This is a genomic window from Streptomyces sp. NPDC053541, assembly GCF_044544705.1.
In the GTDB taxonomy this organism is placed as follows: domain Bacteria; phylum Actinomycetota; class Actinomycetes; order Streptomycetales; family Streptomycetaceae; genus Streptomyces.
The window spans coordinates 1-57,016 of the sequence record NZ_JBITXM010000005.1 but is presented as its reverse complement, the minus strand read 5'-3'; the positions used below and the strand labels follow the sequence as shown (position 1 = coordinate 57,016).

Sequence of the window (57,016 nt, the reverse complement as noted above, 5' to 3'; positions counted from 1 at the left end):
CCGCGTCGGTGACGAAGGCGCCCGTGAGCCGGTGTACGAGCCAGGCGTCGCTCGTGGTGACCACACCGGCGCCGGTCAGATGGCGACGGATCCAAGCCATCTTCGGGGCCGCGAAGTAGGGATCCACCGGCAGACCGGTGATCCGTGTCAACTCCGTTGCGTGCGGGCCAAGTTCGGAGCAGATGCCGGCGGCCCTGCGGTCCTGCCAGACGAGCGCGTCGGTGAGCGGCTCGCCGGTCGCCGGGTCCCAGGCGAGCACGGTCTCGCCCTGGTTGGCGAGGCCCACCGCGACGACCGGCTCGCCGGCCTCGGCGAGCGCGGCCCGGCCGGCCGCGACCACGGAGTCGTACAGTTCACCGGGGTCGACCTCGACCCGTCCGCCGGGCAGGGCGCGGGGCCGGACCGGGGCGAAGCCGCTCCCGATCACCCCGCGCGAGGGATGGACGACGAGCGCCTTGGTGCCCGACGTGCCCTGGTCGACGGCGAGTACCGGGCCCGTCATGTGTGCGACTCCCTGCCGGTCATGGTTCCTGGAGTTCCTTGATCGCGTTCCTGAGCGTGGAACCGGTCAGCCTGTCGGTGCCGAAGCCGTCCGTCAAGGCTTGCGGAGGGAAGCCGTCAGGTCCGGCGGCCCTGCTGACCACAAGTCAAATCCGGTCGCTGGCCGAATACTTGCGATCACGGAGAAAAGTGGATCGGTCACATCCGGCAACCTCTATAGTGATCGCCGATCAACGGCCGGGTCGGCCGGGACGCCCCTGGGGACTGACCACCCCCTCCGCCCACCGCACCGAGGAATCATGTCGCCCACCCCCCGCCCCGCCCCCTGATGGCCGCGCAAGGCTTCCGTCCCGTCTACCACCCGGCGGGCCACGACCACGCCCTGCGCGGGGCCGTCCAGGAGCTGCGCACCGGGCGCTGGGTGGCGATGGCCCGATTACTCGACGAGACCTCCGGCTGGTCCGGCTGGACCCGCCGCACCCAGGTGCTCGCCGCCGTCGCCGCCGGCACCGACGTCGTCGAGGCCTGGCGGATCGAGCAGCCCGACTCCGCCGCCGCGGGCGTGATGCACGCGCGCGTGTGCGTCGAGCGCGCCGTCCGCGCCCACCGCACCGGCCACCCTCGCACCCGGGAACTCTGGCAGGAGGCCTGGACCGCCTGCCTGGAGGCCGCCGACCGGGTGCCCGCCGACCCGGTGCCCTGGGTGTGCCGCCTCGCCCTGTCGGTGCTCGACACCCAGCAGCGCATGGAGGAGCACCGGGCCGTGCCGCCCGCGCCGATGCTGCCGCCCGGCCCCTGGGGCCTGCTCGCCGAGGCCGAGAAGCGCGACCCGTACAACCGCGAGGCGCACCACCGGATGCTCCAGTTCGTGTACGCGCGCCGCAGCGGACCGCTCTCCGAGGCGGTCAACTACGCCCAGTGGGCGGCCTCCTCGGCCCCCGTCGGCTCCGCCCTGCACGCCCTGCCCCTCTACGTGCGGGTCGAGCGCTACCGCCGTGAGCGCGGCCACGAGCGCGCCCTCGACCTGCATTGGGTCGCCGAGGACGCGGTGCGCGACGCCGACCGTGCCATGGACTCCTGGTTCCTCTTCTGCGCCACCGAGGAGGCCAGCGTGCTCGACCTCAGCCACCTCGCGCACGGCCTCTACGGCGCGCTCAAGTTCGCCGACGCGGCCCGGGTGTTCGAGGCCCTCGGCCCGTACTGGACCCCGCAGCCCTGGGCGTACCGCACCGACCGCCCCGACGAGCGCGGCCCCGCCGAGGAGGTCTTCCTGCGGGCCCGGGCGCGCTGCCTGGGCGGCCCCGGCGCCCGCGGCGGACCCTGACCGCCCGGCTCGCCCCCGGAGCCCGGCGCCCGCCCGCCGGGCCGCCCCTCAGACCACCGTGCCCGTCCCCCCCCGTACGGCACGGTCCGACCCCCTTCCCCCGGAGGAAACGCATGTCACGCACCGCTCCCACCGACGCGATACGCAAGCCGCCACCGGCCGCGCGGGACGAGGAGGCCCGCCTCAGGGAGCTGGGCTACCAGCCCGTCCTCGCCCGCCGCATGGGCGGCTTCGGCAACTTCGCCATCAGCTTCTCGGTCATCTCCATCCTGTCCGGCTGCATGACCCTGTACGGCTTCGGCCTGGGCACCGGCGGCCCCGCCGTCATGCTGTGGGGCTGGGCCGGCGTCGGCCTGTTCGTGCTGTGCGTCGGCCTCGCCCTCGCCGAGGTCACCAGCGCCTACCCGACGTCCGGCGCGCTCTACTACATGGCCGACCGCCTCGGCGGACGCCGCTGGGGCTGGTACACCGGCTGGCTGAACCTGCTCGGTCTGCTCGGTGCCATCGCCGGCATCGACTACGGCGCCGCGCTGTTCACCGGAGCCTTCCTCAACCTCCAGTGGGGCATCGCGCCGACGCCCGAGTCCACCTTCCTGATCTTCCTGGTCATCCTGCTGGTGCACGCCGTGCTCAACCTCAACGGCGTCCGCGTGGTCAGCCTGCTCAACTCGATCAGCGTGTGGTGGCACCTCGCCGGCGTCGCCCTGATCGTCGGCGCGCTCGCGATCGTCCCCGACCACCACCAGTCCGCGAGCTTCGTCTTCACCGAGTTCGTCAACGACACCGGCTGGGCCAACCCGCTCTACGTCGCCGCGATCGGCCTGCTGCTCGCCCAGTACACCTTCTCCGGCTACGACGCCTCCGCCCACCTCTCCGAGGAGACCGCCAACGCCTCGGTGGCCGCCGCCAAGGGCATCGTGCGCTCCATCTGGGCCTCCTGGATCGCCGGCTTCGCGCTGCTCGCCGGCCTCACCTTCGCCATCCAGGACTACGCGGGCACCCAGAACACCGCCACCGGCGTCCCGCCCGCGCAGATCCTGCTCGACGCGCTCGGCGAGGGCGGCGCCAAGGCACTGCTGCTCGTGGTGATCGTGGCCCAGCTCTTCTGCGGCAACGCCGAGGTCGCCGCCGCCAGCCGCATGGTCTTCGCCTTCAGCCGTGACAACGCCCTGCCGGGCTCCGCCCTCTGGCGGCGCGTCAGCAGCCGCACCCACACCCCGGTGCCCGCCGTATGGCTGTCGGTGATCGTCGCCGCGGTGCTCGCGCTGCCCTCGCTCTACTCGGCCACCGCCTACGGCGCGGTCACCGCCATCAACGTCATCGGCATCACCCCGGCCTACGCGATCCCGATCCTGCTGCGCCTGCGCGCGGGCGACCGCTTCGTGCCCGGCCCGTGGAACCTGGGCCGCTGGAGCAAGCCGATCGGCTGGATCGCGGTGGTCTGGGTGGCCCTGGTGACCGTGCTCTTCTGCCTGCCGCAGCGCTCGCCCGTCACCGTCGACACCATGAACTACGCGGTGATCGCGCTGGCCGTGGTGCTCGTCCTCGCGAGCGTCTGGTGGTACGTCGCCCGCCGCTCGTACGGCACCCCGCAGACCTACGGCAGCGCCCGCGAGGAGGCGGAGATCGCCGAGGGCATCGTCTGAGGACGCGCACGGAGGCCCGCGCCGGCCGGCGCCCAGGGGCCGCGGGACCCCGGTGCCGAGGGGCCGGTCAGCCGCCGAACTCGTAGGTCCAGGCGCCCGTCCGGGCCGCGAACTCGATGTCCGTGATCTCCAGGGCGTGCCCGTGCTGGTCGGTCACCACCCGGTGGACGCACAGCCGGGCCGCGCCCGGGACGGGCGTCCCCTCCGCCCCCGGGTCCGGCGGACCCGCCGGGACGCCCACCGACTCCCGGTGGGTCGTGCGCAGCCCCGCCTGGCGCATCCAGTGGTAGAGCAGCCGCAGGTCGGGCTGTCCGCGCCGCTCGTGGCCGCCGCGGTACCGCCCGAGCTGCGGGATCTCCGTCAGCGCCGGCCGGGAGAACCAGGTCACCGACTGCTGCATCGGCTCGCCGCCCGGGGTGAGCACCAGGTGCCGGTGGACCAGGGTCGGCTCCCCGGGCGCCAGGCACAGGCGCCCGGCGAGTGCCGCCGGCGGCGCCTCCCAGGACAGCGAGGCGCGCACCAGCGCGTCGGCCGCCCGCGGCCCGCCCGGGAAGGTGCGCCGCCGCGCGGCCTGGACGGTGAGGCGCGGTTCGTGCGCGGACTCGTGCCCCGGGTCGGCGGCGAAGGTGCCGCGCCGGTCGGTCACCACCAGCCGTTCGTCGCGCAGGAGTTGGAGCGCGCTGCGCACCGTCTGCCGGTTGACGTGGTAGCGGTGGGCCAGCAGGCGCTCGGAAGGCAGCCGGCTGCCGGGGGAGATGAGCCCCTTGCCCAGGTCGTCCCGCAGGGCGTGGGCGACCCGGAGGTAGAGCGGAAGCGTCGCGCTCGACCGGTGCTCGGGAACGGGCTCGGCCATGTCTCGACCCTCTCTGTCATGCATCGTTCAACCATTGCTCGGCGTGATCGCCCGAGTCGTGTGGGTGATCATTCCTATCATTGGTCTAAACCATTCTGGAAGTCCCGCCGGCGAGAGTGGCCGAAACGAGCGCCGGGCCGTGTAATGGATCGCAGCCGGCCGGGTGACGCCCGCGCCGGTGGCGTACGCCGCGGCGGAAAGGCGGGTGAGGCCGGATGGCGACACCGTCCGAGCGGGCAGCGGCGGGCAAGGCGGCCCGCAAGCGGGTGCCCCGCTCCTCGCACGGGCGCTGGATAGCGTCCTCCCAGCGCCCCGACGCGCTCACCGTCCTCGAACGAGAGTCCGTGGACCGGGTCCCCGAGCTGGTCCCCATCCGCTACGGACGCATGGCCGTCTCCCCCTTCGCCTTCCTGCGCGGCGCCGCCGCCGTCATGGCCGCCGACCTGGCCGCCCAGCGGCACACCGGACTCACCGTGCAACTGTGCGGCGACGCCCACCTGCTGAACTTCGGCGTCTACGCCTCACCCGAACGGACGCTCCTCTTCGACGTCAACGACTTCGACGAGACCCTGCCAGGACCCTTCGAATGGGACGTCAAGCGCCTCGCCGCCTCCGTCACCGTCGCCGCCCTCCAGAACGGCACCACCAAGGGCAAGGCCCATCGCGCCGCCCAGGTCGCCGCCGAGGCCTACCGGCTCGCCATGCGCCGGCTCGCCGGACTCGGCGAACTCGACGTCTGGTACGAGCGGATCGCCGCCGACGACCTCACGCCCCTGGTCCGCGGCGCCGACCGCACCCGGATGGAGCAACGCCTCGCCCGCGCCCGCCGCCGCACCAGCCTCCAGGCCCTCGCCAAGCTCACCACCACCGACGACTCCGGCCGACGGCGGATCACCGAGGACCCGCCGCTCCTGGAACGCGTCGCCGACCTCGACCGGGTCGCCCTCGGCAAGATCTTCAGCGACTACCGCAGCTCGCTCTCCGAGGAGCGCCGGCTGCTCCTCGACCGCTTCCACTTCGTCGACGCGGCCCGCAAGGTGGTCGGTGTCGGCAGCGTCGGCACCCGCTGCTTCATCCTGCTGCTCCAGGGCCGCGACGACGGCGACCCGCTCTTCCTCCAGATCAAGGAGGCCGGCGGCTCCGTCCTGGAGCCGTACCTCGCGCCCAGCGCCTTCGCCCACCACGGGCGCCGGGTGGTCTGCGGCCAGCGCCTCACCCAGGCCGCGAGCGACATCTTCCTCGGCTGGATGACCGGGCCCGAACAACGCCACTTCTACTGGCGCCAGTTGCGCGACATGAAGGGCTCCGCCGAGGTCGAGACGATGTCCCCGTCCGTCCTGCGGGAGTACGCCCGGCTCTGCGGCCGCGCCCTCGCCCGGGCCCACGCCCGCTCCGGCGACCGCATCGCCATCGCCGCCTACCTCGGCTCCTCCGACGTCTTCGACCGCGCCGTCGCCGACTTCGCCCTCCGCTACGCGGCGCAGAACGCCGACGACTACTCCGCCCTCAGCGCCGCCATCGCCGCCGGCGTGGTCACGGCGGCCCCGGGCGTCTGAACCCCCGGGGCCGCCGCCCGTACTCAGGCCCGCGGGCGCCGCAGCGGCGGTGCCACCGGCGTCGGCGGCACCGGGCCGAACAGGGTGGCCCGCAGCACCGCGGGGGCGAACAGCGCCGTCAGCGGCGCCGTCAGGGTCAGCGCCGCGCGGAAGGCCGCACCCACCACCGGATCGCCCGCGGCCCGCTGCTGCACCCGCCCCAGATACCAGCCGGTCACCCGGTCCACGGCCCCGCTGCGCGCCGCGTCACCCGTCGCGCCCGGCATCTTCTTGTCCGCGCCCGCCGAGATGTCCCAGGCCTGCCGGGACGCGTCGAGCAGTGCCCGCTGCACCCGCCGCGTCGTCGGCGTGCGCCGCGGGTCCGCCAGGGCCCGGCGCAGCGCCACCGCGCTCATCGCGGCGACCGCCATGCCCTGCCCGTAGATCGGGTTGAACGCGCACAGCGCGTCGCCGGTGGCCAGGAAGCCCGCCGGACGGCGCCCCGGACGGTCGTAGCGACGGCGCACGTTCGCCGTCCGGCGGAAGCCGTACACCGGGGTCAGCGGCTCCGCCTTCGCGATCCAGTCGGCGATCACCGGGTGCGGCAGCCGCCGCGCGTACTCCTCGAACAGCGCCTCGTCCGTGGGCGGTTCGTCACCCCGCAGCCCCGAGAGGGTGACCACGTGCCGCCCGTCGCCCAGCGGCAGGATGACCCCGCTGTAGACCTGTCCGGGGTTCGGCACGACGTAATAGCCCAGCGCGTCCACGGCCGGATCCGGCTCCGGGGAGCGGAACAGCCGGGTGCTGTAGGCGAGCCCGGTGTCCAGGGTCTCCTCGTGCGGCGCCTCCGCGCCGATCCCCTTCAGCCAGTCCGCCGCCCGGGTCGACCGCCCCGAGGCGTCCACCACGAGGTCCGCCTCCAGCGGATACGGCTCCTTCGGTGCGCCCGCACCGCGCTCGCGCAGCAGCACCCCGCGCACCCGCGCCGCGTCGCCGAGCAGGCCCACCGCCTCGGTGCCCTCGATTCGTTCGATCCGGGGATCCGCGAACACCCGCTCGCGCACCAGCCATTCGAGCTGGTCGCGCGGACCGGAGAAGAAGTGCGCGGAGGCCGGGGTGCGGGCGAACCACTTCCCGTTCTGCCACTGCACCATGTCCTCGGGCATCCCGACCCGCGGCGCGCCGAGCGCGGCGAGCTCGGCCATGAAGCCCGGCAGCAGCTCGTCCAGCGCCCGCTGGCCGCCCTCGATCAGCACGTGCAGGTGCCGGCCCTGCGGCACCCCGGGCCGTGGCTCCGCCTGCTCGGGGAACCGGTCGCGCTCGACGACGGTGACCCGCTCGGCGTGCTCGCTCAGCACCCGCGCGGCCAGCAGACCCGCGAGACTCCCCCCGACGACCACCGCATGACGTGTCCTGCGAGGTCCCAACTCGTCGGTCATCCTCGCCCTTTCGCGTATGGAGATGTGGACCCATCAGTATCCACGCCCGCTCGGGGGCGCGTCGCGGGCGGCCCGGTGCGCCGAGGGCGCGTGCGCCCGCGCGCCCGCGCTGTCCGTCCGTGCGGACTCAGGCGCGGGGGAGGGGGCGCGCCGGGGCGCCGGGTGCGGTCCAGCTGTCCAGCAGCCGCAGCGCCTCGGCGGTCGCGGAGCCGGGTTCGACGTTGTAGACGCACAGGGTCTGCTCCGCGTCGCCGGGGGCCTGGAAGGACTCGTAGGAGAAGTGCAGCTCCCCGACCAGCGGGTGGTGGTAGTGCTTGCTGCCGTGGGTGCGGCGCAGCACCCGGTGGTCGTTCCACCAGCCGGTGAACTCGGCGCAGCCGAGGGTGAGTTCGCCCACCAGGTCGGCCAGCTGCCGGTCCTGGGGGTGGCGGCCCGCCTCCAGCCGCAGGATGGCCACCGTCTCGGCGGCGATCCGCTCCCAGTCGCCCACCCGTTCGCGGGCCTCGGGGTCCAGGAGGTAGTAGCGCGCCAGGTTGCGCCGGGTGGCGGGCAGCGCGTCGAAGTCGGTGAGGACCGCCCGGGCGAGCCGGTTCGAGGCCAGCACGTCGGTGCGCCGGCCGAGGACGAAGGCCGGCACGTGGGCGAGCGTCTCCAGCATCAGGTGCAGGCCGGGCCGGACCCGCTGGGCCCGCGCCGGGGCGCGGCGCGCGGTCCGGGCGGCGCCGGTGCCGGAGCGCAACAGGTCGGTCAGGTGCTCGCGTTCGGTCTCGTCGAGCCGCAGCGCGCGGGCCACCGCGTCCACGACCTCGGCGGAGGGGTTGCCCGCCCGCCCCTGCTCCAGGCGTGTGTAGTACTCGGTGCTGACGCCGGCCAGGCGGGCCGCCTCGTCCCGGCGCAGGCCGGGCACGCGGCGGACCCGCGCGTCGGCGGGCAGCCCGGCGTCCTCGGGGGTGATGCGGGCGCGCCGGGAGCGCAGGAAGCCGGAGATCTCCTTGGTGCGGTCCATGCCTCCAGTGTGCGGGGGCCGGCGGCGCCGGGTGGGCTCCAGGGTGGCCCTGCCGGTACCAGTCCGGCCAGGGTCAGTCGTGGCGTCCCGCGGGACCCCTCCGGGTGGTGTTCTGGAGTGGCGGTCGACGGAACCGGCCGCGTTCCCTCCCTCTCCTTCCCGGAAGGCGTGCAGCATGTCCACGAACACCCCGTCGCAGCACCACTCCCCGACCCAGGCCCTGCCCCTGACCGGCCGTGTCGCGGTCGTCACCGGCGCCTCCAGCGGCATCGGCGAGGCCTCGGCCGAGCGACTGGCGGCCCTGGGCGCCCGTGTCGTCGTCCTGGCCCGCCGGGCCGACCGGCTCGCGGAACTCGTCGCCCGCATCGAGAAGAACGGCGGCAGTGCCCTGGCGATCGCCGCCGACGTGACCGACGCCGCCGCCCTGAGGGCCGCCGCCGCTCGGGTGGAGGCCGAACTCGGCGGCGCCGACCTGCTCCTGAACAACGCCGGCGTCATGCTGCCCGCCCCGATCGAGGAGCTGGCGGCGGACCAGTGGCAGCGTCAGATCGACCTGAACATCAGCGGACTGATGAACGCCATCGGCGCGTTCACCCCGCAGCTGGTCCGGGCCGCCGCCGCACGCGGGGTGGCCGACCTGATCAACACCTCCTCGATCGCCGCGCAGAACATCTTCCCGAACTTCGCTGTCTACTCCGGCACGAAGGCGTACGTGACCCACCTCTCCCGCCACCTCCGGGCGGAGCTGGGCGCGAAGAAGGTGCGGGTGTCGGCGATCGAGCCCGGCATCGTCGGCACCGAGCTGCAGAGCCACGTCACGGACCGGGGCGCCCTGGACTGGCTGGCCGGCTCGAAGGAGACCATGGAGTGGCTCACGGCCGAGGACGTCGCCGAGACGGTCGGCTTCATCGCCACGCTGCCCCCGCGGGTGAACCTCCAGCAGGTCACCATCATGCCCACCGGCCAGGCCGCCTGACCGGGGCGGCCCGGTGCACGGCGTGGCGGGGGTGCTACGCGGGCCGCGGGCCGAACTCGGCGAGCGCGTGGCGCAGCCACTCCACCCAGAAGCGCTCCAGGTCGATCCCGCCGCGCAGCACCAGATGGCGCAGCCGGTCCGGCTCGCTCGTCCGGCGCTCGGGCGGGAAGTCCCGGCGCTCGATCTCCAGGTACTCGTCCAGCTGCCGCTGGTGCAGGTCGAGATGGCGCTCCAGCTCGGCCCGCAGTCCGGTGCCGCCGACCACGGCCGCGGCCCGCATCCGCAGCAGCAGCCCGGACCGCATCGGCTTGGGGTCCTCGGCGGTGTCCACCCAGGCCGCCAGCTCGGCGCGGCCCGCGGGCAGCACCTCGTACTCCTTCTTCTGCCCGCGCGCGGGGACCGGAGCGGGCAGGGCACGGATGTGCCCCGCCTGCTCCAGCTTCCCGAGCTCGCGATAGATCTGCTGGTGCGTGGCGGACCAGAAGTAGCCGATGGACCGGTCGAAGCGGCGGGTCAGTTCGAGGCCGGAGGACGGCTTCTCGAGCAGCGCCGTCAGGATCGCGTGCGGGAGGGACATGCACGCATCCTAGGTTCGGCCGGTCGTACGGTCCGCTCGCACGGCCCGCCCCGCGCGAGGGTCACAGGGCCGCGGCGAGGCGCGTGCCCTGGTCGATGGCCCGCTTGGCGTCCAGCTCGGCGGCCACGTCCGCGCCGCCGATCAGGTGCGCGGTACGGCCGGCGGCGACCAGCTCCTCGTACAGGTCGCGGCGCGGCTCCTGGCCGGTGCACAGCACCACGGTGTCGACCGGCAGCAGCTGCCGCTCGCCGTCCACGGTGAGGTGCAGGCCCTCGTCGTCGATGCGGTCGTAGCTCACGCCCGCGACCATGGTGACGCCCCGGTGCTTCAGCTCGGTGCGGTGGATCCAGCCGGTGGTCTTGCCGAGGCCCGCGCCGACCTTGCTGGTCTTGCGCTGGAGCAGGTGCACCCGGCGCGGCGGCGCGGAGCGCTCGGGCGCGCGCAGACCGCCGCGCGAGGCGTAGGTGGTGTCCACGCCCCACTGCCGGAAGTACGTCTCCGGGTCCTGGCTCGCGCCCTCGCCGCCGTCGGTGAGGAACTCGGCCACGTCGAAGCCGATGCCGCCGGCGCCGAGGATCGCGACCCGCTCGCCGACGGGGACGCGGTCGCGCAGCACGTCCAGGTAGCCGACGACGCTCGGGTGGTCGACGCCCTCGATGCCGGGCACGCGCGGGGTGACGCCGGTGGCGACGACCACCTCGTCGAAGTCGGCCAGGTCGGCCGCGGTGACGAAGGTGTTCAGGCGCACCTCGACGCCGCGCTCGGCGAGCTGGACCCGGTAGTAGCGCAGGGTCTCCTCGAACTCCTCCTTGCCCGGCACCTGCTTGGCGACGTTCAGCTGTCCGCCGATCTCGGCGGCGCCGTCGAAGAGGGTGACGGTGTGGCCGCGTTCGGCGGCGGAGACCGCGCAGGACAGTCCGGCCGGGCCGGCGCCGACGACGGCGATCCGCTTGGCGCGGCGGGTGGGGGAGAGGACCAGCTCGGTCTCGTGGCAGGCCCGCGGGTTCACCAGGCAGGAGGTGATCTTCAGGCTGAAGGTGTGGTCCAGACAGGCCTGGTTGCAGCCGATGCAGGTGTTGATGGTCTCGGCGCGGTCGGCGGCGGCCTTGGCGACGAAGGCGGGGTCGGCGAGGAAGGGGCGGGCCAGCGACACGAGGTCGGCGCGGCCGTCGGCGAGGATCTCCTCGGCCACCTCGGGGGTGTTGATGCGGTTGGAGGTCACCAGCGGCACCGACACCGCGCCCATGAGCCGCTTGGTCACCCAGGTGTAGGCGCCGCGCGGCACGGAGGTGGCGATGGTGGGGATCCGGGCCTCGTGCCAGCCGATGCCGGTGTTGATGATGGTGGCGCCGGCCGCCTCGATCTCCTTGGCGAGGGCGACCACCTCGTCCAGGGTGGAGCCGCCGGGGACCAGGTCGAGCATGGACAGGCGGTAGATCACGATGAAGTCGCTGCCGACGCGCTCGCGGATGCGGCGCACGATCTCCAGCGGGAAGCGCACCCGGTTCTCGTAGGAGCCGCCCCAGCGGTCGGTGCGCTGGTTGGTGGTGGCGGCGATGAACTCGTTGATGAGATAGCCCTCGGAGCCCATCACCTCGACGCCGTCGTAGCCGGCCTCCTTGGCGAGCTCCGCGCAGCGGGCGTAGTCCTCGACGGTCTGCTCGACCTCGGCGTCGGACAGCTCGTTCGGCACGAAGGGGCTGATGGGTGCCTTGAGGGGGCTCGGCGCGACCAGGTCCTGGTGGTAGGCGTACCGCCCGAAGTGCAGGATCTGCATGGCGATCCGCCCGCCCTCGGCGTGCACGGCCTCGGTGATCACCCGGTGCTCGGCGACCTCCTCGGGGGTGGTCAGCTTGGCGCCGCCGTCCCAGGGCCGCCCGGCCTCGTTGGGCGCGATGCCGCCGGTGACGATCAGGCCGACGCCGCCGCGGGCGCGCTCGGCGTAGAAGGCGGCCATCCGCTCGAAGCCGTGCTCGGCCTCCTCCAGACCGACGTGCATCGAGCCCATGAGCACCCGGTTGGGCAGGGTGGTGAACCCGAGGTCCAGCGGGCTCAGCAGATGCGGGTACGGGGTGTTCGGGGCCATCGGGGCGCCTCCTCGCGCGGGGTCGTCCCGACTGTTGTAGACGACCCGCCCCCGCTTGTGCAACAAGTTGCATAAATGGGGGGCGGCGATGTGCGGGACGCCACAGGAGAGGGCCCGGCACGGGGAGGGGAGGGGCCGCCCGGCACGCCCCTCCCCTCGTGAACCGCCAAACCCGGCTCCCGGCGGGCCCTCACTCCTTCCGGTACGCGTACGCCTCCGACGCCGCCGCCACGACCGCGTCCAGGTCGCCCCCGGCGCTCGCGGTCACCACCGCGGCCACCGCGCCCTCCACGAACGGGGCGTCCACCAGGCGCGCGCCCTCCGGCAGCTCGTCGCCCTCCGCGAGCAGCGCCTTCACCGTCAGGACCGCGCTGCCCAGGTCCACCAGGAGCGCCACGCCCGCGCCGCCGTCCACGTCCTTCGCCGCCTGCGCGATCAGCTCGGCGCTGGTCCCGAGGCCGCCGTCCGGGGTGCCGCCGGCCGGCCGCACCGGCGCCGTGTCCCCGCCGCCCGCCAATCCGCGGGCCAGCTCGGCCACCGAGGCCGCCACGGCCGCGCTGTGCGAGACCAGCACGATCCCCACCCGCCCCGTCATGCGGCCACCTCCGCGAGCGCCGCGAACAGCAGCGCCGACGAGGTCGCCCCCGGGTCCTGGTGCCCGACCGAGCGCTCGCCCAGATAGCTCGCCCTGCCCTTGCGCGCCCGCAGCGGTACGGTCGCCAGCGCGCCGGCCTCCGCCGCCTCCCGGGCCGCCGCGAACGAGGTCCCGAGCGCCTCGGCCGCCGGCGTGAGGGCGTCCAGCATCGTCTTGTCGCCCGGCTGTGCGCCGCCGAGCTGGGCGACGGCCGCCACGGCCTCGGTCAGCGCCCCGGCGAGCTCCGGCCGGGAGACCCGCTCCGCCTCGCCCAGGGCCTTGCCGGTGCGGCGCAGCAGCGTCCCGTACAGCGGCCCGGACGCCCCGCCCACCGTGGAGATCAGCTGCCGCCCGGCGGCCACGAGCACCGCGCCCGGCGTCCCCGGCGGCTCCTTCTCCAGGGCCGCCGTGACGGCGGCGAAGCCCCGCTTCAGATTGGCCCCGTGATCGGCGTCGCCGATCGCCGAGTCCAGCTCGGTCAGCCGGTCCGCCTCCCGGTCCACGGCGGCGGCCGCCGCGGTCAGCCAGTCGCGGAAGAACTCCGCCCCGTACGTCCGCTCGTCCGCCATGTCGTCCGTCACCTCCGACACGCTCCCCTCACCGGCCCCAGCGCAGCGCCGGCGTGCTCACCGGCGCGTCCCACAGGCGCAGCAGTTCCTCGTCGGCCTCGCACAGCGTCACCGAGCAGCCGGCCATGTCCAGCGAGGTCACGTAGTTGCCGACCAGCGTCCGGGCGGCCGGCACCCCGCGCTCGGCCAGCACCCGCTGCACCTCGGCGTTGAACCCGTACAGCTCCAGGAGCGGGGTCGCCCCCATCCCGTTCACCAGCGCGAGCACCGGGCCCTGCGGGCGCAGCTCGTCGAGCACCGCGTCCACCGCGAAGTCCGCGATCTCCCGCGAGGTCATCATCGGCCGCCGCTCACGGCCCGGCTCCCCGTGGATCCCGATGCCCAGCTCCAGTTCGCCCTCCGGCAGATCGAAGGTCGGCGAGCCCTTCGCCGGGGTCGTGCAGGCACTCAGCGCCACCCCGAAGCTCCGCGAGCGCTCGTTCACCCTGCGGGCGATCGCCTCCACCCGCTCCAGCGGCGCACCCGCCTCGGCCGCCGCGCCCGCGATCTTCTCCACGAACAGGGTGGCGCCGGTGCCCCGCCGCCCCGCCGTGTAGAGCGAGTCGGTCACGGCCACGTCGTCGTCGACCAGCACCTTGGCGACCTGGATGCCCTCGTCCTCGGCGAGCTCCGCGGCCATCTCGAAGTTCAGCACGTCACCCGTGTAGTTCTTGACGACGAACAGCACCCCGGCCCCGCTGTCCACCGCGGCCGCCGCCCGCACCATCTGATCGGGCACCGGACTCGTGAACACCTCCCCCGGACAGGCCGCCGCCAGCATCCCCGGCCCGACGAACCCGGCATGCAGCGGCTCGTGCCCCGACCCGCCCCCGGACACCAGCGCCACCTGCCCGGCCACCGGCGCGTCCCGCCGCAGCACGACCCGGTTCTCCACGTCCACGGTCAGCTCGGGATGCGCCGCGGCGAAGCCGCGCAGCGCGTCGGCGACCACGGTCTCCGGAACATTGATCAACATCCTCAACGGTGTCTCCTCGGGAGGTAGCGGATGGTCAGGTGACGACGGTGGTTCGAGAGGGGGAGTCCACGCTTGCTTCCTTCGGCAGTATTGACCTTGCGCCGGGGAAGTTCACGCGATCGGCGCAGGGAAACGTCCCGGGCCGTCACGGGCCGTTTCCGCGCGGGACCGCCCGGCCGAGAGCGTCTCGGTCCGCGATGGCGTGATGCCCGGGTCCTGGAGCCGGTGATGCGGCGTACGCCGGTTCCGGTAGCCCCCCGAGGTCGTCGTCCCGGTCACGGAACCACGCCTGGTGCCGACGACGGGCGACGGATGCGTGTCAGGAGCCTTGACTGCCCCGTGAGTTCACCCCTAGCTTGCTCTGGTCTTGCTGAAAGTTGCAGCAAAACCTTCCAATCGGCAGGGCGCGGAGGGGACTTGGGACCTTCGCCGCGCCCGGTCGGTACCCGCACACGCAGGAGGAACTCCCCATGAGGATCGGCCTGAGAGCCGTGCCGAGTCGGACCACCGCGGCGCTTGGCGCCATCGCGGTGGCGCTGGGCCTGGCTTCCCCGCTCGTGGCCCCGGCCCACCCGGCCGCGGCCTTACCCGATGCCAACGGTGCCAAGAAGGTCACCGCCGTCCTGTTCGAATGGAACTTCGCCTCGATCGCGCGCGAGTGCACGCGCACGCTGGGGCCCAAGGGCTACGGCTTCGTCCAGGTCTCGCCGCCGCAGGAACGCATTCAGGGCAGTTCCTGGTGGACCGGCTACCAGCCGGTCAGCTACAAGATCCAGGGACCGCTCGGCGACCGGGCGGCCTTCAGGAACATGGTCGACACCTGCCACGGCGCCGGAGTCAAGGTCATCGCCGATACCGTCCTGAACCACATGACGTCCGGATCGGGCACCGGCACCGCCGGCACGAAGTACACCAAGTACGAGTACCCCGGCGTCTACTCCGACGCGGACTTCCACGGCTGTCGCCGCCCGATCGGCAGCGACTACGCGGACCGGTACAACGTCCAGGAGTGCGAACTCGGCGAAGTCGGCAAGCCCTCTCTCGCCGACCTCGACACCGGCAGCGAGTACGTCCGCGGCATGATCGCGGGGTACCTGAACGACCTGACCGCCCTGGGCGTCGACGGCTTCCGCGTGGACGCCGTCAAGCACGTGCCCGCGCGCGACCTCGCGGCCATCCGCGCGAAGCTGGCGAACGCGAACGCGTATTGGATCCAGGAGGCCATCCACGGCGCGGGCGAAGCCGTTTCGCCGACGGAGTACCTCGGCACGGGCGACGTCCAGGAGTTCCGCTACACGACCGACCTCAAGCGGATCTTCACCAACGAGAAACTGTCCTACCTCAAGACCTTCGGCGAGGCATGGGGGTACATGCCCTCCGGCCAGAGCGGCAGCATGGTCGCCAACCACGACACCGAACGCAACGGCGGCAGCCTGAGCTACCGGGACGGCGCCTCGTACACCCTCGCCCACGTCTTCATGCTCGCCCACCCGTACGGGACCCCGTCGGTGCACTCCGGATACGAGTTCGCGGGCCGGGACGACGGTGCCCCCAACGGCCATGACGTCCGGGCCTGTTACAGCGACGGCTGGTCCTGCCAGCACGCGTGGCGGCAGATCGCCAACATGGTCGCCTTCCGCAACACCGCCGAGGGCACCGGCATCAAGAACTGGTGGGACAACGGCAACAACGCCATCGCCTTCGGCCGCGGCGCCAAGGCGTTCGCGGCCATCAACCGCGAAGCCGTTGCGATCACCCGGACGTTCCAGACCTCGTTGCCGGCCGGCACCTACTGCGACGTCCAGCACGGCGACCCCGTTCCGGGCGGCGGCTGCACCGGGCCCGCGTACACCGTTGGCCCCGACGGCCGGTTCACCGCCACGGTCGGCGGCTCCGACGCCATCGCGCTGCACGTCGGAGCGTTCGACAACAGGACCTCGGACAACGAGGCGACCGTGTACTACAGCACGGACAACCACTGGTCCGCGTACTACCTGCACTACGCCCCGACCGGCGGCACCTGGACCACGGCACCCGGTGTCGCGATGGAGACCGCCTGCGCCGGCTGGGTGAGGAAGCGGGTCGCCCTGGGCACCGCCACCGGGCTCAGGGCGGCGTTCACCAACGGCTCCGGGGCTTGGGACAACAACAACGCCGCCGACTACGCGCTGGGCACCGGTGACATCACCGTCAAGGGCGGCACCGTCGGCACCGGCAACCCCTGCGGCGCCGAACAGTCCAGGACCGGCGCGTCCTTCGCGGTGAACGCCACGACGATTCCCGGCCAGAACATCTACGTCGTGGGAGACATCCCCGCCCTCGGCTCCTGGGCGCCTTCAGGCGCCCTCAAGCTCGACCCGGCGGCCTATCCCGTCTGGAAGCTCGACCTGGAGCTGCCGGCGGGCACCGCGTTCGCGTACAAGTACATCCGCAAGGACGGGGCCGGAAACATCACCTGGGAGAGCGGCTCCAACCGGACCGCCACCGTACCGGCACAGGGCACGGTGACACTCACCGACACCTGGCGCAGCTGACCGTCGTTCCGCTCGGTGGGCCCGGCGACCGCCGGGCCCACCGCTTTTCGGGCTCAGGCCCCGCCGGTCGCGTCCGGGTCGCAGGTGCGGAGCCCGGTGACGTAGTTGCCGTCCGTTCCGTAGCCGGCGAAGGTCGCCCACTGGCCGGGCAGGATCACGCGGCACGGGGCCCACTGGCCGTTCGTGTACTCGACCGTGACGGCGACGGTGTCGGAGCAGCCGTTGTGGACGTCGGTGTAGCGCCAGCTCTGGTAGTACTCCACGCACGACGGAGCGGGATCCCCGGTGGCTGCGACGGCGGACGGAGCGGCGGCGAGAGCCATCAGGAGGCCCGCGGCGGCGAGGGCGGCGGGGCGCGCTATGCGCGTCTTGAGGTGTGTCATGCACCGAACCTTCACGCCCTGCAAGCAACTTGCGCAACTGCCTGCAAATATTTTCAGCCATGCGCCATGGTGGCACAGTAACCAGCAGGTCATCATGCGTTTTCACGAGTGAAAGAGATTGCATTCTGTCGGTCACCGACCTCGATCGACCTCGGGGCCCCGCCTGAAACCCTGCGTCGACCCTGGTGCGGCCGCCGGTGGAGGTGGCCGGGCTGCCGCGGGTTCACTGCGGCCGGTTTTCGACCCTCGTGTCGGGAGGCGGGCTGGCTGCCGCGAGGGCGGCCCGCGTCTGCGGGCGACCCTGTGGCGTGCCGTGCAAGAAATTTCAGGATCACTGCAAAAAGTTGCGTCTCGGCTCTTGACGGGCTCGACGGCGGCGATCCATCGTCGAGTCACCCCTTCCTGGCGACGGACAGCCGCCTGTCCCGCTCCGTCGCGGGCCCGAACCGCCAGGTCGGTGTGCGATGACGCCCGCCTCCGGCCGCCGCGACACGACGCCAGGCGTCTCGTCATTCGTCCTTGAGCCGCACGTCGCAGGAGACAGCATGACCGGCACCTTTGAACCCAGGATTTCCCTGCCTCGCGTGGCACCGGACCCACGGCCGCCCACAGCCGGGCCCGGAGGGTGGGCCCCGAACATGCTGCCGGTTTGGCTCGTCACGATGCCCACCGTTGCCGGAGACGGTGCTCGTGGAGTGCAGTGGTTCGCCGTCCGGGCCCACACGCCGGCTCAGGCCATAGCGGACGCGGTCCGGCACGCGGGGAGCACTCAAGCGGTCCTGCGGAGGCGAGGGGCTCACATCTGCATCCGGGAGGCCCACGTCGCCCCCTGGCACACGTGAGCCCCTGCCCTACCGCGACTCCGCGTCGGGTGCGGGTTCATCGCCTGGTGAGAGTGTGATGTCGCACCACACCTGTTTGCCGCCGCTTATGGGGACTGAGCCCCAGGCCGCGGACATCTCCGACACGAGGAGGAGGCCGCGTCCGCCGGTTGACTCCCAGTCGATGTTCTCGGCTCTGACCGGTGCGCGGGGGGAGGCGTCGTTCACGGCGACGCGCAGCCGGTCGCCGGTCAGCGTCAGATCGAGCCGGACCTCGCCCTGTGTGTGTGCGACGGCGTTGGTGACGAGCTCGGAGACCACCAGGAGCACAACGTCGATCTCCTCCGTCACGGACCAGGCGCGCAAGGTGCGGGCGGTGAAGCGGCGCGCGTGCATGACGGCGTCGGGGAGCCGCCAGACCGCCCAGCGGGCGCGGATCGGCCGGACCTGCATGCCGTCGTAGCGCAGGATCAGCACCGCCACGTCGTCGTCCCTGGGGCGCGTGCCGGCGACGAGTCGGTCGGCCACCCGGTCGGGGTCGGCCGGGTCGGCGACGGCGAGCAGCTTGCTCGCGGCCTGCATCCCCTCGCTCAGGTGGAGGGTCGCCGATTCCACCAGCCCGTCCGTCAGGAGTGTGATGAGCGTGCCCGGCGAGAGGCTGAGCTGGGTCATCGGGAACTCGCCGTCGGCGATCACGCCGAGCGGGGGTCCGCCCTCGATCCGCGGCTCCTCGACCGTGCCGTCGGGCAGCCGAAGCAGCGGCGGCAGATGCCCGGCACGGACGGCCCAGGCGGTCCCCTCCTCCATGTCCAGGTCGACATAGGCGCAGGTGGCGAAGAGGTCGGTCTCCATGCTGACGAGCAGTTGGTTGGCATGGGAGACCACGACGTCGGGCGGGTGGCCCTCGACGGCGTAGGCCCGGATGGCGGTGCGCATTTGCCCCATGATCGTGGCGGCAGCGGCGCTGTGGCCCTGTACGTCGCCGATGACCAGCGCCACGTGGTTGTCGGAGAGCGGAATCACGTCGTACCAGTCGCCACCCACTTCGAGGCCTGCGGTCGCGGGCAGGTACCGTGCCACGGCCACCCCTCCGGGCAATGTCGGCAGCGTGCGGGGGAGCAGGCTGCGCTGCAGCATCGTGGCGAGCTCGTGCCCGGCGTCCAGGGCGTGGGCGCGGGCCAGGGCCTGGCCGACCATGCCCGCGGTCGCGGTCAGCAGGGGCCGGTCCCCACGGCCGAAGGGGTGCTCATCGTCCCATCCCACGAGGCACACCCCGACCGTCCGGCCGTTGGCGGGCAGCGGCAGGACGGCGAGGCCGCCGGGCCCGACACCCTTCAGCTCGGGTTCGAGTTCGCTGCCCGCCGGCCAGAGGCTGACGTGTCCTTCCCGCAGGGCGTGCCGCAGCGTCGGCAGGGCGTGGCAGGACGCGTCGGGCCATTCCGAGCGCCATTCCGCGCGCCACGACCGGGGCCAGGCGTCCGGCTCGGGCGGGTCGAGGACGGTCACCACGAGGCGGTCGCCCTCCAGCTCGGCCACCGCCACCCGGTCGGCATCGAGCGGGGCCCGCAGCGAGTCGACCACCACCGCGCCGACGTCGCGGACGGTGGTCGCGCCGGCCAGTGCGGCGGACAGCCGTTGCACGAGGGACACGTCATCGGCGCTGGGCCGCAGATGCGTGGCGTCGCCCACGAGGCCCAGCATGCGTTGCGGCCTGCCGTCGGGGCCGGCGAGAACGCGGCAGCGCAGGCCCAGCCACCGCAGTTCACCGTTGCGGCGGCGAATTCTGAAGGCGAGCTTCTGGTCGGAGCCGGTCTGGTGAGGCTCCACGATCGACAACAGGGCGGGGGCGTCGTCCGGGGCGGTGCACTCGAGCAGGGCCGAGACGTCGCCGTCGAAGTCCTCCGGGGGAATGCCGAACAGGTCCAGCACGGGCGTGTCCGCGTCCATGTGCCCCGTGGCCAGGTCGAGCACGAAACAGCCGCCGTGCGTGGGCCCGGGGGCGGGCTTGAACGGGGCAGCTGTCTCGGTGCCGGCGGTGACGGCGGTGACACGGGCCGCTGCAGCCTCGAATCCCGCGGCCGCCTGGTCCGCGTAGAGTTCGAGCAGCGTGCGCTGGTCGGCGGTGAAGCCGCGGCCCTCGGCCCGGCTGACCACGAGCAGGAAGCCGAGCGGACGGGCCTCCCCGCCCAACGGGAGCGCGCCCGTCGAGATGGTGTCGGCCTGGGCCGTGCCGTTCGCACCTTCGGGGGCGAGACCTCGTAGGCCGTATCGGGCGCTGTCGTGGGCGGTGAGCCACAGGGCCTGGCCGGCCCGGCAGGCGTCGGCCATGGGGGAGTGGTCGGTGACGGAGTACGCGCCGGCGACGGGGTGGGCACCGTCGGCGATGTCGAGCACCTCCGCGAGGCGGAATGCGTCGCCACCCTCCGACAGCACGTAAACGGCGGCGAACCCGACACCGCAGGATGCAAGAACCTTCCCGTCCACGATCACGCACCACCTCCGTACGCCCGTGCCCGCCGGCCTTACTCCATGTTCCATGCGCCAGGTGGCGGCAGCCAATCAGTGTGGTCACCGCGGCAGGGCCGATCCGACGGCGCGGACCGGCCAGGGGGTGGTGGGCGGCCTCCGCCGGTGATCAGGTGTGGGTCATGGATTCCCGAACGGGCACGGGTCGACTGCGACCGGGTCAGGATCCGGCATCGGAGCGGAGGGCAGGGCGAGTGCGGCGCGACAGGGAGTCGGTGATGACGGCGATCATGAGGATGCCCGCGGTGATCGCGATCTGGACGGCCCCGCGCAGTCCCAGGAGCGCCATACCGGAGGCCACCGACTGGATGACCAGGCTGCCGAGCAGCGCGGACCAGGTGCGGCCCCGTCCGCCGAAGAGGCTGGTCCCGCCGATGACGGCCGCCGCGACCGCGTTGACCAACAGGACGAGAGTGGGCGAGCCCGCGCCGACGGTGCTGGTCCGTGAGGCCAGGAAGAGGCCGCCGAGCGCGGCCATCGTTCCGGAGACCATGAACACCGAGATCTGGACCGCCACCACATGGAGTCCGGCACGTCGAGCTGCCTCGACGCTGCCGCCCTGGGCGTACACCGTTCGGCCGTACGAGGTGCGACGCAGCACGTAATCCAGCCCTGCCACGACGAGCAGGAAGATCAGCAGCGCCAGCGGCAGCCCGCGGTACTGGTTGAGCACGGCGGCGCCCGCGAAGGCGAAGACGCCCAGTACGGCCGCGCGGGCCGCGATCTCACCGACCGACCACGAGGCCGCGCCGGAGGCACGGTGGTACCGCGCCCGCCGGTACGAGGCCAGGAAGTAGGTGCCGGTGACCACCGTTGCGAGGCCGTAGGCGGCTGCGGGGTGGCCGAAGTGGTGGCGGCTCAGCGTGGCGACGAACCCCTCGTCATCGAAGATGATGGTCCCGCTGCCGCCCAGGACGATGGACAGTATGCCGCTCCAGCCGAGCGCCGCGGCAAGGGTCACCGCGAAGGACGCCACGCCCAGCCGGGCGAAGATGACGCCGTGCAGGGCTCCGGCCGCGCAGCCGGCCGCGACCGCCAGGAGTACGGCGAGACCCTCCGGCACGCCGTGGTGGACGTTCAGCACGGCGAACAGGGCGGCCGTGAAGCCGCTGAGCGCTCCGACCGAGAGGTCGATCTCGCCGATGAGCAGCACGAAGACGAGACCGGTGGCGATCAGGCCCGTGCCGACGATGTCGACGCTGAGGTTGGAGAGATTGCGAGGGGAGAGGAAGCCGGCGTCGAGGATCTGGAAGACGGTCCAGATGAGGATCAGGACGACGATCGCGGGCACCGGCCCGAGACCTCCTGCGAGCAGTCTGTTCCGCCGGGCTTCGAGGTGGCTTCGCACGCCCTGCTCACGCAGGGTGCGAAGCCGGCCGGCGAGAGTGCGGGCGGGCGCGCTCACCACACCACCTGCTGCTTCCCCAGGGCTCGGACCGGGACGGTGTCCCCGGCGCTGCCCGAACGGCGGGCCGGTCGGGTTCCCGCGGGTGCGTGGCTCACGATCCGTCGTCCTTCCGCTCCGCGGTGCGGTGGGCGACGGCGTGGTCCGTGGCACCGGTGATGGCGGAGATGATCAGTTCCTGGGAGGCGGTGTGCACGTTGAACACGCCGTTGTTGCGTCCCAGTCGGAGCACCGCGACCCGGTCCGCGACGGCCTTGATGTCGCCCATGATGTGACTGATGAACAGAATGCCGAGGCCGCGGTCCCGCAGCCCTTCGACCATGTCGAGGAGCTGATTGGTCTGCCGTGTGCTCATGGCCTGCGTCGGCTCGTCCAGTAGGAGAAGGTCGGGCTCCCTCAGCAGCGCCCGGGCGATCGCCACGATCTGTCGCTGGTCGGAGGAGAGCGAAGCGACCGGGACGCGGGCGTCGGGGATGCGGATCGACAACGAGTCCAGCAGGCTGCGGGTCCGGCGCCCCATCTCCATCTCGTCGAGGACACCGCGCCGGCGGATCTCCCCGCCGAGGAAGACGTTGCCCACGACATCGACGTTGTCGCACAACGAGAGGTCCTGATAGACGGCGGAGATCCCCAGATTCCGGGCATGCTGGGGGCGGCTGAGCTGTACCGGACGGCCCTTCCAGCTGAACTCGCCCCCGTCGGCGGGCTCGACGCCGGCGATCACCTTCACCAGCGTGGACTTGCCCGCGCCGCTGTCCCCCATCACCGCCACCACCTCGCCCGCGTGGATCTCCAGGTCGATGTCGGTGAGCGCGCGGACGGCGCCGAAGGACTTGACGACGCCGCGCAGGGTGAGCAGGGGTGGAGCCGACACCTGGCTCATCTCGACCTCTCCCGCCATGAGTTGATGAGACCTGCCTTCTCGCAGGCCGGCCGGTACTTCGGGGTGCAGATCTCGCTGATGGTGTACATGCCGTCCCGGACCACGGTCTCCCTGACGTTCTCGACGGTGACCAGAGTGGGCGCGAGCTTGACGCTGGGGACGTTCCGTGCCGTGTCGGTGCTGATGGTGCCGGTGGCTATGGCGCGGAGGGATTCCCCGTGGCCCAGGGCGAGTGCCATGTCCACGGCAGCGTCCGCCTGCCGCCGGTAGGGCTTGTAGATGGTCATGTACTGCTCACCGTCGACGATGCGCTGCACCGCCGAGAGGTCGGCGTCCTGGCCCCCCACCGGCGGCAGCGGGTCCATGCGCGCGCCCTTGAGCGCGGAGATCACTCCGGCGGCCAGCGCGTCGTTGGCGGCCCAGACGGCATCGATCTCGTCGACACCCAGGTCGGCAATGGCGCCGACCATGATGGCGTAGGCGTTCTCCGGGGTCCATCCCGGCGTCACGTACGTCTTGCTGACGTGAGCTCCCGCCCGCTCGAGCAGCGACACCGCCACATGGTCGGGGTTCCACAGGGGCCCTTCCACCCGGACGATCCGTGCCCCGTCGGCCCGGTTGCCGAGACCGTCGAGCAGCCCCTCACCCTGGAGGGTGCCGATGGCGTCCGCGTCGAAGGAGACGAATCCTGAGATCGGTCCCTCGGCGGCCCGGTCGTAGGACACCACCGGGACGTCCAACTCCGCCGCCTCCGTGATCAGATCACGGAGGTAGGCCTCTTGGACCGGGTCGAGGATCAGCACGTCGACGCCCTGGGTGAGCATGGCGTTCATCTGCCGGTGCTGGATCTGGGCGTCGTTTTCCGCATTGGCATAGCGAATCGTGCACGCCCCGCACCGCTCCTTGATCGCTTGCTCGATCAGGGGCCGATCGAAGGTCTCGTAGCGGCTGGTCTCCGTCTCCGGGAGCAACACGCCGATAGTGAGATCGTCTCGGCCGGTGCCGCTTGTTCCGGCGCCACCGGTGGTGCTGCACGCAGTGCTTGCCAGAACGAGGGCAGCGGCCACGGCGAAGCCGGATGTCCATGGCTTCATCCGGGACCTCCGCCGGCATCGCTTCTGGCAAGGACCACCCTCGCTCGACTGTTATCGCCCACTTTATCCGTTTTGAGGCTCCGGAGGGCGTGACGACCATCGGTCCGGGGATGCCACCTGGATGCCGCCGACGACGAGATCCTTCGCAGCCTTGGTTCAGGCGCAGCCCCTGGCACCTTCCGGCCCGCGCGGTCACCGTTACCGCGGCGTCATCGCCACTTCGACGGCCACACCCCGGCCGAGGTGTCGGTCAGACATGCAGCGACGCGTCCGCCGATCCCTGGGTGAAGCGGGTGAAGCGCACCCGTAGGCCTTCCCGCTGGGGAGAACAGCAGAAGGGCCCTCCCCGTGCGTCGGCGTCCGGCGCGAGGGGTGCCAGTCTGACCATCTGCCAGGCTCCGTCCTCACAGCGCGCTCTTACCGTCACTGCGTCGTCGGCGCGGCTTGCTCGAAGGGTGACGCGACGCCCGAGCCAGTCGGGGACGGGAGACAGGGACCAGTCCGACTTCCCGGCCGTGACCACCGCGCCCACGTGCGGAACGCCGTCGGTCATTTCGACGCCCGCCTTGATCCACGTTCCCTCGTCCACGCGCACCATGATTCCTGCCTGGTCATAGAGCGTCTCGAACTCGGCCACGAAGGTCACTTCCATGGCCGACCCGACAGGAAACTCTGCCAGGAGTGCGTGACCGTCATCCTTCACGAAACCGTAGCTGGTGGTACGCCAGAAGTCGCTGCGATCCCTGGTGGTCACGACGAGCTCGCCACCGTCCGTCTCGGTCCGTAGTGGTGGGTTCAGCCACTTGGCGTCTGCCCAGTCGATCACACGCTGTCCGTCCATCTAGCGCACACCCCGTTCTCATCCCGCCCGGGCGAACCCGTGCCACACCCGGGCTCGTTGAAAGTTTCAGCAAGATTATTCAACCCTGTGGTCGTCTTGCTGCACCAGTGCGCGCTTCCCCGCACCGGGCCGGCGCCAAGGCGACTCGACGTGATCGCCGCGGCCGACTCCGCGGTCACCCGGGGATCTCGATGCGTTCGAGGATGGATCGTCGTCTTGATCCGGCGCCGGCGGAGGTCGGTCCCGAAGGTCCGCTGTCCAGCGGGCGCCGGTCTCGTGCGACGTCCCCACGCGCGTGTCCTGCCCGAACGATTCCCTCCGGCTGCCGGACGTCCCGGACGTTCCGGACGTCCGGGCCGGACACCCGGTGCCTTCCTGTCCGGCGGATGGTTACGGGAACGCGTGAGGGCGGCGGGTGGTCACCGCCTGCCCCCGGCCACCGGGCAGGCAGGCTCCGCTGAGGACCACGGCGTGCAGACCGTACGCGGCTCGGCCGTCCCTGTCGCCGTCCCCGTCCCCGTCGCTGTCGTCCGTGACCGACTCGGCCATCAGCGTCCGGGTGGTCCAGGCGGCGTCGCGCAGCGTACGGTGGCTGAGCGTCATGCCCCGCGCCGCCGCCGTCCCGCCCTCCGTGCCGATCACGACCGCTGCGTCGCGGTCCGTGCGGGCGGTCATCTCGAAGTGCTGGGGCCAGAAGGCGACTTGGTCGAGGAAGTCGGGACCGGCCTGGACGAGCGTGGTGTCACCGGTCCAGGCCACGCGTGCCGCGTTCGCGTCAGGCGCGGCGAATACGAGCTTGGCCCCGCAGGCGTCGTCCTGGGCGCGTGCGTCGTGGCGCGGTCCGCGGGGGTACAGCGGTACGACGATCGCGCCGGCGCGCAGGGCGCCGAAGAAGAGCACCGCGTAGACGGGGCCGTAGGGCAGGCGCAGTCCCACCCGGAATCCGGGCCCCACACCGTGGGCGCGCATCCCCCCGGCCGCCCTGGCGCTGAACTCGTCCAGCTCCGCATAGGTGAGGGTGCTCCCCTCGCCGCACACGGCCGGTCGATGAGGGTGTCGCTCGGCTGCTTCCACCAGGGCGGTGGCCAGGTTGCTCACGTCGGATCGCTTTCATCAGGAGGACGCGCGGACTACGACCTGCAGAACGCGCCCTGATCCGGGGAGGTGCGCAAGATCGGTAGCCCTCGCGCGGAGATACGTATGGCTGCCGGACGCATACGTGCACGTACGTGCCTCCCGCCCCGCACGGCGGTCGCGCCGGCCGCCCGGACACCCGCTCGAAGGGGGGCCGGTGCCCGGCACCGCCGTACAAGGCGCGCTTCGACATGAGAACCTCGCGGTTACGCAGAGGGAGGATGTCGTGACGCAGTGGACATGGGCGCGGGCGGGTGCGCGGAACGAGACGACGGGGTTCATCGGCCGGGTGGCCGAACTGGACGCCGTCCGCAGGGCGGTGACGCAGGCGCGCGTGATCACGCTGACCGGTCCGGGCGGTGTGGGGAAGACGAGGGTCGCCGTGCGGGCGGCGCACCAGTTGGCGGTCGACTTCCCTGACGGCGTCTTCATCACCGAACTGAGCGGGCTGCGCGACGCCGAGTTCCTGCCCAACACGGTGGCCTCGGCCGTCGGCCTGCCCGAGATCGCCTCGCAGGAGCCGATGGACCAGCTGATCGACCACTTCGCGGAGAAGCGGACCCTGCTGGTCCTCGACACGTGCGAGCACCTCGTCGAGGCCATGGCCGTGTTCGTCGACATCCTGCTGAGCCACTCGTCCGGCCTCGTGTTCCTGCTGACCAGCAGGCAGCCGGTGGCGCTGCCCGGCGAGTGCGTGCTGCCGATCCTGCCGATGCCCAGCCCGGACGCGGACTCCAGCGAACAGGAAAGCGACGCGCTCGCACTCTTCGTCGCCCGCGCGAAGGCCGCCCTGCCGTCCTTCGGGCTGCACGACGACAACCGGGCCGAGGTCATCGCGCTGTGCCGGCGCCTGGACGGCATCCCGCTGGCCATCGAGCTGGCCGCCGTCCGGCTGAGGACGATGCCCCTGGAGCAGATCCTCGGGCGTCTGGACGACCGGTTCAAGCTGCTGTCCGGAGTCCGCACCGCGCAGGCGCGCCATCACGCACTGCGGACCACGATCGAGTGGAGCCACGATCTGTGTTCGGCGCCGGAACAGGAACTGTGGGCCCGGCTCTCGGTGTTCGCCGGCGGGTTCACGCTCGCGGCGGCCGAGGAAGTGGGGTCCGGAGGCGAGTTGGCGGACCTGGACGTCCTCGACCTGCTCGGCGCCCTGGTCGACAAGTCGGTGCTGCAGCGGGTGGAGGGGGTCGCCGAGTACCGTTACCGGATGCTCGACACCCTTCGCGAGTACGGTGCCGAGCGATTGGAGTCGAGCGGCCGGACCGAGGAGTACGCGCGCCGCCACCAAGAGTTCTTCCTGCGGATGGCGCAACGCGCGGGCGAGGAGTGGATGGGCGACCAGCAGGTCGAGTGGGGGAACCGGCTCGCCGCGGACTTCGACAACTTCCGCGTGGCCATGGATTTCGCCATCGCGCACCCCGGCGATGAGGCGGGACTGCGGCTGGTGAACGGCCTGTGCGGCTTCTGGCTGGGCAAGAGCAAGCTCACCGAGGGCCGACGCTGGATCGACCGGGCCCTGGCGGCGGCCGGGCCGGAGCCGAGCCTCGAGCAGGGCATCGCACTGTGCCAGGGCTCCTACTTCGGACTGGTCCAGGCGGACCGGACCGTGTGCGAGACGGTACGGCGGTGCAGGACCGTGTCGGAGGTCCTGGACGACGATTTTCTGCGCGCGCGGGCGATGTACGTCGAGGCGTACGAGATGCTCATGTGGGGCGGCGACATCGAGCGCACCATGGCGTCGTACGACACGACACGCCGCCTGCTCAGGGCGTCGGGCGATCTCTTCCCCCTCGCGGCCAGCTACATCAACACCGCGCTGTGCCACGCCGCGCACGGAGAGCCGGGGCGAGCGCTGCGCGAGGTGGAGGAGGGGCTCGCGGCTCTGGCCCACATCCCCCACGAGCGGTGGGCGCGCAACTACCTGACGATCGCGCGGGTGCTCGCGCTGTGGGCGATCGGCAGGCCCGCCGAGAGCCGGTCGACGGGGCTCCAGGTGCTGCCCTCGGCCCTCGACCAGGGGGAGACGATGAGTCTCGCGGCCACACTGGAGTTCCTGGCCTGGTCCGCCTGCGAGCTGAAGGAACACGAGCACGCCACGATGCTGCTCGGAGGTGCCACGACGCTCTGGCGTCAGGTCGGCACCGCGCTCTGGGGTGTGCGAGCGCTGAACAGGCAGCACACCGAGATCGAGAACACCCTGATGGTCGGCCTCGGCGCTGAGCGGTTCACCCAGGACTACACCCATGGCGCTCGGCTGCCGGTGTCTCAGCTGGTCGACATCGCCTGCGGGCACGGGCAGGGCGCCGATGCCGTCCCACCACCGCCGGAGGGCGACGGCAGCGCGATGGGCCCGCTCACCCCGCGCGAGCGCGAGGTCGCCGCCCTGATCGGTGACGGCCTCACCAACCGCGAGATCGCCGAGCGCCTCGTCATCTCCAAGCGCACCGCGGACACCCACGTCGAGCACATCCTGACCAAGTTGGGGGTCGCTTCGCGCGTGCAGATCGCCGCGGTCGTCGGCCCCCGGAAGCCCGCGGATGCCTGAGGCTGCCTGAGGACGCTCGGCGCGGCTCCCTCCCGGGCCGTCGCCGCGCCGCTTCGGTGAGCGGTACGCCCCACAACGGGTGCGGGGCCCACCCCGCCGGCGCCGGCGTCTACCCTTGCCCGCGAACCCTCCGCACACCTCCCGGAGCAGCCGCCATGAAGATCGCCCGACGGCGCGGTGGACGGGCCGAGATGTTCGTGACCGACGAGCCGTGGGATCCCGCGTACGCCGAGCGCTTCGCGGACGGAACGTGCGACACCCTGGTGGTCGGCTCGCCCCTGCGCCGCGGGGCGGGGCCCGACCTCGGCTTTCTGCCCGGCCTCGTCGGGCTGCGGGGGCTGCGGGTGCTCAACGGGGTCGCGGACGTGTCCCTGGTGGCGGGGTGCGTGGAACTGGAGCGCCTGTCACTGCCGGGCTCCGTCACCCGGGACGTGGACCTGTCCGGCCTGACGCGCCTGCGCGAGGCGGAGGTCCCGTGGACGGCCGGGGCGCGCAGCCTCCCCGTGCTGGCGGGGGTCGAGGACCTCGTGGTCACGGGCTGGCGGGGCGAGGCGCTGGCCGTGCTCGGCGCCAAGCCGGTGCTGCGGACGCTCAGGATCGAGTCCGTCCGGGGCCATGTCACCAGCATGGAAGGGGCCGGCCGCCTGCCGGTGCTCGACGCGCTGCGCTGCTACGACGGGCAGCTGGTCCGTGCCGAGCTGTTGACCGGGGCGACGGCCCTGACGGACGTGTCCCTGCTGTCCGCGCGCCCCGGGGCGATCGCCTTCGTCGCCGGCCTGCCCCGGCTGCGGCGCCTGGAGCTGGAGAACAGCGCCGACATCGCCTCGCTCGGCCCGGTCGCGTCCCATCCCGCCCTGCGCGAGGTGATCCTCTCCGGGACCACCCGGGTGGCCGACGGGGACCTCTCGCCGCTGCTCGCCAACCCGGGGCTGCGCTTCGTGGCCGTCGAGCACGGGCACGCGCACTACACCCACGCGCCGTCGGAGGTCCGCAAGGGCTGACGGCGCCGGGTGCGGCGCTCGGGGACGGGCGGGCTCAGTCCGGGCCGCTCCAGTCGAAGGGGAAGTACTTGCTCGACTTCCCGCTGCGGTCCCAGGAGAAGCCGAAGGCGTCGGCGCGGTCGACCGTGGCCCGGCCCCAGGTGGCGACCTGGCCCTCGCCGACCTCGGAGCCCGGGGCGTTGCGGACCTCGACGCGGGCGCCGTCCGGGGTGGTGGGACCGGTGAGGGCCTCGGCGGTCGCCGTGACCTTGCCGGGGATCTCGGCCTGCCAGGAGCCCAGGTCCTCGTCGATCTCCACGTGGATCGGCACCACGTCCATGCCCCGGACCTCGGGGTGGAACATCGCCCCGAACTGCGCCGGCCAGCCGCCCGCCTCGCCGCCGAAGACCGCCCCGAGCGCGGCGCGCTGCTCGTCGTCGGCGCGCTCGTCGAGGAAGACCGCGGCGTACGGGTCGCTGTGGGCGCCGGCCCAGACGTTGCCCTCGAAGGAGCCGAGCATCAGGACGTTGAGGCCGTCGAGCCGCACGTCACCGAAGTTGCCCTCCCGGATGTGCCAGACCAGTACGCCCTCGCAGTCGCCGTACGTCGGGGGCTGCGCGAACGTGCACGGGCAGGGGATGGCGCACTTGCACACGTCGAACCAGTCGCCGCTCACATGCCACCGTGTGCCGGTGGTGGCCTGCTCTGTCATCTCGCTTCCTCCAGCCGAGCTCCGAGGAGCTCACTCGGAGTGGCGAGGCCGCGCGTCCGAGCCCGTTCCGGGGATCGGAAGACGGTCTCCCTTCCAGCATGCACCCCCTTCCCCCGCCGGGAAACCGCGGTCCGCCGCCCCGGAGGCACCATCGACGCGCCACGGCCCGTACGCAAGACTGGCCCCGCTCCGAGCGCCTCCCGGCCGTCGTCACGCACGCGTGAAAGGACTTCTGTGGCTTCCCTGCGCGCCGCCCTCGCCCTTCCCCTCGCCGCACTCTCCCTCGCCCTGGTGGCGGCCCCGACCGCCCCCGCGGCGGCCGCCGGCACCGGCGCCGTCACCCCCACCGTCGAGGAGGCCCGGCTCGACCGGGCCGCGCCCCGGGAGATCCTGCGGCGCAGCGGATTCGCCGCCCTGGCACCCGAGTTCGCCCGCGCCCTGGACCGGGCCGGCTCCTTCGCCGCCGCCGAGCAGGTGGTCGGCCGGTACGGGGCGGGTCTCTGGCGGCGGGCCGTGGAGCGGGCGCAGGGCCGGGGCGACGCGGGCGGCGACCTCTCGCGGGACGACGACCGGCCCCTGTACTGGGCGCGGATCGCGCTCACCCGGGAACTGCGCGCCTGGGAACCCGGGTTCACGGTCACCGAGGAGGGCCGGGCGAGACTGCTCGACCGGCTCGAACGCTCCTCGCGCGGCCAGGACTCGCTCCGCTTCCCCGACCGGACGGAGGGGAAGGCAGGCCAGGGCGTGAAGCGGATCCTGCTGACCGGCTTCGACCCGTTCACCCTCGACCGGGACACCCGCATCAGCAACCCCTCCGGGGCCACCGCGCTCGCCCTGGACGGCACCTGGCTGCGCACCGCCGACGGCTCGCTCGCCCGGGTCGAGACGGCCGTCTTCCCGGTCCGCTGGCAGGACTTCGCCGACGGCACGGTCGAGCGCACCCTCGGCCCCCGCCTGCCGGACGTGGACCTCTTCACCACGGTGAGCCAGGGCCGGCCGGGCCGGTTCGACATCGAGCGGACCAACGGCGCCTGGCGCGGCGGCTTCCCCGACAACGAGAACCTGTCCCGTACGGAGACGGTGCCCGTCGACGACCCGGCCACCCAGCCCCAGTGGACGTCGACGACCCTGCCGTACGCGGCGATCACGGCGGCGCCCACCGGCCGCTTCCCGGTGTACGACAACACGTCGGTGACCGAGCTCCCGGCGGGCGGCGACACGCCCGTGGTCCGGCCCGACGGGCCGACGCCGGGCTCACGCGCCCGGGCGGGCGGGGGCGGGAACTACCTCTCCAACGAGATCGCCTACCGCGCCACCCTGCTGCGCGACCGCCTCGGCCTGACCCGGCTGCCCGGCGGCCACGTGCACACGCCGGTCCTCCAGTTCGGCCCGGACAACACCGACCCGGCGACCGGCACGGTCACCGACCCCGTGTTCGTCCGCAACCGGCTCGACATCATCGCGCAGGTGCGGGCGATCCTCGCCGTGGCCGCCGGCGCCCGGTAGGTCTCTGCGGCCGTGGCGCGGGCGGGCCCGGGGCGGGATGCTGGAGGGAGGAGCGCCGTGCGGCCCCGCCGCGCGGCCGGCCGCACGAGGAGGCAGGCCATGACACGGCACCTGGAGTGGAAGGTCGGCCTGGACCTGGTCGAGGACGGCGGCAGGACGAAGGCGGAGGCCCGCCTGGACACCGGCACGTCCACCCTCACCGGGCACGGCAGCGCCCGCTGCAACCCCGCGGACGTGGACGTGCCGGTGATCGGCGACGACCTGGCCGCGAGCCGGGCCATGAAGGATCTGGCCGGGAAGCTGATGAGGGAGGCCAACCGGGAGATGGAGGCCGCGGGCGCCGACACCGTGCCCCGGCGCACCGGACCCGGATACGGCTGGCCCGAGGCGGTCGAGTGACCGGCCGCCGGCCGCGGACCGCGCCCTCCCGGCCCGCCCGTGCCGCGCGCACCGGCGGGCCGGCGGCGTGCGCGCCCGCTCCCGCGCGGGGTCACTCCCCGGCGGGCGCGGCCTCGTCCTCGTAACCGAGCCGGTCCACGACCTCCACGACCCCGTCCACGTCCTCGCACAGGCGCACGAAGATCGGCGCCAGGCTCCGGCGGGGCAGGGTGCCGGTGAGGGTCACCCGGCCCTCGGACACGTCGATGTGCAGGGAGGCGGGGGACAGGCGCAGGATGCGGGTGACCACGTCCTCGACGATCTCCTCCTGGATCGCCCGGTCGCGGCGCAGGAAGAGCTGGAGCAGGTCGGTGCGGCTGAGCACGCCGATCAGGCGCCCCTCCGCGTCCACCACCGGCAGCCGCTTCACCCGGTGCCGCTCCATGTGCCGGGCCGCCTCGACCGCGGTCCAGGAGGGACGGGCGGTGACCACCGGGCTGGTCATCATCGCCTCGGCGGTGCTCGGGCCGTCCTTCGCGGTATGCCGCCGCAGCAGGTCCGCCTCCGAGACCACGCCCACCGGCCGGTTCTCCGCGTCGACGACCGGCACGGCGGTGATGCCGTACTCGTCGAGCAGCCGGGCGATCTCCTTGAACGGCGTTCCCGGCTGCACGGCGACCGCGGTCGGCGTCATGAGGTCGGCGACACTGCGGTGCCTCATCGTTCGGACCGTCCCTTCTCGACTCCTTTGTCCATGATCCCTCACGGACGCGGCACGGCGGACGGCGGGCCCCGCCGGGCCGCACGGACCGAACCGGCACGGACCCCCGCGCACCGGCCTCAGGCCGGGTCCAGCACCCGGCGCAGCGCCGACACCGCGTGGTCGCGGTGCTCGTCGAGCCAGCGCACCGCCGCCTCCTCGTCGCCCTCCGCGACCGCCGAGACGACCGCCCGGTGCTCGTGGACCGCCCGCTCGCGGTGCGGGTCCTCCGCGTAGTACAGCGCGCGGTAGGCATCGGTGGCGTCCCACAGGGTGGTGATCAGGCGCACCAGCCGGGGCATCCCGGAGGCCTCGATCAGCGTGAAGTGGAAGCGCCGGTTCGCCTCGGCCATCACGGCCACGTCCCCGGCCCGGGCGGCTCGCTCGACCTCCTCCTGGACCCGCTCCAGGGCGTCCGCGAGCCCGTCCGGGGCCCGGACCAGCGCGGTGCGCACCGCCTCCGTCTCCAGGAGCCGGCGGATCCGGTAGATCTCCTCCAGGTCCGCCAGGGACAACTCGGCGACGTAGTAGCCCCGGTGGACGTGGTGCACCACCAGACCCTCGGCCTCCAGGGCCTTGAGCGCCTCGCGCAGCGGCACCCGGCTCACGTCGAGGCGCGCCGCGAGCGCGTCCTGCCGGATCGGGTCGCCGGGCCGCAGCTCGCCGGTGGTGATGGCGCGCCGCAGTTCCGCGAGCACGAACTGCTGCGCGGTCGGGGGCCTGCGCCGCTCCGCCGTGCCGTCGCTCATCGTCCGGCCCCCTCTCCCGCCGGTGATCCGGCCGCTTGTGCCCCTCCCGTACGCGGTGCGTACCGGGCCAGTATCTCGGCGGTGTGCTCACCGAGCCGCGGGGGAGCGGAGCGGTAGACCGCGGGCGTGGCGCCGAAGGCGACCGGGTGGACCACCTGGCCCGGCCCGGCCGCGTCCGCCGGCACCCGCGGCGCCAGACCGAGCCGCTCGGCGAGCGCGAACGCCCCGCCCAGGTCGTTGATCGGCCCGCACGGCACCCCGGCCGCCGTGAGCTCCTCGAACCAGGCGTCGGCGGTGCGCTCGGCGAGCCGCCGGGACAGCTCGGCGCCCAGCTCCTCCCGGTGCGCGACCCGGGCCGTGTTGGTGGCGAAGCGCGGGTCGTCGGCGAGGGCGGGGGCGCCGATCCGCTCGCACAGGGCGCGGAACTGGCGGTCGTTGCCGACGGCCAGGACCAGCGGCCGGTCGCTCGCCTCGAACACCTCGTACGGGGTGATGCTCGGGTGCCGGTTGCCCAGGGCGCGCGGCACGACGCCGGCGGCCAGATGCGCGGCGGACTGGTTGGTGAGGGCGGAGAGCAGCGAGCCCAGCAGCGACACCTCGATCCGCTGGCCCTCGCCGGTGCGCTCCCGGTGCCGCAGCGCGGCGAGCACGCCCATGCCGGCGTGCAGCCCGGTGATGACGTCGACCAGCGCGACGCCCGCCTTCGTGCCGGGGCCGCCGGGCTCGCCGGTGACGCTCATCAGCCCGCCCATCGCCTGCACCAGCAGGTCGTAGCCGGGCAGCGCGGCGCCCCCGGCGGAGCCGAAGCCGGTCACCGAGCAGTAGACGAGGCCGGGATTGGTCTTCCGGACCTCCTCGTGGCCGAGGCCGAGGCGGTCCATGGTGCCGGGCCGGAAGTTCTCCACCAGGACGTCGGCCCGGTCCACGATCGCGCGGGCGGCGGCCAGGCCTTCCGGATCGGTGAGGTCCAGCGTCACCGAGCGCTTGTTGCGGTTCACCCCGAGGAAGTAGGTGGCCCGGCCGTCGTCCGCGAACGGCGGGCCCCACGCGCGCGTGTCGTCACCCGTGCCCGGCCGCTCGATCTTGACGACCTCGGCGCCCAGGTCGGCGAGGAGCATCGTCATGTACGGCCCGGCGAGCACCCGGCCGAAGTCGGCGAGGACGATCCCCGACAGGGCGCCGGCCGGGGCCGGATCCGCCTGCTGCGCGTGCATTCCGCTCTCCCTCACTGGTGGTCGGATCCAGCGGACCGTAGCCAATGGAGATCGCACATTCAATACTGGATCCAATATCCGGTCTGCCGCTACGCTGCGGCTCGCCGAGTTGTCCTCGCCGAGTCGTCACGCCGCCAGGAGGCCGTCCGTGAAGTCGCCGCACCAGTCGCCCGTCCACCCGCTCGATCTGCTCGCGATCGACGGACTGCTCACCGACGAGGAGCGGGAGATCCGCAGCACCGTCCGGGCCCTCGCCGACCGCGAGCTGCGCCCGCGGATCGCCGAGTGGTTCGAGTCCGGCGCGATCCCCGCCCGCGAGCTCGCCCGCACCCTCGGCGGCCTCGGCGTCCTCGGCATGCACCTGGAGGGCTACGGCTGCGCGGGCACCAACTCCGTGGCGTACGGCCTGGCCTGCATGGAGCTGGAGGCCGTCGACTCCGGACTGCGTTCCCTGGTCTCCGTGCAGGGCTCGCTCGCCATGTACGCGATCTGGAAGTACGGCTCCGAGGAGCAGAAGCAGCGCTGGCTGCCCGGCATGGCGGCCGGCGAGTACATCGGCTGCTTCGGCCTGACCGAGCCCGACGCCGGCTCCGACCCCGGCGCGATGCGCACCCACGCCAAGCGCGACGGGTCCGACTGGGTGCTCAACGGCACCAAGATGTGGATCACCAACGGCTCGGTGGCCGACGTCGCCGTGGTCTGGGCCCGCACCGAGGACGGCGTCCGCGGTTTCGCCGTGCCCACCGACACCCCCGGCTTCAGCGCCCCCGAGATCAAGCGCAAGCTGTCCCTGCGCGCCAGCGTCACGAGCGAACTGGTCATGGAGGACGTGCGGCTGCCCGCCGACGCCATGCTGCCGGGGGCGCGCGGGCTGTCCGGCCCGCTCGGCTGCCTCAACGAGGCCCGCTTCGGCATCGTCTTCGGCGCGCTCGGCGCCGCCCGCGACTGCCTGGAGGCGGCGGTCTCCTACGCGGGCGACCGCACCGTCTTCGCCCGCCCGCTCTCCTCGTACCAGCTCACCCAGCAGAAGCTCGCCGACATGGCCGTGGAGCTCGGCAAGGGCATGCTGCTCGCCGTCCACCTCGGGCGGCTCAAGGACGCCGGGCAGCTGGTGCCCGAGCAGATCAGCGTCGGCAAGCTCAACAACGTGCGCGAGGCGATCGCCATCGCCCGCGAGTGCCGCACCATCCTCGGCGCCAACGGCATCACCCTGGAATACCCGGTGCTGCGGCACGCCAACAACCTGGAGTCGGTGCTCACCTACGAGGGCACCAGCGAGGTGCACGCGCTGGTCATCGGCAAGGCGCTGACCGGCGAGCAGGCCTTCCGCTGAGCGCACGGCGGCCCCGGGGGAGCGCCGGACGGGCGCTTCCCGGGGCCGGCGGGGCGACCGGTCGGCAGTCGTCGTCGCCGTCTTCGTCAGCCGGCCGTGATCCGGCCGAGGAAGGCGTTCAGGTTGCCCATCATGCGGGCCACCTGCTCGTCGAGGCTCAGCGACTCCTCGTGCCGCTGCCCGCGCAGCTTCGGCTGGAGCTTGCCCCGCACGTACAGCGGGCAGGCCAGGTCGGCGCAGATGTAGGTGCCCACCGTGTTGCCCTCCCGGCCCCGCGGGCCGGCCAGCGGCGCGGCCAGCAGCGTCACCCCGGAGGAGGCGTGCGAGGTCAGGCAGATCTGGCACATGCTGGACTTCATCGCGCTGGTGCGGCCGACCGCCGGCACCCGCAGCGTGACGCCGACCGGACCCCCGTCCCCCGGCACCACGAGGTGGGCGCGCAGCGGCGCGCCCGGGTCGACCCAGCCCAGGAAGTCCAGGTCGGGCCAGGGCAGCTCGGCGAAGTCGAGCGGCAGCTTCATCCGGGCCGCGTCACCCTTCGTGCAGTTCACGAAGGACGCGCGGATCTCTTTCTCGGTCAGTGGTTCCACTCGCTCGACCGTACACACGGTCATTGCCCCGGGCATCCGATTATCGGTGCGCGAGTCACCGGTGCGCCCGCACGCCTCAGGCCACCCAGTCCGGCAGCGCCGGGTCCGCGAACGGGGCCGGCGCTCCCGCCAGGGCCGCCGCGAGCCGCTCCGCCGCCGGCTCGTAGACCTCGGCCGGCAGCGCGTACGGGATGCGCAGCCGGTGCTCGTGGGTGCCCGGGTCCACCCCGAACCGCGCCCCGCCCTCCACCCGCACCCCGTGCCGCAGGGCCCGCCCGGCCAGCTGCGAGGCCATCGGCCGCCCCAGGTCGATCCACAGGCACAGACCGCCCGGCGGCAGCGTCCAGTGCCACTCCGGCAGGTGCCGGGCGAGCGCCGCCACCAGCGCCTCCCGGCGCCGCCGCAGCTCCGCCGCCCGCCCCGGGAGCAGCGGGTCGATCCGGTCCGTCAGTGCGACCGCCACCAGCTGGTCCGTCACCGAGCCCGCCAGGTCGTGGGTGATCCGCACCCGCGCCAGCTCCGTCACCACCCGCGCCGAGGCCCGCGCCCAGCCGACCCGCAGCCCGCCCCAGCAGCTCTTGCTCAGCGAGCCCACCGTGATGATCTGCTCCCCGGCCCCCGGGCCCGCCGAGGCCGCGAACGGGCGCGGCGCCGGCACGTCGAGCGCGATGTCGGACAGCGTCTCGTCCACCACCAGCCAGGTGCCGGTGGCCCGGGCCGCCCGCGCCACCTCCCGCCGCTGCTCGTCCGGCATCAGCCGCCCGGTCGGGTTGTGGAAGTCCGGGATCAGATAGGCGAGCCGGGGCGCGGTCTGCCGCAGCGCCGCGTCGATCAGCCCGCTGTCCCAGCCCGACTCGGTGACCGGCACCGGGGTGATCCGCATCCGCCGCCCGCGCAGCGCGTCCAGGGCGTTGGGGTACGAGGGGCTCTCGGCGAGCGCCCGGTCGCCCGGCCCGCCGAGCAGGGCGAAGGCCAGCGCCAGCGCCTGCTGCGCGCCGGTGGTGACGAGGATCTGCTCGGGCCGGGTGGGAAGCCCGCGCGCGGTGTAGCGGTCGGCGATCGCCGACCGGAGTTCCGGCAGCCCGTACGGGTGGTAGCCCTGGCTCGCCGCGTAGCGCGGCAGCTCGGCGGCGGCCCGCGCCAGCGCGTCCGAGAGGACGTCGGCGGGCGCCTCGGGCGCGGCGAGCGCGAGGTCGATCACCGTGCCCGCGTCGCCGTGCGGCGCCACGGGGCCGACCGGCGGCTGCCCCTCGGGCAGCGCGGTCCAGGTGCCCGCGCCCTGCCGGCTGTGCGCGTAGCCGCTCTCCCGCAGCAGGTCGTAGGCGCCGGTGACGGTGGTCCGGGACACCCCGAGGGCCACCGCGAGTTCGCGCTCGGCGGGCAGCCGCAGCCGCAGCGCCACCCGCCCGTCGAGCAGTGCCTGCCGCACGGCCCGGGCCAGCTCGCGGTAGCCGAACCGCCCGTCGGCGGGCGGGGTGAGCAGGGCGGCCAGCTGCCGCCCGCTCAGGGTGCGGTCCGACCCGGCGCCCACCCTGCCCACGGTGCGGACCACTCGGCCATCGACCATGCCAATCACTCCCCATTGGCCGTCCTCTTCGGGCCAATAAGGCTACAGACTCCCCTCAGTGGCCTGATGGCCCGTGCGGGAAGGAGCGTGACGCATGTCCGGAGAGTTCACCGATCGCGACGAGCGGACCTGGCAGCGGCGGACCGAGGAGCGGATCGCCGAGCCCTGGACCCCGGGCCGGGACCTGGGCCGCCGGCTCCTGCGGACCCTGCGGAGCCGGTGGACCCCGCCGAGCCCGTGGACCCGGCGCGGCCGCGGACGGGCCGCTCAGATCAGCGGCCCGCGGCCGGGCGCGCCCGGCGCCGGAGGCGAGGAGGACGTGCCCGGGGCGAGGTCGGCCGGGGTGCTCGCCGACGCGCTCGTGGAGGTGCCGTCCGTGGTGCCGTCCGTCGTGGCCCCGTCCGTGGCCGGCCCGGACGAGGTCAGGTCCGTGGCCGGGGTCGACTCCGGCGGCGTCGAGTCCGGGGGCGTCGTCGGGGTGGACGGGCTCGACGGGCTGGACGTGGACGGCGTCGGCGAGGTCGGGGTGAGCGTCGACGGGCACGGTGAGGGCGTGACGCCGCCACTGGGCGCCGGCGTCTGAGTGCCGGTCACCGTCACGCACGGCACCGGGGAGGAGGGCGAGGCGGACGGAGAGGTCGAGGGGGACTTCGACGGGGTCGGCGTCGGCTGCGGCGGGGGCGTGGTGTGGTGGTCGTGCTTGCCCGTGTCGCCCGAACGGCGGGCGATCCACTTGTCGGTGTCCGGGTCGTAGATCACGAAGACGTTGATCACGGTCACCGAGGGCCGCACGTACACGACGTTGCTCGTGCGGTAGCCGGGCCAGGCCTGGCCGACCGGCTTCGGCGACTTCTGCGCCACCGGCGGGGTCAGCGGATTGCCGCACGCGCAGCGCACCCGCGGCACCCCGTGGTCGTCCACCAGGACCGCGGTGCCCGCCTGGAGCACCGACTGGAAGGGGGCGGCCCTGCCGTCGGTGAAGCCGTGGTTGGTCACCCGGGTGTCCACCCGCAGCTGAACGGACGTCAGGGAGCGGAGGAAACCGGGGACCTGGTTCGCGGGCACGCCGACCACCGAGGCGAAGGCCGCGTTCTTGGCGGGCTCGTCGGCGAGGAAGCGGATCTGCTGCTCGACGTCGCAGGCCGCCGTGCGGTGGGTGCCCCCGTACAGGCCCGGCGTCGAACCCTGCACGCTGCGCGTGGCGTTGGCGTCCCCGCCGCTCGGGCTCGGCAGCGCGGGCGGCGAGACGGTGGCGTTGTCGGCGCGGGCCGTGGAGCGGGTGAAGGGGTCGGGGCCGCTCGCCGAGGTGTTCTGCAGGAACACCTCGCCGCCGCCCGAACCGCCGCCCTGGTTCGACTTGTCGCCGCCGTCCCGCTGGGTGAGCACGACGATCAGCGCCACGGCCGCCACCACGACGGCCGTCAGCGAGGCCACCTTGGGGATGGAGCGGTACCACGGACCGCCCCCGCCCCCGCCGTGGGGCGCGCCCCCGCCCGTACCGCCGGATCCCCCTCTGCCGCCGGAACCGCCGCCGCCGTCACCCCCGCCGCCCGTGCCGCCGTGCGAGGCGTCGTGCGAGCCGTGGGCGGGCGGCGGAGGCGGGGGAGGGGTCTGGCCCGGGCGCGTCGAAGGACCCGAGAGGGGCCCCGAGGGCGGGCCGGTGGGAGGGACCGAGGGCCGGTCGGACGGCGGGTGGGAAGTCACGTTTTTCCCTTTCTTCCGTTCCGCGCCCATTGTGTGCGCCGAACCGGGTCCGCCCGCAAGCGGACGGACCCCTCCGGTATTAGCGTGGGCAGCGTGAGCACCCCGCTCCCCACTCCGCCCCGCCCGGCCGCGCCCCCCGACGCCACCGGGCGGGCGGCCCGCGGCGTCCTGTGGGCCCTCGCCGCCGTCGTCGCCGGCGTCCTCGCGATGGGCGTCACCGCCGCCCTCGGACTGTGGGCCGCCGGCGCGGCCGACCTCCCCGGCGGCGCCTCCGCGTTCGTCGCCGTCCTCGCCGCCGTCGTCGTCATGGCCACCGGTGGGCAGATCTCGCTCTCCGGCGACGCCGGCGCCCTCGCCGGCACCCGGGCCGAACTCACCGCCATGCCGCTCTCCGTCACCCTGGTGGGCGCCCTCGTCACCGGCGCCGTGTTCCTGCGCCCGCTGCGCCACCACGCCGTCGCCCCCGCCCGCGCGCTGCTCGCCCTCGCCGTCCCCACCGTGCTGCTCTGGCTGGCCGCGCTCGGCGGACTGTCCGCCCTCGCCCGGCACGACTTCCCGATCAGCCTCGGCGACGGCACCACCGAGGACACCGGAGACCTCGGCGAGCTCTTCAAGGACCTCCTCGACGCCGCCGACCCGAAGGTCGGCTTCACCACCGACGTCGGCCCCACCCTCTGCTACGGCCTGCTGTGGATCCTCGGCGTCCTCGTCGTCGCCCTCCTGGTCTCCCGCGGCGCCCCGCTGCCCGCCCGGTACGTGCGCCGCCACCAGGCCGTCCGGCCCGCCGCCTCCGCCGTCCTGCTCCTGCTGCTCGCGTACGTGGCCGTCGCCCTCGTCATCGGCCTGGTCGTCGCCGCCACCAAGGGCCACGCCGCCGAGACCCTCGCCGTCATCCTGCTCGGCCTGCCCAACGTCGCCTGGCTCGCCCTCGGCGTCGGCGTCGGCGGGTCCTGGGAGGGCCGCGCCGAGGGGCCCTTCGGCCTGCCCATGCCGCGGATCCTCGACTCCGTACTGCGCGGCGGCGACGGCGGCAAGGACCTCTCCACCGTCGACCTCGGCACCCTCGCCTCCTACGACGGACGCGCCTGGTGGCTCCTGCCCGCCGCCGCCGTCCTGATCCTCGGCGCCGCCCTCGTCATGGCCGTCCGCTCCCCGGCCCACGTCACGCCCTGGCGGCACGGCCTCCACTTCGGCGTCGCGCTCGGCCTCGGCTTCCTGGCCGTCCTCCCGCTCACCCTCGTCGAGGCCCGCTTCGGCCTCTCCGTCCTCGGCATCGGCGACCTCACGGCCCTCGGCGCCGAGGTCGTCCTGCGCCCCCACATCTGGGCCACGGTCGCCCTCGCCGCCCTCTGGGGCGCCGTCACCGGCACGCTCGCCGGCTTCCTCACCACCCGCGTCCGCCGCCGCGGCGAGGTGCCGGCGGACACGGCCCGCGCGGAGGAGACCGCCTGACTCAGGGCCTGTCCGGCGGATCCGGGTCGAACAGACCCCGGCCCCCCAGCGTCCGGAACACCGGCCGCGCCCACGCCGGCGGCTCCGGCGGCGGGCTCACCGGCTGCTCCTCGCCGCCGCCGCGGTACGGGCGGCGGGTGCGCTCCCCGTGCTCCAGGGCCGCGCGCAGTTCCGTGACGAACTCCAGACAGGTGCCGTAGCGTTCCTCCGGGGTCTTCGCGAGGGCGCGGGCGAAGATCTCGTCGGCGGCCTCCGGGAGGCCCTCGCGCTCCTCCGAGAGCGGCGGCGGAGGGTCGTACTGGTGCGCCCAGAGCAGGGCCATGTCGTCGTCGCGGCGGAAGGGCGGCACGCCGGTCAGCGTCTCGAAGACCACACAGCCCAGGCTGTAGACGTCGCAGCGCCCGTCGACCGGCTTGCCCGAGATCTGCTCCGGGGCCACGTAGTCCAGCGTGCCCACGAACTGCCCGACCGTCGTGAACCCGGTCAGCGACAGGGACTTCTTCGTCAGACCGAAGTCGGTCAGATAGACGTGCTCCGGATGGTCCCGGTCCGTGCCCTCCGCCACCAGGACGTTGCCCGGCTTCACGTCCCGGTGCACCAGGTCGTGCGCGTGCGCCGCGTCCAGGGCGGAGGCCACCTGCGCCGCGATCCGGCCCGCCGCCACCGGCTCCAGCGGGCCCTCCCGGTCCAGCAGGGCCCGCAGGTCCTGGCCGGGGACGTAGCGCATCGCGATGTACAGCACGCCCTCCGTCTCGCCCGCCTCGAACACCGGCACGATGTGCGGGTGGTCGATCGCCGCGGCGACCCGCGACTCGTGCGCGAAGCGCTTGCGGAAAGTGTCGTTGCGGGCCAGCTCCGGGGCCAGCAGCTTCAGCGCCACCGTGCGCTCCAGGCGCACGTCGAAGGCCCGGTAGACCACCGCCATCCCGCCGCGGCCGATCTCCTCCTCCACCAGATAGCCCGCGACCCGCCGGCCGAGCAGCCCCGAGTCCCGGCCGGCCGCCGGCAGCCCGGGACTCGTCACGGGACGCGCCCGGGTGCCGGGCGCGGTGTCGTGCGGCTCCCGCGCCATCAGCCCTCACCCGGCCCGTCCGCCGCGGCCGGCGGCGGCGTGACCACGCGCGTGGCCTCGGGGGCCGCCCCGGGTCCCTCCGGCGGGTCCCGGCGCAGGGACGGCACCACCTGGGTCGGCTCGTGCCCGGCGACCGGCCCCGCGGCGCCCGGTGCGGCCGCGGCCGCCGCCGACGGCGCCGACGAGGCGGCGTACGTGCTCAGCCCCGTGCCGTCGCAGAACACCCAGCGCTCGTGCTCCGCGTCGTACAGCCAGAGCGACTCGCCGTCCACGACCATCCCCACCCGCAGCCCCCGCGTCCGGGTCCGGAAGGTCTCCCCGTCCGCCCGGCCCGCCGCCAGCTCCTCCGCCGCCCGCCGGTAGCGCCCCAGGGCGTCCTCGGCCCGGGCCATCAGCGGCCGGGGATCGGCGGTACGGGCCGGAGGGCGGCCCGCCGCCGGGGGATCGCCCGGGACGGCGACCAGCAGCCGCGCGTCCACCCACGCCGACCAGCCGTTGGAGCACAGCACCTGCCCCCAGTCGCCGACCCGCGCCGTCAGCCGCACCGGCAGGAAGGCGTCCAGGGACTGCGTCGGCACCGCCGGGTCCGGCGCCTCCCAGGCCGGCAGCCCGTCGCCCGGCACCACGTGCGTGGGCCGGAAGTCCGGCACGCCCTCCCAGCCGTCCGGGGCGGCCGCCGACCCGCCGCCGTACTCCGGCATCCCGTCCACAGCCACCACGGATCCCTACCTCCGCTCGCTACCGGCGCATCACGACCGGCTCGTGCCGGCGCAGCAGCCGGGACACCACGACACCGAGGACGACGCACAGCACCACCAGCATGCCCATGTCGAACAGCCAGGCGCCCGCGGTGTGGTCCATCAGCGGATCCGCCGTCTTCTCGCCCGGCACCGTCCGCCCGATGTCGATCGTCGCGCCCATCGCCGCGAACGCCCACCGCGAGGGCACCAGCCACGCCAGCTGCTCCAGGACCGGCGTGCCGCGCACGTTCAGGAGCGCGCCGCAGAACACCACCTGGACGATGGCGAGGAGGACGAGCAGCGGCATCGTCACCTCCTCCTTGCGCACCAGGGCGGAGACGAACAGGCCGAGCATCATCGCCGTGAACGCGAGCAGCGCCACGGCCAGCGTGATCTCGACCAGCGGCGGCATCAGCACCCCGTCGCCGCCCGGCACGTTCAGCGGTACCCCGATCAGCGCCACCAGGGTCAGCACCACCGCCTGCACGACGGTGATCGTGCCCAGGACGACCACCTTGGACATCAGGTACGCGGAGCGCGACAGGCCGACGGCTCTCTCCCGGCGGTAGATGGTGCGCTCCTTCACCAGCTCGCGCACCGCGTTCGCCGCGCCCGTCAGGACGCCGCCGACACACAGGATGAGCAGCACGTTCAGCGTCGACTCGGGGTTGAGGCTGCCCTCGGACAGGGCCCGCGCCATCGCGCCCATGACGAAGGGCAGCGCCACCATGATGGCCAGGAAGGTGCGGTCGGCGGAGAGCGCCGCCGCGTACCGCCGGACGAGGGTACGGAGCTGGGCGCCCCAGCTCTGCGCCTTCGGCGGCGGCTCCGGGGCCGCCTCCGGCCCCCGGTGCGCCCCGCCGGCGGCGGCCCCCGGCGCGGGCGGCCGGACCGAGGGGTCCTCGATGTACTGCCGGTGGAAGCGGGAGGCCCGGAAGCGGCCCGCCCAGTCGCGCTCGCGGTCGTTCTCGAAGGCCTCGAAGGCCTCGGGCCACTCCGCGAAGCCGAAGAAGTCCAGGGTCTCGGCGGGCGGGCCGTAGTAGGCGACCCGGCCGCCCGGGGCGAGCACCAGGAGCCGGTCGCACACGTCCAGGCTGAGCACGCTGTGGGTGACGACCACGACCGTGCGCCCGTCGTCCGCGAGCCCGCGCAGCATGTGCATCACCGAGCGGTCCATGCCCGGGTCGAGCCCGGAGGTCGGCTCGTCCAGGAACAGCAGGGAGGGCTTGGTGAGCAGTTCGAGCGCCACGCTCACCCGCTTGCGCTGGCCGCCGGACAGGCTGTGGATCGGCTGCCCGGCCCGCTCCTCCAGGCCCAGTTCGCGGATCACCTCGTCGACCCGGGCGCGCCGCTCGGCGGGCGCGGTGTCCTCGGGGAAGCGCAGTTCGGCGGCGTAGCCGAGGGCGCGGCGGACGGTCAGCTGGAGGTGCAGGATGTCGTCCTGCGGGACGAGGCCGATGCGCTGGCGCAGCTCCGCGTAGTCCCGGTAGAGGTCGCGGCCGTCGTAGAGCACCGTGCCCCGGTCGGCGGGCCGCTGGCCGGTCAGCGCGCCCAGCAGGGTGGACTTGCCCGCCCCGGACGGGCCGACCACGGCGAGCAGGCACTTCTGCCCCACCGGGAACGACACGCCGTCGAGCAGGGTCTTGCGCCCGTGGTCCACGGTCACCGCGAGCTGCTGCACGTCGAGCGAGACCTCGCCGGTGTCGGTGAACTCGACCAGGTTCCCGCCGATCAGACAGAAGGCGCAGTGCCCGATGCCGACGATGTCCTCGGCGGTCACCCGGGCCTCGGTCACCGGACGCCCGTTGAGGAAGGTGCCGTTGTGACTGCCGAGGTCCCGGATCCAGTACGTGCCGTCCGGCGCCGCCCGCAGCTCGGCGTGCCGCCGGGACACCGTCAGGTCGTCCACCACCAGGTCGCTGTCCGGGGCCCGGCCGATCCGGAGGCTGCGGGCGGGCAGCGGACGCACGGCCGTCGGCTGCCGGAAGGTGCCGGTGAGTGCGGGGTACGAGACGGAGGACGGGTGCGGCGGAGACGCGGCGGCGCCCGGGGCCGCGGCCCGGTGCGCGTCGGCCGGTACGGGCGGGGGCGGGGGCTCCGCCACCGGCGGGGGTGCCGGGGCCGGGGCGGCCTTCGGGGGCTCGGGGGACGGCGGGCTCGCCTCCGGGACCGGCGGGGGTGCCGGGGCCGGCTCCGGGGCCGCGGGCGCGGCCGGGAGCAGCCGGGCGCGCGGGCCGTCGGCGGGGTGCCCGAAGCGGATGACCGTGCCCGGGCCGACGGCGCTCAGCGCCACCCGGCGGTCGTCGGCGAAGGTGCCGTTGGTACTGCCCTCGTCCTCGAGCGTCCAGTGATCGCCCACCGCCCTCAGCACCGCGTGGTGCCAGGACGTCCGGGCGTCGGCGAGGACGACGTCACTGGTGGGGTCGCGCCCGATGCGATAGACGCGGCCCGGATTCATCACGGTCGCGTCCCCGTCGATCTCGAGGACCAGTTCGGGGGCGGCGGGCGCGACGGGCCGCTGTCCCATGCGTGCATCTTAACGTCGGGGGCCGCCGCCTGCCGGGCGAGCGGACGGCCCCCGGCCGCCCGGGGCCCGGTGGACCGGTCCACCGGGAGACCGGGGCCGGGGGAGGGACCGGGCGGCGCGGGTATCGTGGGCGGCCGACCCGCGAAGGAGGAGCCACCCGTGCCGAGAGGTGTCACCCGGCGCCGGCCGCACACCCGCGCCGCCCTGTTGCGCGCGGCCCTGGAGACCTTCGCCGAGCACGGCTTCCACGCGGCCTCCATCGAGCAGATCTGCGAGCGCGCCGGCTTCACCCGAGGCGCCTACTACTCGAACTTCGCCGGCAAGGACGAGCTCTTCCTCGCCCTCTTCGACGAGCACGGCGAACGGATCGTGCGCCGCCTCGCCGAACGGATCGACGCCCTCGCGCCCGAGGACTACACCCTGGAGCGGCTCGCCGCACTCGCCTCGCGGGTCGAGCCCGACGAGCGCGACTGGTACCTGGTGAGCACCGAGTTCACCCTGCACGCCATCCGCGACCGGCAGGCGGCCCGGGCGCTGGCCGCGCACGACGCCCGGCTGCGCGCCGAGATCGCCCGCGGCATCGAGCTCGTCGTCCGCCGCTCGGGCCGCGAACTCACCGTGGACACCGACCGGTTCGCCCGGCTCGTGGTCGCCCTGCGCGAGGGCGGCCTGGCCCAGAGCTACGTCGAGCCGGACGCCCTGCCGCCCGGCACCCTCGAACGGGAATTCCTGGCCCCGCTGCTCGCCTCCGTCACCCGCCGGACGCCCGGCGCCGCGCACGACGGGGCCTGAGGACCGCCCGGCCACCCGGGGCCCCCGCCCCGAGGGCTCAGTCGAAGAGGTCCGGGTCCGAGGCCGTGATCTGGTCCCACAGCGGCCGGGCCTGGAACCAGCCGGCGATCGAGGTCCCCACCTGCCCCCGGGTGAGCAGAGCCGTCTCCCGGTCGATCAGCTGCGGCGTGCCCGCCGCCATCGCCAGCAGCTGCGCCTGGCAGGAGCGCTCCATGGTCACGAACCACCACACCGCCTCGGCGACCGAGCGCCCCACGGTGAGCAGCCCGTGGTTCTTGAGGATCACCGCCTTGTACGCGCCGAGCGCCTTCGCCACCCGCGCGCCCTCGTCCAGCTCGTTGACCACGCCCCGGTAGTCCTCGTAGATCCCGTGGTCCTCGAAGAAGGCGCAGGCGTCCTGGGTGATCGGGGCCAGCGGGACGCCCAGGCTGGAGAAGGCCTTGCCGTGCAGCGAGTGGGAGTGCGCGGCGGCGATCGCGTCCGGGCGGGCCGCGTGCACCTGGGAGTGGATGACGAACGCGGCCCGGTTCACCGGCCGCCGCCCGTCGATGACCCGGCCCTCGTGGTCGACCCGGATCAGGTCCGAGGCCTTGATCTGGCCGAAGCTCATGCCGAAGGGGTTGACCCAGAAGGTGTCCGGGTCCTCCGGGTCGCGCACCGTGATGTGCCCGGCGACCCCCTCGGAGAAGCCGAACCGGCCGAAGATCCGGAAACCGGCGGCCAGTTGCTCCTTGCGGTAGCGGCGCTCCTCCTCGACCGAGTCGAAGGAGGGCGGCAGCGGCAGGGTCACGCCCTCCGGCAGGGGGCCGACGGCGGCGGCGAGGGCGGGCGGCAGGGAGCTCATGCGGATCCTCCGGAGGGGACGGCGGCGGGTGCCGGATGCCGGGCTGGGGCGCGAGAAGATACGGCGGTGCGTCCGTCGCGGCAATGACCCTTCCGCTCACCGCCCGCTCGGGCACCCCCCCCGGCTGGGGCACGCGCTGCCCCTTCGGGGACCTCGCCGCCCCCTCCGGGAACTCACCCCTCGGGACACCGGACCCGCCCCGGGTGAATCCTTTTCGGGTCCGCCCGTCTCTTGTCCACAGCACCGGCCGCCCGGGCCGGGCCGAAGGACGGAGACAAGCGGATGATGATCGCGGGCATCGTGGTGATCGGCGTACTGCTCATGGGGGCGTGCGCGTGGCACCTGACCCGGCGCAGGAAGCACGGGAGCCGGTGAGGGCGGCCCGGAGCACGAGGGGGAAGAGATGAACCGAGCGGCCTACCGCTGGCCCGACGAGCGCCTGATCAGGGCGGCCCAGGACGGGGACGTCGGCTCGCTGACCACGGTCGTCCGGCAGTCGCAGCCGCACGTGCGGAACTTCGCCCGCACCCTGTGCGCCTCGCCGCAGGACGCCGAGGACGCGGCCCAGGAGGCGCTGATCGTCCTCTACCGGAAGATCGGCACCCTGCGGGCCACCGGCGCCCTTGCCTCCTGGATGTTCCGGATCGTCCGGAACGAGTGCCTCCGGCAGGTGCGGCAGCTGGCCGGGCGCGGTGAACTGCCCGAACCCGGCCCGGAGACGGACGCCGAGCCGTCCGCCGAGGAGGCGGCGCTCCAGGGCCTGGAGGTGGAGCGGATCGCGGCCGCGATCGGCGCGCTGCCCGAGGACCAGCGCCGGGTCCTCATCCTGCGCGACCTCCAGGGCCTGCCCGGCCGGACCGTCGCCCGGGCCCTCGGCCTGAGCACCCCGGCGATGAAGTCCCGGCTGCACCGGGCCCGTACGACGCTGCGGGCCTCCCTGGCCCCGCCCCGTGAAGCGGCCCGTGAAGGAGGACGACGACCGTGACCACTCCCACGCAGACGAAGCCGGCGAACCCGATGAACCCGATGACCCCGACGAGGCCGGCGGAACGGAGCTACGCGAGCAGCTCCGTCCCCCGCCACCTGGCCCGCGGCGCCCTCGGGCTCGCCCTGATCGCCGTACCGATCGCCCTGGTCCCCACGCTGGGCCCGCTCGTCCTCCTGGCGGCCCCGCTGAGCCTGGTCGCCTTCCGCGGCTGCCCCACCTGCTGGATGGTCGGCCTGGTGCAGACGCTCTCCCGGGACCGGCTGCGGCGCGCGTGCGTGGACGGCGTCTGCACCCTGACCCGGGCGGATCCGGCCGAACGCGAGGCCGCCTAGACGGCCTGCTCCGGACCTTGCCGGGCTCGCGGCTTCCCCAGAGCCTCGCCTGGGTGGGGGCGCCCCCCGGCGGAGCCTGGGGGAGTGCCCCCGGCACCGCGCCTCGCCACGTTGTCGTCGGTCGCCGATGGCCCCCTGGGCTTCGCCTGGGAGGTGCCCCCGGCGAAGCCCAGGGGAAGTGCCCCCACCGCATCGCTTCCGCCCCCTCGGCCCGGCGGCCGGGGAGGTGCCCCCACCTCCGCCTTGCGATCCTTCCCCTGGGCCCTGGCGGGCCTGGGGAAGCCCTAACTCTGGGCCCTGGCGGGTCCGGGGGCCCCGACCTTGGGTCCTGGCGGGTCCGGGGAGGTTCCAACCCTGGGTCCTGGCGGGTCCGGGGGCCCCGACCTTGGGCCCTGGCGGGTCTGGGGGCCCCGGCCCTCGGCCCCGACGGGCCCGGGGAGGCCCCACCCCTCGGCCCCGACGGGCCTGGCGGGACCCCGTGCACCGAACCCCGCTCTCCCCCGTGGCCCTTCGGGCCCGGGAGGTGCCCCCGGATCGGGCCCGATCCGAAAGAAGCGACTCAGACGGTCTCCTCCGCCCGCGCCGCCAAGGCCGCCGCCGGCCGCGGTGCCCCGAAGCGGGCCAGGAGGTGCCAGACGCGCTTGACCGCCTGGCGGTCGTGGCGGCCCGACTCGGCGGCCGACTGGACGATGCGGGCGTCCAGGAGGCCGTCCTCGGCGAGGGCGGCGCCCAGTTCGACGAACTCGGGGCCGCGGTAGTCGGGGTGGCGTCGCAGCTCCTCGACGGTGAGGCGGAAGCCGCCGTGCCACTCCAGCGGGCAGGGCAGCGCGCGGGCCGCGGCCTCGACCTCGGTGCCCCGGAAGGACGGGTCGAGGACCAGCGCCTCGACGTCCCGAGCGAGCTCGACCGGGCCGTGGACCTGGGCCTCGACGTAGTCGTCGAGCGCGTCCTGGTCGTCGGCGAGGGCGAGCGCGATCAGGGCGGCCGTGCGCTCGGCCACGCCGAAGTCGGTCGGTTCCAGGACGCTGTCCGGATAGCAGAAGGTGGTGCGGGCCAGGGTGGCGGGCCGCAGGCGCAGATGGGCCGACCCGAAGCGCGGCGCCGCGCCGTACGGGCGCCGCCGGTGGTCGAGCGCGCCGTACACCGGGCGCTCGTGTGCCGGGGCGTCGTCGTACGCGCCGCCGAAGATCCGGCTCTCCCAGCGCCACCGGTCGCCGCCCGGATGCGCGGTGAGCCCGCCGTTGCTGGTCCCGGTGACGAACTGCGAGCGGTACACGCCGTCCTCGGCCAGCCGGTCGAGGAAGGTGGGGTGGAAGTTGAGCGTCACGCGCGGCGGGGGCGCGACGGCGGGGCCGGTGGTCAGGGCGGACACATGGGCGAGGGCGCGGCGCGGCCGGGGCAGGAGATCCATCGCCGCAGTCTGCCGGGGAACCCGGCCTTGCGTCGCGCGCTTTTCGCCGACTACGGTCCCCCCGCGCGGCAAGCGCTTTCCAGGCCGGTGCCGCGCGGCCGCGCCGTCCGGACCCGGCCGGACCGGGCCGGCCGCACCACTCCCGCCCGCCGTCGTACCGCCACTCGCCCCAGGGGAGGGCCCACGTGCCCCGCAGCACCGTCACGGACGTCCTCGTCTACACCCGCACCGCGGGCTACCGCCACGACTCGATCCCGGCCGGCGCCGCCGCGCTCGCCGAACTCGCCACCGCCGCCGGCCTCGACCCCGAGACCACCGAGGACCCCGCCGCCTTCACCCCCGGCCGGCTCGCCCGCTGCGCCGCCGTCGTGCTGCTCTCCACCACCGGCACCGTCCTCACCGACCGGGGCCGGGCCGCCTTCGAGGCGTACGTACGCGGCGGGGGCGGCCTCCTCCTCGTGCACGCCGCCGCCAACGCCGAGCCCGACTGGCCGTTCTTCGGCGAACTCCTCGGCACCCGCTTCGCCGGCCACCCGCCGCTCCAGCCCGGCACCGTCCTGGTCGAGGACCCCGACCACCCGGCGACCGCCCCGCTGCCGGCCCGCTGGCACCGTACCGACGAGTGGTACGAGTACAGCGGCCACCCGCGCGCGGCCGGCGTCCACGTCCTCGCCGGCGCCGACGAGAGCAGCTACGAGGGCGGCACCCTCGGCGCCGACCATCCGCTGGTGTGGTGCCGCGAGGCGACGCCCGAGCACGGCCGGATCCTCTTCACCGCGCTCGGCCACGCCACCGAGGCCTACGCGGACCCGGTCTTCCGGGCCCACCTCGACGGCGCCCTGCGCTGGGTGGCGCGCCGCTGACCAGCGGCGGGAGCGGCGCGGGCGCCCCGGTCCGGGGCCGCGGGACGGGGGTCCGGTCCGGGCGGGCCGTCACCCCGCCGTCCCGCCCCGATTTGCGGGCCGCGCCCGGTCGCGCAAGCGTGACGGGTGGGGAGGATTGCGCGCGGGGGCTCCAGCTCAGGAGGAGACGACATGGCCATCGCCACCGTGAACCCGGCGACCGGCGAGACGCTGCGGACCTACGAGGCCCACGGGCCCGACGAGGTCGAGCGCCGCATCGACGCCGCCCACGAGGCGTACCGCCAGTACCGCACCACCCCCTTCGCCGAGCGCGCCCGGCTGATGCGGGCCGCCGCGTCCCTCCTCGACGAGGACGCCGAGGACATCGCCCGCACCATGACCACCGAGATGGGCAAGCCGATCGTCGCGGCCCGCGCCGAGGCCGCCAAGTGCGCCAAGGCCATGCGCTGGTACGCCGATCACGCCGAGGCGCTGCTCGCCGACGAGCACCCCGACGAGCACGACGTCCGCGACTCCGGCGCCGACCGCGCCCGGGTGCACTACCGGCCGCTCGGCCCCGTGCTCGCCGTCATGCCGTGGAACTTCCCGCTCTGGCAGGTCGTCCGCTTCGCCGCGCCCGCGCTGATGGCCGGCAACACCGGGCTGCTCAAGCACGCCTCCAACGTGCCGCAGACCGCGCTCTACCTCGGCAACCTGTTCCGCCGGGCCGGCTTCCCCGACGGCTGCTTCCAGACCCTCCTGATCGGCTCCGGGGCAGTCGAGGGCATCCTGCGCGACCCCCGGATCGCCGCCGCGACCCTCACCGGCAGCGAGCCCGCCGGCCGCTCCGTGGCCGCCATCGCCGGCGACGAGGTGAAGAAGACCGTCCTGGAGCTCGGCGGCAGCGACCCGTACATCGTCATGCCCTCCGCCGACCTGCCCCGGGCCGTGAAGACCGCCGTCACCGCGCGCGTGCAGAACAACGGGCAGTCCTGCATCGCCGCCAAGCGGTTCATCGTCCACGAGGCCGTCTACGACGACTTCGCCGAGCGCTTCACCGCCGCCATGAACGCCCTCACCGTCGGCGACCCCCTCGACGACGACACCGACGTCGGCCCGCTCGCCACCGAACAGGGCCGCGCCGACCTCGAAGCGCTCGTCGACGACGCCGTCGACAAGGGAGCCACCGTGCTGTGCGGCGGCGGCCGTCCGCCCGAGCTGCCCCGCGGCTGGTTCTACCGTCCCACCGTCCTCACCGGCATCACGCCCGAGATGCGCGTCCACCGCGAGGAGACCTTCGGCCCGGTCGCCACCCTCTACCCGGTCGGCGACATCGAGGAGGCCGTCACGGTGGCCAACGACTCGCCCTTCGGCCTGAGTTCGAACGTCTGGACCCGCCGCGACGAGGACGTCGACTTCTTCGTGCGCGACCTGGAGGCGGGCGGCGTCTTCGTGAACGGCATGACCGCCTCCCACCCGGCGCTCCCCTTCGGCGGCGTCAAGCGCTCGGGTTACGGCCGGGAGCTCTCCGGCCACGGCATCCGCGAGTTCTGCAACGTCACCACGGTCTGGCAGCGCGCCTGACCCTCCTCGCCGCCACCGGCACGGACTGAGCCGGACCCGGCCCCCGACCCCCCCGGCGCCGCAGCCTCCCCGTCTCACTCCCGGGTCCAGGCCAACAGCGTCTCCGCGTCCCAGGTGTTGATCACCCGCTCGGCCGGCACCCCGCATTCCTCCGCCCGTGCGCAGCCGAAGATCTGCCACTCCAGCTGGCCCGGCGCGTGGGCGTCCGTGTCGATGGCGAAGTGGACGCCCGCCGCCACCGCCCGGCGCAGCAGGCGGCGGGGCGGGTCCTGGCGTTCGGGGCGGCTGTTGATCTCGACGGCCGTGCCGGACTCCGCGCAGGCGGCGAAGACGCGGTCCGCGTCGAACTCCGACTCGGGACGCAGCCGGCCGCCGCTGACCAGTCGGCCGGTGCAGTGGCCGAGGACGTCCATCAGGGGGTTGCGGACCGCCTTCTCCATCCGGCGGGTCATCGACCGCGCGTCCATCCGGAGCTTGGAGTGGACCGAGCCGACCACCAGGTCGAGCCGGTCGAGGAGTTCGGGCTCCTGGTCGAGCGAGCCGTCCTCCAGGATGTCGCACTCGATGCCGGTGAGCAGCCGGAAGGGCGCCCACCGCTCGTTCAGCCGGGCCACCACGTCGAGTTGCTCGCGCAGCCGGTCCGGGGAGAGGCCGCGGGCGACCTTGAGGCTGGGGGAGTGGTCCGTCAGGACCGTCCACGCGTGGCCGATGGCCGCCGCCGTCCGGCCCATGTCCTCGATGGTGCTGCCGCCGTCCGACCAGTCCGAGTGGACGTGGCAGTCGCCGCGCAGGGCCGCCCGCAGCGCCTCGCCGCCCCGCGCCTCGCCGCCCCGCGCCTCGGGCACCGGGATCTCCCGCTCCAGGCGCTCCAGGTACTCCGGCACCCGGCCGGCCAGCGCCTCGCGCACCACGGCGGCCGTCTTCGGCCCGATGCCCTTCACGGACTCCAGGGTCCCGGCGGCGGCGCGCTCCGCGGTCGCCTCCGGGCCGAGCGCGGTGACCGCGGCGGACGCGGTGCGGAAGGCCCGTACCCGATAACTCGGGGCCTGCGAGCGTTCGAGGAGGAACGCGATCCGTTCCAGCGCCGCCACCGGGTCCATCGCCGCACCGCCCTCCAGGCTCCCGGGCCCGCTAGCGCAGGCCCGGGGCTCCGTTCGCCGTACCGTTCCCCCGGCCGTCGCCGTTCGCCGCGCCGGCGCCGATCTCGCACCACACCGCCTTGCCCTCGCCGCGCGGCTCCACGCCCCACCGCGAGGCGATCGCGTCCATCAGGAGCAGCCCGCGTCCCGAGGTCGCCGCCTCGCCCGGCGTGCGGCGGCGCGGCCAGGCGCTGGACCGGTCCTGCACCGACAGGCGCACCCGCCGCACCGGCTCCGGCAGCACCTCCAGGGTCAGCACCGCGCCGCCCTCCGTGTGCAGCAGCACGTTCACGAGCAGCTCGCCCGTCAACAGCTCGGCGTCGTCGGCTAGTTCCGGCATGCCCCAGTCGACCAGGGCCTGCCCCACCGCCGCCCGCGCGTCCGACAGGCCCTGCGGGTCGGCCTGGTGGATGTACTGGTGGATGCGCGGCGCCTTCGGCGTGCCCGGGTCGGGGCTGCGCCGCAGCACGAGCAGCGCCACGTCGTCGCCCGAACCCCAGCGCTCCCACAGGCGTTCCGACAGGTGGTCGGCCAGCGCCTCCGCCTGCGGGGGGCCGCTGCCCACCGCCTCGGCGAGCGCCGCGAGGCCCGCCTCGATGTCCGTGCCCGGCTGCTCGACCAGTCCGTCCGTGCACAGCACCAGCGTCTCGCCCGGCACCAGGTCCAGCCGGGTCTCCGGGAACTCCTCGTCGCCGAAGACCGTCGCCAGGCCCAGCGGCAGCCCGCCGCGCAGCTTGGGCCGCCCCACCCGCCCGTCGGTGTGCCGGATCAGCGGACCCAGGTGCCCGGCCCGCACCCCGCGCACGGTGCCGCCGGCCAGGTCCACCTGTGCGTAGGTGCAGGTCGCGAAGCGGTTGGTGTCCAGCTCCGCGAGGAAGCGGGAGGCCCGGGCCAGCACCGTCGACGGGGAGTGGCCCTCGCCCGCGTACGCCCGCAGCGCGATCCGCAGCTGTCCCATGATCGCGGCGGCGTGCGTGTCGTGCCCCTGCACGTCGCCCACCACCACCCCGACCCGCCCGCGCGGCAGCGGGATCACGTCGTACCAGTCGCCGCCGACCTGCCGGCCGCTCCAGGCCGCGTGGTAGCGGACCGCGATCTCTCCGCCGGTGATCTCCGGGATCCGCCGCGGCAGCATCGTGGCCTGCAGCCCGGTCGCCAGCTCGCGTTCCTCGTCGAAGAGGATCGCCCGCTGCAGCGACTGCGCCACGATCGCCGCGAGCCCGAGCAGCAGATTGCGCTCGTCGGCGTGGAAGGTGCTGCGCCGCCGGTAGAACAGCGCCATCCCGCCCAGCGACCGGGCCTGCGCCACGAGCGGCAGATAGCAGGCCGAGCGGAACGGCAGCCGGCTCACGTACGGCGCCAGCTCCGGGAAGTCCTGCGCCAGGCTCGGGAACGAGGGCACGAAGCGCGGCCGGCCGCTCAGCACCGTCTCCGCGAGCGGCAGCCCCCGGTCGAGCCGGCGGCTGCGGAAGTCCTCGAAGACCTCCAGGGACTCCCCGGTCAGCGCGATCAGATTGAGCGCGTCGTGCTCCACCAGACCCAGCGCCAAGCCCTCCGCGCCGAGCCGCGCGAGGCCGCCAGGACCGGTCAGCGCCGCCGTCACGTCGTCCACGGTCACCGCCCGCGACAGCGCGTGCGTCGTGCGCTCCACGATCGTCGTCTGCGCCTCGCGGCGCCGCTCCAGGTCGAGCACGAAGGCCGAGTGCGTGACCTCGGCCGTCGCGTCCCGCACGATCCCCACGATCCGGTGCGCCATCCCCCCGGCCCGGCGCAGGATCCGTGCCTGCACATGCGTCCATTGGGGTGTACCGTCCGCCCGCTCCAGGCGGACGTGCGCCGTGTACGAGGAGCTGCCGCCGGTGATCGCGTCCCGGATCACCTGCTCCAGACGGGTCCGCTCCCCGGCCTCCAGGTCGCGCACCAGCGTCGCCGGCCGCCCGTCGAACGCGTCCGGCTCCACGCCGAAGACCAGCAGCCCCGCGTCGTCGACATCGATGGTTCCGGTGTCGAGATCCCAGTCGAAACTGCCGGTGCGGTTCATCGCGAGCCGCTCGGTCGGCCCGATCTCGCCGCCGCGCGGACTCCGCTCCTCATCGGTCATCCCACCCATTGTCGAACCGGCACCCCACCCACGCCATGGCGCGGACGCCGCCACGCGGGCCGATTCGGCAGAATGGGCCGGTGCAGTCGCCCCACGAGCCCGCCCCGTCCCCCCAGGTCCCCTACCGCGTCCTCGGACCCGCCCGGGCCCTCCGCGCCGACGGCACCGAGGCCGGACTCAGCGGCGCCCGACTCCGGGCCCTGTTCACCGCGCTCGCCGCGGCCGGCGGCCGCACCGTCGCCCCCGACGCCCTGATCGACCAGGTGTGGGCCGACGAGGGCGACGAGGACCGGATCCCGGCCCTCGTCGCCCTGGTCGGACGGCTGCGCCGGGCCCTCGGCCGGGACGCCGTCGCCTCCGCCCCCGGCGGCTACCGGCTGGCCGCCGCCCCCGACGACATCGACCTCTTCCGCTTCGAACGGCTCGCCGACCAGGCCGTACGGGAACTGGACGCCGCCCGCCCCGAGCCCGCCGCGCGGCTGCTCGACCTCGCCCTCGGACTCTGGCACGGACCCGCCCTCGCCGACCTGCCCGGACACGCCACCGACCCGCTCGCCGTACGGGCCGAGGCGCGCCGCGACCGCGCCCGGCGCGACCGGCTCGCGGCCGATGTCGCCCTCGGGCGCGCCCGGGACGCGCTCGGCCCGCTTTCCGCGCTCACCGCCGAGCACCCCCTCGACGAGCCCCTGCACGCCCTCCACCTGCGCGCCCTGCGCGCCGCCGGCCGCCCGGCCGAGGCGCTCGCCGCCTACGAGACGGTCCGCCGCGCCCTCGCCGACCGGCTCGGTGCCGAACCCGGCCCGGAACTCGCCTCGCTGTACCGGGAGTTGCTGGAGGGGAGCGAGGAACCGGCCGTGCCCGGGGCGCGCCGCCCGCTGCCCGCCCCGCTGACCTCCTTCCTCGGGCGCGATGAGGAACTACGCGCCCTCGGGGACGAGTTGGCCGCCCACCGGCTCGTCACCCTCACCGGCCCCGGCGGGGTCGGCAAGACCCGGCTGGCCCTGGCCGCCGCCGAGGCCACCGCCGAGCCCCAGGTACGGCTCGCCGAACTCGCCGCCGTCCGCGAGGAGTCCGGCGTCCCCACCGCCGTCCTCACCGCTCTCGAAGCCCGCGAGACCCAGCTCTGGAGCGGCTCGACCCTGCCCGACCCGGCCGGCCGCGACCCGCTCGCCGCCCTCGTCGACCACTGCGCCCGCCGCCGGCTCCTGCTCGTCCTCGACAACTGCGAGCACGTGGTCGGCGCGGCGGCGAAACTGACCGCCGAACTCCTGGCGCGCTGTCCCGGGGTGACGGTGCTGGCGACGAGTCGGGAGCCGTTGGGGGTGCCGGGGGAGGTGGTGCGGCCGGTGGGTCCGTTGCCGGAGGGGCC

At 74.0% G+C, this 57,016-nt stretch carries 47 protein-coding genes (1 of these 47 cut by a window edge); 17 read left to right on the top strand and 30 right to left on the bottom strand.

Annotation, left to right across the window (positions count from 1 at the left end):
* Positions 1-502, bottom strand: the 5' end (the start) of a protein-coding gene (locus tag ACIGW2_RS14025) for an FGGY family carbohydrate kinase (protein ID WP_399843633.1). 980 nt of this gene lie to the left of the window's left edge; 502 of the gene's 1,482 nt are visible here — the first part of the coding sequence; its start codon is at positions 500-502; the stop codon falls past the left edge of the window.
* A gap of 327 nt (positions 503-829) precedes the next feature.
* Here ACIGW2_RS14025 and ACIGW2_RS14020 point away from each other — a divergent pair, with 327 nt between their 5' ends.
* Both ACIGW2_RS14020 and ACIGW2_RS14015 read left to right on the top strand, forming a co-directional pair.
* The gene (locus ACIGW2_RS14020) at positions 830-1,825 is read left to right on the top strand and encodes a hypothetical protein (RefSeq protein WP_391655088.1); all 996 of its coding nucleotides are present in this window, start codon (positions 830-832) and stop codon (positions 1,823-1,825) included.
* 113 nt (positions 1,826-1,938) lie between these two features.
* Positions 1,939-3,471, top strand: a complete 1,533-nt coding sequence (locus ACIGW2_RS14015) for an amino acid permease (RefSeq protein ID WP_399843631.1) — start codon at positions 1,939-1,941, stop codon at positions 3,469-3,471.
* Positions 3,472-3,538: 67 nt separating this feature from the next.
* Here the strand turns inward: ACIGW2_RS14015 and ACIGW2_RS14010 are convergent, their stop codons facing one another.
* On the bottom strand, positions 3,539-4,324 hold the full coding sequence (locus ACIGW2_RS14010) for a GntR family transcriptional regulator (RefSeq protein ID WP_361582309.1): 786 nt from the start codon (positions 4,322-4,324) through the stop codon (positions 3,539-3,541).
* Between the two features lie 215 nt (positions 4,325-4,539).
* Here ACIGW2_RS14010 and ACIGW2_RS14005 point away from each other — a divergent pair, with 215 nt between their 5' ends.
* Positions 4,540-5,880, top strand: coding sequence for a DUF2252 domain-containing protein (locus ACIGW2_RS14005; protein ID WP_399843629.1), 1,341 nt, complete (start codon positions 4,540-4,542; stop codon positions 5,878-5,880).
* Between the two features lie 23 nt (positions 5,881-5,903).
* On the opposite strand, the gene ACIGW2_RS14000 is transcribed toward ACIGW2_RS14005, so the two are convergent.
* Together ACIGW2_RS14000 and ACIGW2_RS13995 are read right to left on the bottom strand one after the other, a co-directional pair.
* Complete coding sequence (locus ACIGW2_RS14000; protein ID WP_399843626.1) at positions 5,904-7,298, bottom strand: FAD-dependent oxidoreductase; 1,395 nt, start codon at positions 7,296-7,298, stop codon at positions 5,904-5,906.
* Between the two features lie 127 nt (positions 7,299-7,425).
* Complete coding sequence (locus ACIGW2_RS13995) at positions 7,426-8,304, bottom strand: helix-turn-helix transcriptional regulator (RefSeq protein WP_399843623.1); 879 nt, start codon at positions 8,302-8,304, stop codon at positions 7,426-7,428.
* Between the two features lie 175 nt (positions 8,305-8,479).
* On the opposite strand from ACIGW2_RS13995, the gene ACIGW2_RS13990 reads away from it, so the two are divergent.
* Entirely contained in the window at positions 8,480-9,280 is an 801-nt protein-coding gene (locus tag ACIGW2_RS13990; protein ID WP_399843621.1) for an SDR family oxidoreductase, read from the top strand.
* Between the two features lie 34 nt (positions 9,281-9,314).
* Here ACIGW2_RS13990 and ACIGW2_RS13985 read toward each other — a convergent pair whose 3' ends face one another.
* The 5 genes from ACIGW2_RS13985 to dhaK all read right to left on the bottom strand — a co-directional run bounded on the left by ACIGW2_RS13985 (position 9,315) and on the right by dhaK (position 14,167).
* Positions 9,315-9,857, bottom strand: a complete 543-nt coding sequence (locus tag ACIGW2_RS13985; RefSeq protein WP_399843619.1) for a PadR family transcriptional regulator — start codon at positions 9,855-9,857, stop codon at positions 9,315-9,317.
* A gap of 61 nt (positions 9,858-9,918) precedes the next feature.
* Entirely contained in the window at positions 9,919-11,943 is a 2,025-nt protein-coding gene (locus ACIGW2_RS13980) for an FAD-dependent oxidoreductase (protein WP_399843617.1), read from the bottom strand.
* Between the two features lie 190 nt (positions 11,944-12,133).
* Entirely contained in the window at positions 12,134-12,538 is a 405-nt protein-coding gene (locus ACIGW2_RS13975; RefSeq protein ID WP_361582291.1) for a PTS fructose transporter subunit IIA, read from the bottom strand.
* Positions 12,535-13,146 (bottom strand): dihydroxyacetone kinase subunit DhaL, encoded by a 612-nt coding sequence (gene dhaL, locus ACIGW2_RS13970; protein WP_399844123.1) that lies wholly within the window; start codon positions 13,144-13,146, stop codon positions 12,535-12,537. The genes ACIGW2_RS13975 and dhaL overlap by 4 nt, the downstream gene beginning before the upstream one ends.
* 28 nt (positions 13,147-13,174) lie before the next feature.
* Positions 13,175-14,167 (bottom strand): dihydroxyacetone kinase subunit DhaK, encoded by a 993-nt coding sequence (gene dhaK, locus ACIGW2_RS13965; RefSeq protein ID WP_399843614.1) that lies wholly within the window; start codon positions 14,165-14,167, stop codon positions 13,175-13,177.
* Between the two features lie 464 nt (positions 14,168-14,631).
* Here dhaK and ACIGW2_RS13960 point away from each other — a divergent pair, with 464 nt between their 5' ends.
* Entirely contained in the window at positions 14,632-16,695 is a 2,064-nt protein-coding gene (locus ACIGW2_RS13960; protein ID WP_399843611.1) for a carbohydrate binding domain-containing protein, read from the top strand.
* Between the two features lie 53 nt (positions 16,696-16,748).
* Here the strand turns inward: ACIGW2_RS13960 and ACIGW2_RS13955 are convergent, their stop codons facing one another.
* The 7 genes from ACIGW2_RS13955 to ACIGW2_RS13925 form a co-directional block, all read right to left on the bottom strand.
* Entirely contained in the window at positions 16,749-17,078 is a 330-nt protein-coding gene (locus tag ACIGW2_RS13955; RefSeq protein WP_399843609.1) for an alpha-amylase, read from the bottom strand.
* Between the two features lie 851 nt (positions 17,079-17,929).
* Complete coding sequence (locus tag ACIGW2_RS13950) at positions 17,930-20,332, bottom strand: SpoIIE family protein phosphatase (protein WP_399843606.1); 2,403 nt, start codon at positions 20,330-20,332, stop codon at positions 17,930-17,932.
* A 253-nt stretch (positions 20,333-20,585) separates the two neighbouring features.
* Positions 20,586-21,833 (bottom strand): sugar ABC transporter permease, encoded by a 1,248-nt coding sequence (locus ACIGW2_RS13945; RefSeq protein WP_391655100.1) that lies wholly within the window; start codon positions 21,831-21,833, stop codon positions 20,586-20,588.
* 91 nt (positions 21,834-21,924) lie between these two features.
* Entirely contained in the window at positions 21,925-22,713 is a 789-nt protein-coding gene (locus tag ACIGW2_RS13940; protein ID WP_391655130.1) for an ATP-binding cassette domain-containing protein, read from the bottom strand.
* Positions 22,710-23,687: a substrate-binding domain-containing protein gene (locus tag ACIGW2_RS13935; protein WP_399843603.1), complete on the bottom strand. Its 978-nt coding sequence runs from the start codon at positions 23,685-23,687 to the stop codon at positions 22,710-22,712. Before ACIGW2_RS13935 ends, ACIGW2_RS13940 begins: the two co-directional genes overlap by 4 nt.
* Positions 23,688-24,057: 370 nt before the next feature.
* Positions 24,058-24,648, bottom strand: coding sequence for a DUF1349 domain-containing protein (locus ACIGW2_RS13930; RefSeq protein ID WP_391655102.1), 591 nt, complete (start codon positions 24,646-24,648; stop codon positions 24,058-24,060).
* 390 nt (positions 24,649-25,038) lie between these two features.
* A complete protein-coding gene (locus tag ACIGW2_RS13925) occupies positions 25,039-25,746 on the bottom strand; it encodes an AMP-binding protein (protein ID WP_399843600.1) in 708 nt (235 codons plus the stop codon).
* A 262-nt stretch (positions 25,747-26,008) separates the two neighbouring features.
* Here ACIGW2_RS13925 and ACIGW2_RS13920 point away from each other — a divergent pair, with 262 nt between their 5' ends.
* Together ACIGW2_RS13920 and ACIGW2_RS13915 are read left to right on the top strand one after the other, a co-directional pair.
* A complete protein-coding gene (locus tag ACIGW2_RS13920; RefSeq protein WP_399843598.1) occupies positions 26,009-28,330 on the top strand; it encodes an ATP-binding protein in 2,322 nt (773 codons plus the stop codon).
* Positions 28,331-28,485: 155 nt separating this feature from the next.
* Positions 28,486-29,331: a hypothetical protein gene (locus tag ACIGW2_RS13915; protein WP_399843595.1), complete on the top strand. Its 846-nt coding sequence runs from the start codon at positions 28,486-28,488 to the stop codon at positions 29,329-29,331.
* A gap of 34 nt (positions 29,332-29,365) precedes the next feature.
* Here the strand turns inward: ACIGW2_RS13915 and ACIGW2_RS13910 are convergent, their stop codons facing one another.
* Positions 29,366-30,022, bottom strand: coding sequence for a DUF1326 domain-containing protein (locus tag ACIGW2_RS13910; RefSeq protein ID WP_399843593.1), 657 nt, complete (start codon positions 30,020-30,022; stop codon positions 29,366-29,368).
* A 234-nt stretch (positions 30,023-30,256) separates the two neighbouring features.
* Between ACIGW2_RS13910 and ACIGW2_RS13905 the strand changes: the two genes are divergently transcribed.
* Positions 30,257-31,528 carry a pyroglutamyl peptidase gene (locus ACIGW2_RS13905; RefSeq protein WP_399843590.1) on the top strand — a complete coding sequence of 424 codons (1,272 nt, stop codon included), beginning with the start codon at positions 30,257-30,259 and terminating at the stop codon, positions 31,526-31,528.
* A 99-nt stretch (positions 31,529-31,627) separates the two neighbouring features.
* Positions 31,628-31,927, top strand: a complete 300-nt coding sequence (locus ACIGW2_RS13900) for a DUF1876 domain-containing protein (RefSeq protein WP_361582278.1) — start codon at positions 31,628-31,630, stop codon at positions 31,925-31,927.
* Between the two features lie 91 nt (positions 31,928-32,018).
* On the opposite strand, the gene ACIGW2_RS13895 is transcribed toward ACIGW2_RS13900, so the two are convergent.
* The 3 genes from ACIGW2_RS13895 to ACIGW2_RS13885 all read right to left on the bottom strand — a co-directional run bounded on the left by ACIGW2_RS13895 (position 32,019) and on the right by ACIGW2_RS13885 (position 34,629).
* Positions 32,019-32,627: a CBS domain-containing protein gene (locus ACIGW2_RS13895; RefSeq protein ID WP_356074884.1), complete on the bottom strand. Its 609-nt coding sequence runs from the start codon at positions 32,625-32,627 to the stop codon at positions 32,019-32,021.
* A gap of 119 nt (positions 32,628-32,746) precedes the next feature.
* Complete coding sequence (locus tag ACIGW2_RS13890) at positions 32,747-33,415, bottom strand: GntR family transcriptional regulator (protein WP_399843587.1); 669 nt, start codon at positions 33,413-33,415, stop codon at positions 32,747-32,749.
* Positions 33,412-34,629, bottom strand: a complete 1,218-nt coding sequence (locus ACIGW2_RS13885) for a CaiB/BaiF CoA transferase family protein (RefSeq protein ID WP_399843584.1) — start codon at positions 34,627-34,629, stop codon at positions 33,412-33,414. The genes ACIGW2_RS13890 and ACIGW2_RS13885 overlap by 4 nt, the downstream gene beginning before the upstream one ends.
* A 148-nt stretch (positions 34,630-34,777) precedes the next feature.
* Between ACIGW2_RS13885 and ACIGW2_RS13880 the strand changes: the two genes are divergently transcribed.
* Positions 34,778-35,962: an acyl-CoA dehydrogenase family protein gene (locus ACIGW2_RS13880; protein ID WP_361582269.1), complete on the top strand. Its 1,185-nt coding sequence runs from the start codon at positions 34,778-34,780 to the stop codon at positions 35,960-35,962.
* 86 nt (positions 35,963-36,048) lie between these two features.
* Here the strand turns inward: ACIGW2_RS13880 and ACIGW2_RS13875 are convergent, their stop codons facing one another.
* The 3 genes from ACIGW2_RS13875 to ACIGW2_RS13865 form a co-directional block, all read right to left on the bottom strand.
* Positions 36,049-36,552, bottom strand: coding sequence for an FBP domain-containing protein (locus ACIGW2_RS13875; protein WP_391655111.1), 504 nt, complete (start codon positions 36,550-36,552; stop codon positions 36,049-36,051).
* 76 nt (positions 36,553-36,628) lie between these two features.
* Positions 36,629-38,119, bottom strand: a complete 1,491-nt coding sequence (locus ACIGW2_RS13870; protein WP_399843580.1) for a PLP-dependent aminotransferase family protein — start codon at positions 38,117-38,119, stop codon at positions 36,629-36,631.
* A gap of 267 nt (positions 38,120-38,386) precedes the next feature.
* Positions 38,387-39,823, bottom strand: a complete 1,437-nt coding sequence (locus tag ACIGW2_RS13865; RefSeq protein WP_399843578.1) for a DUF6777 domain-containing protein — start codon at positions 39,821-39,823, stop codon at positions 38,387-38,389.
* Between the two features lie 93 nt (positions 39,824-39,916).
* On the opposite strand from ACIGW2_RS13865, the gene ACIGW2_RS13860 reads away from it, so the two are divergent.
* Positions 39,917-41,275, top strand: coding sequence for a streptophobe family protein (locus tag ACIGW2_RS13860; RefSeq protein WP_391655114.1), 1,359 nt, complete (start codon positions 39,917-39,919; stop codon positions 41,273-41,275).
* Position 41,276: 1 nt separating this feature from the next.
* Here ACIGW2_RS13860 and ACIGW2_RS13855 read toward each other — a convergent pair whose 3' ends face one another.
* From ACIGW2_RS13855 to ACIGW2_RS13845, 3 genes are read right to left on the bottom strand one after another with little or no spacing between them, the layout of a single operon-like run.
* Positions 41,277-42,347 carry a serine/threonine-protein kinase gene (locus tag ACIGW2_RS13855; protein ID WP_391655115.1) on the bottom strand — a complete coding sequence of 357 codons (1,071 nt, stop codon included), beginning with the start codon at positions 42,345-42,347 and terminating at the stop codon, positions 41,277-41,279.
* Positions 42,347-43,066, bottom strand: coding sequence for a hypothetical protein (locus tag ACIGW2_RS13850; RefSeq protein WP_399843574.1), 720 nt, complete (start codon positions 43,064-43,066; stop codon positions 42,347-42,349). Before ACIGW2_RS13850 ends, ACIGW2_RS13855 begins: the two co-directional genes overlap by 1 nt.
* Positions 43,067-43,085: 19 nt before the next feature.
* Positions 43,086-45,614, bottom strand: coding sequence for an FHA domain-containing protein (locus ACIGW2_RS13845; protein ID WP_399843572.1), 2,529 nt, complete (start codon positions 45,612-45,614; stop codon positions 43,086-43,088).
* Between the two features lie 159 nt (positions 45,615-45,773).
* On the opposite strand from ACIGW2_RS13845, the gene ACIGW2_RS13840 reads away from it, so the two are divergent.
* Positions 45,774-46,406, top strand: coding sequence for a TetR/AcrR family transcriptional regulator (locus tag ACIGW2_RS13840; RefSeq protein ID WP_391656989.1), 633 nt, complete (start codon positions 45,774-45,776; stop codon positions 46,404-46,406).
* A gap of 37 nt (positions 46,407-46,443) precedes the next feature.
* Here the strand turns inward: ACIGW2_RS13840 and ACIGW2_RS13835 are convergent, their stop codons facing one another.
* On the bottom strand, positions 46,444-47,250 hold the full coding sequence (locus ACIGW2_RS13835) for a class II aldolase/adducin family protein (RefSeq protein ID WP_391656988.1): 807 nt from the start codon (positions 47,248-47,250) through the stop codon (positions 46,444-46,446).
* Positions 47,251-47,653: 403 nt separating this feature from the next.
* Here ACIGW2_RS13835 and ACIGW2_RS13830 point away from each other — a divergent pair, with 403 nt between their 5' ends.
* Entirely contained in the window at positions 47,654-48,235 is a 582-nt protein-coding gene (locus tag ACIGW2_RS13830) for an RNA polymerase sigma factor (protein WP_399843568.1), read from the top strand.
* A 32-nt stretch (positions 48,236-48,267) separates the two neighbouring features.
* Positions 48,268-48,570: a hypothetical protein gene (locus tag ACIGW2_RS13825; protein ID WP_391656991.1), complete on the top strand. Its 303-nt coding sequence runs from the start codon at positions 48,268-48,270 to the stop codon at positions 48,568-48,570.
* A gap of 559 nt (positions 48,571-49,129) precedes the next feature.
* Here the strand turns inward: ACIGW2_RS13825 and ACIGW2_RS13820 are convergent.
* Positions 49,130-49,981 (bottom strand): DUF3626 domain-containing protein, encoded by an 852-nt coding sequence (locus tag ACIGW2_RS13820; RefSeq protein WP_399843565.1) that lies wholly within the window; start codon positions 49,979-49,981, stop codon positions 49,130-49,132.
* A gap of 185 nt (positions 49,982-50,166) precedes the next feature.
* Between ACIGW2_RS13820 and ACIGW2_RS13815 the strand changes: the two genes are divergently transcribed.
* Together ACIGW2_RS13815 and ACIGW2_RS13810 are read left to right on the top strand one after the other, a co-directional pair.
* Positions 50,167-50,844, top strand: coding sequence for a ThuA domain-containing protein (locus ACIGW2_RS13815; RefSeq protein ID WP_391656985.1), 678 nt, complete (start codon positions 50,167-50,169; stop codon positions 50,842-50,844).
* 171 nt (positions 50,845-51,015) lie between these two features.
* A complete protein-coding gene (locus ACIGW2_RS13810; protein ID WP_391656984.1) occupies positions 51,016-52,407 on the top strand; it encodes an NADP-dependent succinic semialdehyde dehydrogenase in 1,392 nt (463 codons plus the stop codon).
* Positions 52,408-52,481: 74 nt separating this feature from the next.
* On the opposite strand, the gene ACIGW2_RS13805 is transcribed toward ACIGW2_RS13810, so the two are convergent.
* Both ACIGW2_RS13805 and ACIGW2_RS13800 read right to left on the bottom strand, forming a co-directional pair.
* The gene (locus ACIGW2_RS13805; protein WP_391656983.1) at positions 52,482-53,507 is read right to left on the bottom strand and encodes a PHP domain-containing protein; all 1,026 of its coding nucleotides are present in this window, start codon (positions 53,505-53,507) and stop codon (positions 52,482-52,484) included.
* Positions 53,508-53,538: 31 nt separating this feature from the next.
* Positions 53,539-55,647 carry a SpoIIE family protein phosphatase gene (locus tag ACIGW2_RS13800; RefSeq protein WP_391656982.1) on the bottom strand — a complete coding sequence of 703 codons (2,109 nt, stop codon included), beginning with the start codon at positions 55,645-55,647 and terminating at the stop codon, positions 53,539-53,541.
* Between the two features lie 80 nt (positions 55,648-55,727).
* On the opposite strand from ACIGW2_RS13800, the gene ACIGW2_RS13795 reads away from it, so the two are divergent.
* Positions 55,728-57,016, top strand: a 1,289-nt coding sequence (locus ACIGW2_RS13795; RefSeq protein ID WP_399843560.1) for a BTAD domain-containing putative transcriptional regulator, incomplete at its 3' end; no start/stop codon positions are given.

Bases quoted from the DNA above. Each gene is read 5' to 3' on its own strand.
- ACIGW2_RS14020 (WP_391655088.1), top strand. From the start codon at position 830: ATGGCCGCGCAAGGCTTCCGTCCCGTCTACCACCCGGCGGGCCACGAC.
- ACIGW2_RS14015 (WP_399843631.1), top strand. From the start codon at position 1,939: ATGTCACGCACCGCTCCCACCGACGCGATACGCAAGCCGCCACCGGCC.
- ACIGW2_RS14010 (WP_361582309.1), bottom strand. From the start codon at position 4,324: ATGGCCGAGCCCGTTCCCGAGCACCGGTCGAGCGCGACGCTTCCGCTC.
- ACIGW2_RS14005 (WP_399843629.1), top strand. From the start codon at position 4,540: ATGGCGACACCGTCCGAGCGGGCAGCGGCGGGCAAGGCGGCCCGCAAG.
- ACIGW2_RS14000 (WP_399843626.1), bottom strand. From the start codon at position 7,298: ATGACCGACGAGTTGGGACCTCGCAGGACACGTCATGCGGTGGTCGTC.
- ACIGW2_RS13995 (WP_399843623.1), bottom strand. From the start codon at position 8,304: ATGGACCGCACCAAGGAGATCTCCGGCTTCCTGCGCTCCCGGCGCGCC.
- ACIGW2_RS13990 (WP_399843621.1), top strand. From the start codon at position 8,480: ATGTCCACGAACACCCCGTCGCAGCACCACTCCCCGACCCAGGCCCTG.
- ACIGW2_RS13985 (WP_399843619.1), bottom strand. From the start codon at position 9,857: ATGTCCCTCCCGCACGCGATCCTGACGGCGCTGCTCGAGAAGCCGTCC.
- ACIGW2_RS13980 (WP_399843617.1), bottom strand. From the start codon at position 11,943: ATGGCCCCGAACACCCCGTACCCGCATCTGCTGAGCCCGCTGGACCTC.
- ACIGW2_RS13975 (WP_361582291.1), bottom strand. From the start codon at position 12,538: ATGACGGGGCGGGTGGGGATCGTGCTGGTCTCGCACAGCGCGGCCGTG.
- dhaL (WP_399844123.1), bottom strand. From the start codon at position 13,146: ATGGCGGACGAGCGGACGTACGGGGCGGAGTTCTTCCGCGACTGGCTG.
- ACIGW2_RS13960 (WP_399843611.1), top strand. From the start codon at position 14,632: ATGAGGATCGGCCTGAGAGCCGTGCCGAGTCGGACCACCGCGGCGCTT.
- ACIGW2_RS13955 (WP_399843609.1), bottom strand. From the start codon at position 17,078: ATGACACACCTCAAGACGCGCATAGCGCGCCCCGCCGCCCTCGCCGCC.
- ACIGW2_RS13940 (WP_391655130.1), bottom strand. From the start codon at position 22,713: ATGAGCCAGGTGTCGGCTCCACCCCTGCTCACCCTGCGCGGCGTCGTC.
- ACIGW2_RS13930 (WP_391655102.1), bottom strand. From the start codon at position 24,648: ATGGACGGACAGCGTGTGATCGACTGGGCAGACGCCAAGTGGCTGAAC.
- ACIGW2_RS13915 (WP_399843595.1), top strand. From the start codon at position 28,486: ATGAAGATCGCCCGACGGCGCGGTGGACGGGCCGAGATGTTCGTGACC.
- ACIGW2_RS13910 (WP_399843593.1), bottom strand. From the start codon at position 30,022: ATGACAGAGCAGGCCACCACCGGCACACGGTGGCATGTGAGCGGCGAC.
- ACIGW2_RS13900 (WP_361582278.1), top strand. From the start codon at position 31,628: ATGACACGGCACCTGGAGTGGAAGGTCGGCCTGGACCTGGTCGAGGAC.
- ACIGW2_RS13895 (WP_356074884.1), bottom strand. From the start codon at position 32,627: ATGAGGCACCGCAGTGTCGCCGACCTCATGACGCCGACCGCGGTCGCC.
- ACIGW2_RS13890 (WP_399843587.1), bottom strand. From the start codon at position 33,415: ATGAGCGACGGCACGGCGGAGCGGCGCAGGCCCCCGACCGCGCAGCAG.
- ACIGW2_RS13885 (WP_399843584.1), bottom strand. From the start codon at position 34,629: ATGCACGCGCAGCAGGCGGATCCGGCCCCGGCCGGCGCCCTGTCGGGG.
- ACIGW2_RS13870 (WP_399843580.1), bottom strand. From the start codon at position 38,119: ATGGTCGATGGCCGAGTGGTCCGCACCGTGGGCAGGGTGGGCGCCGGG.
- ACIGW2_RS13855 (WP_391655115.1), bottom strand. From the start codon at position 42,347: ATGGCGCGGGAGCCGCACGACACCGCGCCCGGCACCCGGGCGCGTCCC.
- ACIGW2_RS13845 (WP_399843572.1), bottom strand. From the start codon at position 45,614: ATGGGACAGCGGCCCGTCGCGCCCGCCGCCCCCGAACTGGTCCTCGAG.
- ACIGW2_RS13835 (WP_391656988.1), bottom strand. From the start codon at position 47,250: ATGAGCTCCCTGCCGCCCGCCCTCGCCGCCGCCGTCGGCCCCCTGCCG.
- ACIGW2_RS13830 (WP_399843568.1), top strand. From the start codon at position 47,654: ATGAACCGAGCGGCCTACCGCTGGCCCGACGAGCGCCTGATCAGGGCG.
- ACIGW2_RS13825 (WP_391656991.1), top strand. From the start codon at position 48,268: ATGAACCCGATGACCCCGACGAGGCCGGCGGAACGGAGCTACGCGAGC.
- ACIGW2_RS13820 (WP_399843565.1), bottom strand. From the start codon at position 49,981: ATGGATCTCCTGCCCCGGCCGCGCCGCGCCCTCGCCCATGTGTCCGCC.
- ACIGW2_RS13810 (WP_391656984.1), top strand. From the start codon at position 51,016: ATGGCCATCGCCACCGTGAACCCGGCGACCGGCGAGACGCTGCGGACC.
- ACIGW2_RS13805 (WP_391656983.1), bottom strand. From the start codon at position 53,507: ATGGACCCGGTGGCGGCGCTGGAACGGATCGCGTTCCTCCTCGAACGC.
- ACIGW2_RS13800 (WP_391656982.1), bottom strand. From the start codon at position 55,647: ATGACCGATGAGGAGCGGAGTCCGCGCGGCGGCGAGATCGGGCCGACC.